The 57,671-nt window shown below is 39.4% G+C and carries 48 protein-coding genes and 1 riboswitch (1 of these 49 running past the window's edge); of the genes, 42 read left to right on the forward strand and 6 right to left on the reverse strand.

Annotated elements, in window-relative coordinates; translation table 11 throughout:
- Nucleotides 1-311 precede the first annotated feature (311 nt).
- Together ACNQGS_RS19820 and ACNQGS_RS19825 are read left to right on the forward strand one after the other, a co-directional pair.
- Complete coding sequence (locus ACNQGS_RS19820) at nt 312-1,274, forward strand: aldo/keto reductase (RefSeq protein ID WP_491488866.1); 963 nt, start codon at nt 312-314, stop codon at nt 1,272-1,274.
- A 278-nt stretch (nt 1,275-1,552) separates the two neighbouring features.
- Nucleotides 1,553-1,969, forward strand: a complete 417-nt coding sequence (locus ACNQGS_RS19825; RefSeq protein ID WP_491488867.1) for a hypothetical protein — start codon at nt 1,553-1,555, stop codon at nt 1,967-1,969.
- A gap of 152 nt (nt 1,970-2,121) precedes the next feature.
- Here ACNQGS_RS19825 and ACNQGS_RS19830 read toward each other — a convergent pair whose 3' ends face one another.
- Entirely contained in the window at nt 2,122-2,862 is a 741-nt protein-coding gene (locus ACNQGS_RS19830) for a hypothetical protein (protein ID WP_491488868.1), read from the reverse strand.
- A gap of 362 nt (nt 2,863-3,224) precedes the next feature.
- Here ACNQGS_RS19830 and ACNQGS_RS19835 point away from each other — a divergent pair, with 362 nt between their 5' ends.
- From ACNQGS_RS19835 to ACNQGS_RS19975, 29 genes are all read left to right on the forward strand, one after another.
- Nucleotides 3,225-3,866: a DUF1510 family protein gene (locus tag ACNQGS_RS19835; RefSeq protein ID WP_491488869.1), complete on the forward strand. Its 642-nt coding sequence runs from the start codon at nt 3,225-3,227 to the stop codon at nt 3,864-3,866.
- Between the two features lie 620 nt (nt 3,867-4,486).
- Nucleotides 4,487-5,746, forward strand: a complete 1,260-nt coding sequence (gene ltrA / locus ACNQGS_RS19840) for a group II intron reverse transcriptase/maturase (protein WP_491488916.1) — start codon at nt 4,487-4,489, stop codon at nt 5,744-5,746.
- A 748-nt stretch (nt 5,747-6,494) separates the two neighbouring features.
- Nucleotides 6,495-7,796: a hypothetical protein gene (locus ACNQGS_RS19845; RefSeq protein WP_378582493.1), complete on the forward strand. Its 1,302-nt coding sequence runs from the start codon at nt 6,495-6,497 to the stop codon at nt 7,794-7,796.
- A 321-nt stretch (nt 7,797-8,117) separates the two neighbouring features.
- Nucleotides 8,118-9,350, forward strand: a complete 1,233-nt coding sequence (locus ACNQGS_RS19850) for an MFS transporter (RefSeq protein ID WP_491488870.1) — start codon at nt 8,118-8,120, stop codon at nt 9,348-9,350.
- 39 nt (nt 9,351-9,389) lie between these two features.
- On the forward strand, nt 9,390-10,823 hold the full coding sequence (locus ACNQGS_RS19855; RefSeq protein WP_378582022.1) for a M20 family metallopeptidase: 1,434 nt from the start codon (nt 9,390-9,392) through the stop codon (nt 10,821-10,823).
- Between the two features lie 103 nt (nt 10,824-10,926).
- A complete protein-coding gene (locus ACNQGS_RS19860; protein WP_378582021.1) occupies nt 10,927-11,925 on the forward strand; it encodes a glutaminase in 999 nt (332 codons plus the stop codon).
- Nucleotides 11,926-12,724: 799 nt separating this feature from the next.
- A complete protein-coding gene (locus ACNQGS_RS19865) occupies nt 12,725-14,869 on the forward strand; it encodes a hydantoinase/oxoprolinase family protein (protein ID WP_491488871.1) in 2,145 nt (714 codons plus the stop codon).
- A 1-nt stretch (nt 14,870) separates the two neighbouring features.
- Nucleotides 14,871-17,060, forward strand: coding sequence for a hydantoinase B/oxoprolinase family protein (locus ACNQGS_RS19870; RefSeq protein ID WP_378582019.1), 2,190 nt, complete (start codon nt 14,871-14,873; stop codon nt 17,058-17,060).
- 248 nt (nt 17,061-17,308) lie between these two features.
- A riboswitch (cobalamin riboswitch) is annotated at nt 17,309-17,498 on the forward strand.
- A gap of 168 nt (nt 17,499-17,666) precedes the next feature.
- Nucleotides 17,667-18,647, forward strand: coding sequence for an ABC transporter substrate-binding protein (locus ACNQGS_RS19875; RefSeq protein WP_378582018.1), 981 nt, complete (start codon nt 17,667-17,669; stop codon nt 18,645-18,647).
- Entirely contained in the window at nt 18,644-19,684 is a 1,041-nt protein-coding gene (locus tag ACNQGS_RS19880; protein ID WP_378582017.1) for a FecCD family ABC transporter permease, read from the forward strand. The genes ACNQGS_RS19875 and ACNQGS_RS19880 overlap by 4 nt, the downstream gene beginning before the upstream one ends.
- A gap of 3 nt (nt 19,685-19,687) precedes the next feature.
- The gene (locus ACNQGS_RS19885) at nt 19,688-20,545 is read left to right on the forward strand and encodes a heme ABC transporter ATP-binding protein (protein WP_378582016.1); all 858 of its coding nucleotides are present in this window, start codon (nt 19,688-19,690) and stop codon (nt 20,543-20,545) included.
- Complete coding sequence (locus tag ACNQGS_RS19890) at nt 20,532-21,920, forward strand: cobyrinic acid a,c-diamide synthase CobB (RefSeq protein ID WP_491488872.1); 1,389 nt, start codon at nt 20,532-20,534, stop codon at nt 21,918-21,920. The genes ACNQGS_RS19885 and ACNQGS_RS19890 overlap by 14 nt, the downstream gene beginning before the upstream one ends.
- Complete coding sequence (gene cobT, locus ACNQGS_RS19895; protein WP_378582014.1) at nt 21,917-22,963, forward strand: nicotinate-nucleotide--dimethylbenzimidazole phosphoribosyltransferase; 1,047 nt, start codon at nt 21,917-21,919, stop codon at nt 22,961-22,963. Before ACNQGS_RS19890 ends, cobT begins: the two co-directional genes overlap by 4 nt.
- Before the next feature lie 28 nt (nt 22,964-22,991).
- Nucleotides 22,992-23,543 (forward strand): cob(I)yrinic acid a,c-diamide adenosyltransferase, encoded by a 552-nt coding sequence (gene cobO / locus ACNQGS_RS19900; protein WP_378582013.1) that lies wholly within the window; start codon nt 22,992-22,994, stop codon nt 23,541-23,543.
- A 33-nt stretch (nt 23,544-23,576) separates the two neighbouring features.
- Nucleotides 23,577-25,085, forward strand: a complete 1,509-nt coding sequence (locus ACNQGS_RS19905; protein WP_491488873.1) for a cobyric acid synthase — start codon at nt 23,577-23,579, stop codon at nt 25,083-25,085.
- Nucleotides 25,082-26,056, forward strand: coding sequence for an adenosylcobinamide-phosphate synthase CbiB (cbiB, locus tag ACNQGS_RS19910; protein ID WP_491488874.1), 975 nt, complete (start codon nt 25,082-25,084; stop codon nt 26,054-26,056). Before ACNQGS_RS19905 ends, cbiB begins: the two co-directional genes overlap by 4 nt.
- 15 nt (nt 26,057-26,071) lie before the next feature.
- Nucleotides 26,072-27,157 (forward strand): threonine-phosphate decarboxylase CobD, encoded by a 1,086-nt coding sequence (cobD, locus tag ACNQGS_RS19915; protein ID WP_491488875.1) that lies wholly within the window; start codon nt 26,072-26,074, stop codon nt 27,155-27,157.
- Nucleotides 27,154-27,702, forward strand: a complete 549-nt coding sequence (locus ACNQGS_RS19920; RefSeq protein WP_491488876.1) for a bifunctional adenosylcobinamide kinase/adenosylcobinamide-phosphate guanylyltransferase — start codon at nt 27,154-27,156, stop codon at nt 27,700-27,702. Before cobD ends, ACNQGS_RS19920 begins: the two co-directional genes overlap by 4 nt.
- Nucleotides 27,702-28,460: an adenosylcobinamide-GDP ribazoletransferase gene (gene cobS / locus ACNQGS_RS19925; protein WP_491488877.1), complete on the forward strand. Its 759-nt coding sequence runs from the start codon at nt 27,702-27,704 to the stop codon at nt 28,458-28,460. The genes ACNQGS_RS19920 and cobS overlap by 1 nt, the downstream gene beginning before the upstream one ends.
- A complete protein-coding gene (locus tag ACNQGS_RS19930) occupies nt 28,412-29,038 on the forward strand; it encodes a histidine phosphatase family protein (protein ID WP_491488878.1) in 627 nt (208 codons plus the stop codon). Before cobS ends, ACNQGS_RS19930 begins: the two co-directional genes overlap by 49 nt.
- Complete coding sequence (locus ACNQGS_RS19935) at nt 28,987-29,421, forward strand: bifunctional adenosylcobinamide kinase/adenosylcobinamide-phosphate guanylyltransferase (RefSeq protein WP_491488879.1); 435 nt, start codon at nt 28,987-28,989, stop codon at nt 29,419-29,421. Before ACNQGS_RS19930 ends, ACNQGS_RS19935 begins: the two co-directional genes overlap by 52 nt.
- Nucleotides 29,422-30,317: 896 nt before the next feature.
- Nucleotides 30,318-31,034 (forward strand): FadR/GntR family transcriptional regulator, encoded by a 717-nt coding sequence (locus ACNQGS_RS19940; protein ID WP_491488880.1) that lies wholly within the window; start codon nt 30,318-30,320, stop codon nt 31,032-31,034.
- Between the two features lie 48 nt (nt 31,035-31,082).
- The gene (locus ACNQGS_RS19945) at nt 31,083-32,060 is read left to right on the forward strand and encodes a fumarylacetoacetate hydrolase family protein (RefSeq protein ID WP_491488881.1); all 978 of its coding nucleotides are present in this window, start codon (nt 31,083-31,085) and stop codon (nt 32,058-32,060) included.
- 186 nt (nt 32,061-32,246) lie between these two features.
- A complete protein-coding gene (mhpA, locus tag ACNQGS_RS19950; protein WP_491488882.1) occupies nt 32,247-33,821 on the forward strand; it encodes a bifunctional 3-(3-hydroxy-phenyl)propionate/3-hydroxycinnamic acid hydroxylase MhpA in 1,575 nt (524 codons plus the stop codon).
- 201 nt (nt 33,822-34,022) lie between these two features.
- Nucleotides 34,023-34,907: a VOC family protein gene (locus ACNQGS_RS19955; protein WP_491488883.1), complete on the forward strand. Its 885-nt coding sequence runs from the start codon at nt 34,023-34,025 to the stop codon at nt 34,905-34,907.
- Between the two features lie 27 nt (nt 34,908-34,934).
- Nucleotides 34,935-35,225, forward strand: coding sequence for an antibiotic biosynthesis monooxygenase family protein (locus ACNQGS_RS19960; RefSeq protein WP_491488884.1), 291 nt, complete (start codon nt 34,935-34,937; stop codon nt 35,223-35,225).
- A gap of 139 nt (nt 35,226-35,364) precedes the next feature.
- Complete coding sequence (locus tag ACNQGS_RS19965) at nt 35,365-36,561, forward strand: acetyl-CoA C-acetyltransferase (RefSeq protein ID WP_491488885.1); 1,197 nt, start codon at nt 35,365-35,367, stop codon at nt 36,559-36,561.
- A gap of 44 nt (nt 36,562-36,605) precedes the next feature.
- On the forward strand, nt 36,606-37,394 hold the full coding sequence (locus tag ACNQGS_RS19970) for an enoyl-CoA hydratase/isomerase family protein (protein ID WP_491488886.1): 789 nt from the start codon (nt 36,606-36,608) through the stop codon (nt 37,392-37,394).
- A gap of 82 nt (nt 37,395-37,476) precedes the next feature.
- On the forward strand, nt 37,477-39,453 hold the full coding sequence (locus tag ACNQGS_RS19975) for an acetoacetate--CoA ligase (RefSeq protein ID WP_491488917.1): 1,977 nt from the start codon (nt 37,477-37,479) through the stop codon (nt 39,451-39,453).
- A 261-nt stretch (nt 39,454-39,714) separates the two neighbouring features.
- On the opposite strand, the gene ACNQGS_RS19980 is transcribed toward ACNQGS_RS19975, so the two are convergent.
- Together ACNQGS_RS19980 and ACNQGS_RS19985 are read right to left on the reverse strand one after the other, a co-directional pair.
- Nucleotides 39,715-41,466 carry a multicopper oxidase family protein gene (locus ACNQGS_RS19980; RefSeq protein WP_491488887.1) on the reverse strand — a complete coding sequence of 584 codons (1,752 nt, stop codon included), beginning with the start codon at nt 41,464-41,466 and terminating at the stop codon, nt 39,715-39,717.
- A gap of 469 nt (nt 41,467-41,935) precedes the next feature.
- A complete protein-coding gene (locus ACNQGS_RS19985; RefSeq protein ID WP_491488888.1) occupies nt 41,936-42,337 on the reverse strand; it encodes a hypothetical protein in 402 nt (133 codons plus the stop codon).
- 583 nt (nt 42,338-42,920) lie between these two features.
- Between ACNQGS_RS19985 and ACNQGS_RS19990 the strand changes: the two genes are divergently transcribed.
- Nucleotides 42,921-43,505: a hypothetical protein gene (locus ACNQGS_RS19990; RefSeq protein WP_491488889.1), complete on the forward strand. Its 585-nt coding sequence runs from the start codon at nt 42,921-42,923 to the stop codon at nt 43,503-43,505.
- 117 nt (nt 43,506-43,622) lie between these two features.
- Here the strand turns inward: ACNQGS_RS19990 and ACNQGS_RS19995 are convergent, their stop codons facing one another.
- Nucleotides 43,623-44,546, reverse strand: a complete 924-nt coding sequence (locus ACNQGS_RS19995; RefSeq protein WP_491488890.1) for an alpha/beta hydrolase — start codon at nt 44,544-44,546, stop codon at nt 43,623-43,625.
- Nucleotides 44,547-44,979: 433 nt separating this feature from the next.
- Here ACNQGS_RS19995 and ACNQGS_RS20000 point away from each other — a divergent pair, with 433 nt between their 5' ends.
- From ACNQGS_RS20000 to ACNQGS_RS20015, 4 genes are all read left to right on the forward strand, one after another.
- Nucleotides 44,980-47,043, forward strand: a complete 2,064-nt coding sequence (locus ACNQGS_RS20000) for a BglG family transcription antiterminator (RefSeq protein WP_491488891.1) — start codon at nt 44,980-44,982, stop codon at nt 47,041-47,043.
- Nucleotides 47,044-47,104: 61 nt separating this feature from the next.
- The gene (locus ACNQGS_RS20005) at nt 47,105-47,368 is read left to right on the forward strand and encodes a phosphocarrier protein HPr (protein WP_491488918.1); all 264 of its coding nucleotides are present in this window, start codon (nt 47,105-47,107) and stop codon (nt 47,366-47,368) included.
- Nucleotides 47,368-49,101: a phosphoenolpyruvate--protein phosphotransferase gene (ptsP, locus tag ACNQGS_RS20010; RefSeq protein ID WP_491488892.1), complete on the forward strand. Its 1,734-nt coding sequence runs from the start codon at nt 47,368-47,370 to the stop codon at nt 49,099-49,101. Before ACNQGS_RS20005 ends, ptsP begins: the two co-directional genes overlap by 1 nt.
- Nucleotides 49,102-49,358: 257 nt before the next feature.
- Nucleotides 49,359-49,754: a VOC family protein gene (locus ACNQGS_RS20015; protein WP_491488893.1), complete on the forward strand. Its 396-nt coding sequence runs from the start codon at nt 49,359-49,361 to the stop codon at nt 49,752-49,754.
- Between the two features lie 221 nt (nt 49,755-49,975).
- Here the strand turns inward: ACNQGS_RS20015 and ACNQGS_RS20020 are convergent, their stop codons facing one another.
- Nucleotides 49,976-50,959, reverse strand: a complete 984-nt coding sequence (locus ACNQGS_RS20020) for an aromatic acid exporter family protein (protein ID WP_491488894.1) — start codon at nt 50,957-50,959, stop codon at nt 49,976-49,978.
- A 379-nt stretch (nt 50,960-51,338) separates the two neighbouring features.
- Here ACNQGS_RS20020 and ACNQGS_RS20025 point away from each other — a divergent pair, with 379 nt between their 5' ends.
- From ACNQGS_RS20025 to ACNQGS_RS20035, 3 genes are all read left to right on the forward strand, one after another.
- A complete protein-coding gene (locus tag ACNQGS_RS20025) occupies nt 51,339-51,533 on the forward strand; it encodes a hypothetical protein (RefSeq protein WP_464490108.1) in 195 nt (64 codons plus the stop codon).
- Nucleotides 51,534-51,637: 104 nt separating this feature from the next.
- A complete protein-coding gene (gene pdxR, locus ACNQGS_RS20030) occupies nt 51,638-53,068 on the forward strand; it encodes a MocR-like pyridoxine biosynthesis transcription factor PdxR (RefSeq protein WP_464490107.1) in 1,431 nt (476 codons plus the stop codon).
- Nucleotides 53,069-53,167: 99 nt separating this feature from the next.
- Nucleotides 53,168-53,611 (forward strand): YfmQ family protein, encoded by a 444-nt coding sequence (locus tag ACNQGS_RS20035; RefSeq protein WP_491488895.1) that lies wholly within the window; start codon nt 53,168-53,170, stop codon nt 53,609-53,611.
- Nucleotides 53,612-53,878: 267 nt separating this feature from the next.
- Here the strand turns inward: ACNQGS_RS20035 and ACNQGS_RS20040 are convergent, their stop codons facing one another.
- Entirely contained in the window at nt 53,879-55,075 is a 1,197-nt protein-coding gene (locus ACNQGS_RS20040) for a benzoate/H(+) symporter BenE family transporter (RefSeq protein WP_491488919.1), read from the reverse strand.
- Nucleotides 55,076-55,564: 489 nt separating this feature from the next.
- Here ACNQGS_RS20040 and ACNQGS_RS20045 point away from each other — a divergent pair, with 489 nt between their 5' ends.
- The 3 genes from ACNQGS_RS20045 to ACNQGS_RS20055 all read left to right on the forward strand — a co-directional run.
- Entirely contained in the window at nt 55,565-55,798 is a 234-nt protein-coding gene (locus tag ACNQGS_RS20045) for a hypothetical protein (protein ID WP_491488896.1), read from the forward strand.
- Nucleotides 55,799-55,896: 98 nt separating this feature from the next.
- Complete coding sequence (locus ACNQGS_RS20050) at nt 55,897-57,195, forward strand: aminotransferase class I/II-fold pyridoxal phosphate-dependent enzyme (RefSeq protein ID WP_491488897.1); 1,299 nt, start codon at nt 55,897-55,899, stop codon at nt 57,193-57,195.
- A 127-nt stretch (nt 57,196-57,322) separates the two neighbouring features.
- A protein-coding gene (locus tag ACNQGS_RS20055) for an aminotransferase class I/II-fold pyridoxal phosphate-dependent enzyme (protein WP_491488920.1) crosses the window boundary here: on the forward strand, nt 57,323-57,671 show its beginning. It continues 1,130 nt past the right edge of the window; only the first 349 of its 1,479 coding nucleotides appear in the window; it begins with the start codon at nt 57,323-57,325; its stop codon lies beyond the right edge, outside the window.

Below are 57,671 nucleotides of genomic sequence, written 5' to 3' on the forward strand. Positions count from 1 at the left end.
AATGATGCGCGAGAACCGTCCCTTCGTCTATTTAGGGGATTTTTACGGTTTGTCCTACATAAATGGTATATGATGTTAGAAATAATTCGTTGTGGATGTCGATACACGCTTCCACCAATATTCTCCTAATTCATACTCCAATATTCCTGCGTTTATTTGATATAATAATTTCGACATTAATTTTATTTTTCTATTCACCGTTAGGCAATTTCGGAGGTATGGAATAGAAATGGGACAAGCAAATTTCTTGTGAAAGCGCAAACAATAGGAAATAATTAGGACATTCAAAGAACAGAATGGAGTGAAACGTAATGAAGTTCGTAAAATTGCAAAATGAGAAGATCCCTCCAGTCGCCCTTGGTACATGGTCATGGGGCACTGGTGCAAACGGCGGGGATAAGGTTTTTGGAAATTATATTACAGAAACGGACTTAAAGCCGATATTTGATGCGGCGATGGCTGCCGGATTCAATTTATGGGATACAGCGGCTGTTTATGGGATGAACGCTTCGGAGAATATTTTGGGCAGTTTCATTAAAGGCAGGGAGGATGTGCTAATCTCCACTAAATTTACTCCACGAATGGCAGGAGACAATGAGAACGCTGTTGAGGAACACTTAAACGGAAGCCTAAACCGGCTCGGTGTAGAACATGCTGATATTTATTGGATACACAGCCCGGAAGATGTGCAAAGATGGACACCAAAACTTATCCCTTTAATGAAAAGTGGAAAAGTAAAACATGCAGGTGTTTCTAATCATAATCTCGACGAAATTAAATTGGCTGCCAGCATCTTGGCGGAAGCAGGACTGAAAATTTCAGCTGTCCAAAACCATTACAGCTTGCTCTACCGTTCCTCTGAAGAAGCCGGTATTATTGATTACTGTAATGAAAATAATATTGTTTTCTTTTCTTATATGGTATTGGAACAAGGTGCATTAACTGACAAATACAATCCGAAAAACCCTTTGCCAACTGGCACCAGAAGGGGCGATGCTTTTAATCCGGACGTTCTTGCCAAGATTGGAAGCTTAATCGAAGTAATGAGAGAAATCGGCAGCAAACATCATGCATCAACTGCACAAATTGCTACCGCTTGGTCGATTGCAAAAGGGACAGTACCGATTATTGGTGTAACGAAAATCTCCCATATAGAGGATGCTATAAAAGCTGCCGAGGTCAATTTGACAGCCCAGGAAATTTTCGAACTCGAAAAAGCGGCAGAGGAAACTGGCGTTGAGGTCAAAGGTGCATGGGAAAAGCCAATGAATTAACATAAAAATGATTAGACTACTAAGTTTTTAAACAAGGGGTGGCCGTAGCTGGCCGGCCCTTTTTTAGGTACCTTAGGAAAAGGGAGTATAGTCCATAACAAAAATTATGATAAATGGCTCTTGTGTTACATAATGCAGCGTATTATTGTTAAAACAACTTCAACTTGACCATTTTCTATTTGCTTTGGTTACGCGGTTTATTCCATTATTTGAGTTTAATACGAAGACTAATAAAAGTTGAAAATGTTTTTTAGAAAGGGAAAAATCATATGCTTTATATGTGGGATATTGAGAAGATCATTACAAATACATTAAAAGAGCTTAAACTAAAAATAAATGTTGAATTCACCAACAAACTCGCTGCACCAATGAGTTATAACGTATCCACAAATACGATAAAGTTTAACTACCTACAAATTAACGGATATAACGCTAAAATTAACTTTAAAGTTAGAGAATCAGATGAAAACTTTACGAAAATTATTCTTTATCATCAGCTAGGATATTATTTGGAATTCAGGAAAAATCCACGAGTTTTAAAGACTATTTATTATGGCAAAGAAGTAGAAAAGAAAAAGCTTTTAGCAGAAGTCGAAGAAAATGCTTGGGAACATGGAAGAACACTCGTACCGGTACATCTATTAGAAGCATATGATCAAGTACGTGAATTTGATAAACAACTGTTAAAGATGTGAAAAATTGATTCTATTATAAAAATACTTAAGAAGGTTGTTTTTGACTAAACGTATGTCTTACATATTTGAAATTTTAATAGGCCGAAAATATACAAGTGTTTTAACAAATGTATATTTTCGGCCAATTTTCATTCAAAACAAATATTTTTCTATTAAGCTGATTGCTTTATGTTTCTTTTTATTCGATCTTCTTCTTTTTTAGATGATTTAGGCATTCTAAATAATAAGATCAATCCGGCACTAAACATAAGAGTCCATACAAGGGCAAATTTGGTACCACTAAAATATATTCCAGAGACAGGAATCACCAGTAACAAGATGTTTTTTACATAATAATTTAGTTTAGGATTTATGACCATTAATAACGAAATAATAACAAGCACTGTAGCTATGGTGTTATTACCCAAAAAGGAAAGATTCGTATAATTTACATAGATGTAATACGCAAATGATCCTGCTATTGCAAATAGGGAAAGATAAAACCTTATCAATGAATTTTTATAAAAAAGAATCCAAACGGCAATAAAGTTCATTCCTGCACACATTCCAACTACAGATAATGTATGCGGAAAAGTACTAATAGGATCTTTCATAAAGTTCAGAATGAAGTTGATGTCGAAAAAAACAGCCGCTACAACTAAAATCTTAAAGACTAGTTTTATCCAGAACGTCTTTACTTTCTTTTTCTTATTTGGCGAAAAGAACTTGAATATCGAGAATACTCCTGCATAGCCATGATCATCGGCTTTCTTGTTCTTCCCCATAGACAATTTATTATGTTCCTTTTTTTCTCGTTCTCTTTTGACAGCTTGCCTCGTCGGGTAATCTCTTTCTATATATTCTTCTTCATTCTCTTTTTCTACTTGTTGGTCTGACTGTGAATCATAATCCAATGAAAATCACCTCAAGTATTTTTTTTCATTATATCTTATTTTGATATAATAATTAATTTCGAAGCTCTTTTAAAGCAGAGGAGCTTGGAATTACTCCAATTGTTTTAAATGGGGGGTGGAGGCTCCCATTAGGATTGGATAGAATCATAGTACTTAAAAGTTAGGAAACAATAAAGTTGAAATGTGACTGGTAACGAAAAAGGGGCATATAGTTGCTTTCCGAAATAGTTAAAAAGCTTCATGAAAGGTATCAGAAAATAGAGAAAAGGTACCAAAATGTGGAATGTGGTGATAGAATACTTCAAGTTATTCCCTACACATGGTAGAATGTTGAGAGTCTCAGTTTTGGGAGAGTGGTTATTTTGAAAAATTTTCTAGACAACTCACGTGCAACGCACAGAGCAAAGAAGAAAAAAATCAATATCATTTTAAACGGATCAATTGTAATTGTCCTTATACTTATTGCATTTGTATCTTATTCGATTTTTTCGGGAGGAGATGACAAGGCAGCATCTCAAAAAAGTGTTCAAGCTTCAGCCGAAAAACAATCAGTTCAAAATATAAAGAAGGATGAGCCAGCTGAGAAAAAGAGTTCATCAAGTAATCAAGCAAATGACGACTCATCGTCTGAAGATCAAACTCAAAGTAATCAAACGAATAGTGATCCAGCAGCAGGCAATGCATCCTCATCTTCTTCGGATAGTTCACAGGTAAGTTCACCAACATCACCTGCACCGGAAACACCGGCACAAACGGATCAGCAGCATGTTACAAACTATGATTCAAGTTCTCAGGATTGGCAGCAGATGCTGCAGACAATCTCTTCTGCTACTGGAATAGATCAAAGCAATATGACGGTATGGTTTTTAGGGAGCGACAAAAGCAACCCAGGCGGCTCAGTCGGGACGATATCAGCAAAAGAACAAGGCTCGCCAAAATATCGTGTGTATCTGCAATGGAATGGCTCAGGCTACCAAGCAACAAAAGTTGAACCAGCTTCATAAAAAGGAAAATAGGCTGTACCAAAGAATGTCCTTAGGCTGTCTAGAAACATTAGACAGCCTTTTGTTTGTGCGCCCGGCATGGGTGCAGTCTCTAGGGTGTAAGTCCCGAGCCACGAAGGCAGTAGTAGTGGTTAGCTTAACGCAAGGGTGTCCGTGGTGACGCGGAATCTGAAGGAAGCGAGCGGCAAACCTCCGGTCTGAGGAACACGAACTTCATATAAGGCTAGGTATCATTGGACGAGTTTGCAAACCAAAACGAAGTCCTTACTGCCGAAGGTGGTACAGAGTAAATGAAGCAGATAGGTGGAGGGAAAGACTGCATTCTTACCCGGGGAGGTCTGATTGATATACCAAGTACACTTGGTAACCTATCCAGCAATGGATAGCTGAACAATCAGAAGTCAGCAGATGTCATAGTACCATTCTAACTCGAGAAAGGATGGGAAGGACTGAACTATTAAGAAAGAATGAAATCTGCACATTCGGTGATTGCATTGAACACAGACAATCCGAAAGGACTTACCTAAAGGAGGAAGCGGTGAATCCGCTCGGGACTTTAGGAGGGTGGAGCAAGTACCGGCATAAACAGAACCTTCATTCACGTGGAAAGGAATAACATCATGTTAATGGAACGAATTTTATCACGGGAAAATCTCTTAACTGCCCTAAAAAGGGTAGAGCAGAACAAAGGAAGTCATGGCATAGATGGAATGTCCGTAAAATTCCTACGTCGACATCTCTATGAAAACTGGGATTCCCTTCGGGAAGCTTTGAGAACGGGTAACTATCAACCTTCTCCTGTCCGCCGTGTCGAAATCCCGAAACCAAACGGCGGGGTAAGGCTTTTAGGCATACCAACTGTGACAGACCGTTTCATCCAACAAGCAATTGCCCAAATATTAACGCCAATCTTTGACCCTACCTTTTCTAAAAACAGCTATGGCTTCCGACCTAACAGGAGTGCCCATAATGCGGTGAGAAAGGCAAAGGGATATATCAAGGAGGGGTTCCGTTGGGTAATTGATATGGACTTAGAGAAATTCTTTGATAAAGTCAATCATGACAAATTGATGGGAATACTCGCTAAAAGAATTGAAAACCGCACACTCCTCAAACTAATCCGGAAATATCTTCAATCAGGTGTAATGCTTAATGGGGTAGTACAGTTAACGGAGGAAGGCACTCCGCAAGGAGGACCTCTCAGTCCTCTCCTTTCAAACATAATTCTTGATAAGCTGGATAAAGAATTGGAAACCAGGGGGCATAAATTTGTCCGTTATGCGGACGACTGCAACATTTATGTTAAATCATTAAAAGCAGGGGACCGTGTAATGGAGTCCATTACGACGTTTATTGAGCAGAAACTAAAGTTGAAGGTAAACAGGTATAAATCGGCAGTTGACCGTCCGTGGAAACGAAAGTTTCTTGGTTTCAGTTTTACCTGGAATAAAGAGCCGAAGGTGCGAATTACGAAAGAAAGCATTAGACGCTTCAAGACGAAGATTCGAGAACTTACCTCTCGGTCAAAACCTTTTCCTTTGGAAGTAAGGATTGAAATGTTAAACCGCTATCTAACAGGATGGTGTGGGTACTTCGCTTTGGCTGACACACCAAGCAAATTCAAAGAATTCGATGAATGGATAAGAAGAAGGCTTAGAATGTGCGAATGGAAACAGTGGAAGAAACCTAAAACCAGAGTTAGAAAACTGATTGGTTTAGGTGTCCCTGATTACAAAGCGCATGAATGGGGTAACTCCAGAAAGAAATATTGGAGGGTCGCATGTAGCCCAATATTACACAAAACCCTCGATAATTCCTATTGGAATAAACGAGGGTTGAAAAGTCTATATAATCGTTATGAAATTCTTCGTCAATCTTAATAGAACCGCCGTATACCGAACGGTACGTACGGTGGTGTGAGAGGTCGGGGGTTAGTCACCCCCTCCTACTCGATTGCTTTGAAAAAAACTTGATTTTTTATAACCATATAGAATCAACGGACCTAATTTCGATTGGATGGAATTATTAATAGAAGAATTTAAGGTGAGAGGATTGAAAAAATTACTTAAAATTTATTGCCGGAAATGCAATATGTCTAAAGGATATTTACAAAAAATTCAGAATATAATATACAAAAGGATATAAGAAGGGGTATATTTGAGACGAATAGCTGATTTAATGTGGGAAGGTTTTACTTTAAAACAGATTTTCCATAAAAAAATAGTTATACCGTATCTTCTGTTTTTATGTTTTCTTATTTTATTTGAAGTATATTTGATTATTTTTCTGTTTACCTCACTTCAATTAGTTGCCCCAATTGGTTATAAGGCTACTTTCTATTTTTACGGTATTGTTTTATTTTTAATTTTCCTCTTTGGTTATTCAATAATGGTACTTATTGAAACAATTAAGGGAATTAGGAGAAAAAAAGGTTTGCTTATATAACCAACCAATAATGAGGTTGGTTTTTTTGTTTTACGGCTAATAACCGAACAAGGCTTTTCGAATCAGACAGATTTCGAAAAGGGATAATTAGAAAGGTTAAACTAACGGACAAAGGAATGGATTTAATGATAAGCTGAAGCTAAAATATTATTATATAGAGTGAAGAAAGTAGGAAAAATGAAAATGTATAGAATTGGCGTAGTTGGCCCTAGTTCGTCCGTACAGCGAATTCTCAATGTGGCGAATGAAATGGAACAAGAAATGGTATTTATCCCTTTCACCTATACAGAGGCGAAGGAAGTGGAAAAAATCATTACAGAACATGATAAACAAGTTGATTTTTGGCTTTTTTCAGGATATATCCCATACAGGGTTGCTACAAAAACAATATCATTGGACGAAAAGTCTGTTTATATATACTCAACGGAATCCAGTACCTATAAAAGTTTCATGGAACTGGTTTATTCTCAAGGGAGATTACTAGATCGAGTCAGCATCGATATATTTGCTCCCACGAATGTAGCCGAAGGAGAAAGTGTGAAGCAGTTACAAAAGACGATAACTGATCTTTACTTGAAAACGTTTGACGTTGACATTGATACCGAGGAATTGTTTCAATTCCATTATGATTTATGGGAACAAAAGAAAACTGATGGTGCTTTGACATGTTACCCCACTGTTCATGAGGCTTTAAGTAAAGCTGGTGTTCCGGCAAACGTAATGTCACCAACTCAAATTGAAATTTTTCAAACCATGAGGATTTTTTTCGAGAAGATCAAGACTTCATACTATAAAGATACTCAAATTGGTGTTGTAAAAATCGAGGTAGAAGATTTCGACTCTATTAAAGAGAAAATGGAGAAAACCTATCAAGTCCAATATTTAGAGCTAAGGATGAAGGAGACACTAATCCAGCTTTGTGAAAAAATAGACGGTTCTCTCTTTGAGGAAGGAAATGGACGGTATACCATTTTTAGTTCTCGGGGTGCAATTGAAAGGGAGATTCAGGCATTAAAGGAAAAGACCCAATTCTTGTCTCTTGAAGCTAATACAGCTGTTTCCGTTGGGATTGGATTTGGTAAGACGGTATTAACGGCAGAAATACATGCCCACCGTGCACTTCAACAGTCTAAGAAAAAAGTGGAACATGGGATTGTTATTATTCAAGATGATGGAATGGTCGTTGAGTCAGCAGGTCAGGAGGAGGAACTGACTTATTCTTACCGTACGGATGATAAAAATTTATTGGAGAAATTAAAGAATGGAAACATCAGTGTTAAAACTTTCAAGAAAATAGACGCTTTGATTAAAAAAATGAGTTGGAGTGATTTTACGACGAAGGAATTAGCTGCAAATCTTCAGATGGGTGAAAGAAATGCTCAGCGGATTGTGGCTGAACTGTGCGACATCGGCTTGGCCGAGTGTATTGGTGAAGAGTCGCAACATAATCGTGGAAGGCCAATTAAAATTTACCGGTTAAAATAAGCATTCCTAGAAGGATGCTTATTTTTTTTTGTAAAAAACTATTGAAGGAAACGAAATTTTCTCATAAAATAAATATAACGAAATTTTCGTTATATTGTCGTAAATAGAAAATAACTGTTACTCTTATGTTGGTAAAAGGAGGAAATCACAAGGATCAGCAAGTCCCATTTATTACTTTTAGTTGGATTCAAAAATGAAAACGCTACTAAAATTTGGTATTTCAAAAAAATGATTTTAGCTATTCCCCATTTTGGAATGGAAAGAGCGTATCATTAACAACTTCAAAAATTATTTGCATTTTTAAGAGGGGGAATTGGAAATATGATATCAAAACGCACAAGAAATTGGATTCTAGCGTTACTTTTTCTGGGGTGGTCATTAGGTAATGTAGATCGCTATTTAATGAATTTTGCTGTATTGTCCATTACGGAAGATTTACATTTGAGTGCATCCTCTACCGGACTCTTACTCAGCAGTTTTTTTGCCGGATATGCGATTATGCAAATGCCTGGAGGATGGCTGGCAGACCGATTCGGCCCTAGAAAAGTCCTCCTTGTCGCAGTTATCATGTGGTCAATTTTTACAGGATTGACCGGTGCTGCTTGGTCCCTTGCCTCTATGGCTATAATCCGCTTTCTATTCGGTATTGGAGAGGGTGGTTTTCAGCCTTCCGCTTCCAAAATCATATCGCTTACGTTTCCTAAAGAGGAACGTGCCCGGGCCATGTCGGTCATGCTGTCATCAAGCGGGATTATGACTCTTATTATCCCGATCGCATCTGTAGCGCTGCTTACAACGATCGGCTGGCGAACCACATTTGTCATCATGGGAATCTCCGGTGTTATTATCACAGTTCTTTACTGGTACTTCATTAAACTTCCAAAAAGCAATTTGGGAGATCACGCGACTCAAACTGTTGCATCGAATCAAAAGGGAATTTTCCGTTCGTTGTTTAAAATGCCTATGATATGGAGTTTAGTTATTGCTTATTTCTGTATTTATGCCGTTAACTGGGGACTGGCGACATGGATCCCAACCTATCTAGTGAAAACACGCGGTCTTGATTTAATTTCCCTTGGCTGGGTTCAGACGATTCCTGGTATAACGATGCTAGCTGGGATCTTTTTTGGTGGGTATATCATCGATAAGCTGCCAGCGGGACGAGAAAGATTGGCAGGAGGCCTTTCTTGTGCCGTTATTGGCATATTGCTGTACTTAATGTTTACTGCTACAAGTGTTACCTCTTTTATCACGTATCAAACGATTGTTAACCTATTTATTGCCTTTGTCATTATTCTATTACCAGCTATCATACTTAAACAATTGCCGTCCTCCGTCACTGGTACGGCGATGGGAATTGCCAATACTGGCGGACAATTGGCCGGCTTTATTACTCCGATGGCTATAGGATTTATCGTCGATGCATTTCATGGTTCCTTTAATGCTGCTTTTTGGATGTTAATTGTGTTCGCCATCATCTGTATTGGAGCGATATTAAGTATAAATGGTAAAAAAGCAGATCTCCTCCAGCCAAACGAAGAAGCTACAGCCTAAATGCATCATCCGTAAACAACTTTGAGGGAGGTCTTGTAAATGAATTTGCATGAACATATTTCTAAACTAATCGAAAAAAAGAGAGATAAAATGATTGAGCTGAGTGATCAAATTTGGAGCTGCCCGGAAATCTATTTTGAAGAACATCAATCTTCCAAATATATTTGTCAAGCATTGGAAGAGGAAGGGTTTCAGGTTGAAAGAGAGGTTGCCGGACTGCAAACCGGGTTTATTGGAAGCTATGGAACTGGTAAACCCATCATAGCTATTTTAGGAGAATTCGATGCTTTATCAGGTCTGAGCCAGCAAAAAGGCCTTGCCGAGCATGCCCCGTTGGTTTCAGGCGGTCATGGGCATGGATGCGGCCATAACTTGCTGGGAACCGGTTCATTTGCTGCTGCAGTTGCCGTTAAAGAATATATGGAGCAAACAGGTTTAAAGGGGACGGTCCGTTATTATGGTTGTCCGGCTGAAGAGGCGGGCTCTGGTAAAGCGTTTATGGCACGTGCGGGATTGTTTGATGATGTTGATCTGGCGCTTTCCTGGCATCCGTCGTCCGTAGCTGGTATATGGAATGTGAGCACCCTAGCAAACTACTCTGCGACGTTTAAGTTTAATGGAAAGAGTGCGCACGCTGCAGCTGCCCCTCACCTTGGCCGAAGTGCATTAGATGCGGTGGAATTGATGAACATCGGAGTCAATTATTTAAGAGAGCATATGATTCCGGAAGCGAGAGTGCATTATGCGATTACAGATACAGGCGGAACTTCTCCAAATGTCGTTCAACCACATGCTGAAGTTGTTTATTTTATCCGTGCCCCGAAAAAGCAGCAAGTAATCGATTTATACGAACGTGTATGCAATATTGCAAAAGGTGCGGCTTTAATGACTGGTACAACGATGGAAGTGGAGTTTGAAGGTACTGCATCAGATTTAATTCCAAATACAGCCTTAGCAGAGATTATGTACAAAAATTTAATGGCTGTCGGTGTTCCTTCTTATGATGAATTTGACCGGAAGTTCGCAAAAGAAATCCATGCGACTCTTTCTCCGGAAGACATTCGTGCAGATCTAGCTGGATTAGATAAAGAAACAGCAAAGAAATTAAAAGATAAAGAGATTGCAGATCTCATCCCACCTCTTGGCGATGAGGCTGCCTTATCGGGGTCGACAGATGTTGGCGATGTTAGTTGGGTTGTTCCAACGATGCAATGTTTGACAACCTGTTTCGCAATTGGAACGCCGCTTCATACCTGGCAAGTAGTGTCCCAAGGAGCAATGCCTATTGGCCACAAAGGCATGCTTCAAGCGGGAAAAGTGATTGCATGCACAGCCATCGAAGCTATGCAGAATCAAGATATTATTGATCAGGCGAAAGCAGAATGGAAAGAACGCCTGGAAGGGGAACCATATGTTTCTCTCATTCCTGAAGATGTGGTACGACCTCAAAAGGCGGTCTGTGTACAAAAGTAAGGTTATAAAAATATGTTCAACTAACAATAAGTGGGGGATGAAAACAACCCCCGCTTATTGTGGTTGCCCTTAATTTCGCATCTAAAGAAAGGAAAGATGGACCATGGCTGTTGCAATTCCGTATGATCAAGATAAAACATTTGAAATACAAAGGAATATGGTCAATTTAGATAAATGGGTTGAGGACTTTCGTTCCTATGCCAATGGTGGTCGATGTGCTTCCTATATTCCTGCCTTAGACAAGGTGAATCCATTTCAATTAGGAATTGCGATGGCAGGACCGGATGGAATGGTCTTAAAGTCCGGAGAGTGTGAAGCCACTTTTACCTTACAAAGTATTTCGAAGGTTATTAGCTTTATTGCTGCCTGTTTAGACTTCGGTACTAAATATGTCCTAGATAGAGTAGATGTAGAACCAACTGGAGATGCGTTTAATTCGATTATTCGGTTGGAAGTTCACAAGCCGGGAAGACCTTTTAATCCTATGATTAATGCGGGTGCGCTTACTGTAGCTTCTTTGCTTGGAGGAAGATCACCACTTGAAAAAATCGAATCGTTTTTGACATTATTTGAGAAGATGGTAGGAAAACGCCCGTCCATCAATGAGGAAGTATTTCAGTCGGAATGGCAAACGGCTCATCGTAATCGAGCCTTGGCTTATTACTTGAAAGAGACAGGATTTTTAGAATCAACTGTTGAGGAAGCTTTAGAGGTCTATTTAAAGCAGTGTTCTGTGGAGGTAAATACCCAGGATATAGCTATGATTGGTTTAGTTCTTGCTTACGATGGATTCCATCCAATTCGACGGGAACAGATTTTTCCAAAAGAAGTTGCCAAATTAACAAAAGCATTGATGGTTACCTGCGGAATGTATAACGCTTCTGGTAAATTTGCAGCTCATATCGGTTTACCCGCCAAGAGCGGAGTTTCAGGAGGTATCATGGTTGCCGTTCCGGCCCATGCCAGTACTCAGAAGTCTCCTTTTCCGGATGGATTTGGTATTGGAATATATAGTCCAGCAATAGATGAATGTGGAAATAGCGTTGCAGGGAAGATGTTGTTAAAGCACATAGCAAGAGAATGGGATTTAAGTATTTTTTGATGCTATCATGCACTCTAAACTAGGGCTTTATATCCAGGATATGTTGCAAAACTTGGATAAGCCGTTCATTTATGCACGTACGGATCTGTGAGAGGCGCATGAAATTCTTCATGCGCCTACTCTATTTCGCTAGGATTCTTTAATAAAAGTTTGGAAGAATTTTGATTGGTCTAATATTAAATAAATTAAGTAATTTTGTAGAAAAGTTTTCAGTGAAATGACCCTATAAAATATTGACTTTTCAGAATATTGTAATTAAAATGATAAAGTGAGTGAAAGTTAAAAAAATGAACGTTCATTTAAAAATACAACCTCTTTAACCTCTAAGCATTTCAAAAATTCCCACCTTCAGAAAAGCAAAAGCATATTTCAACCGGCAATAGAAAAAAATTCCAAAGCAATTTGTGGATCATTTAATATCCTTACATAACCTGATTTTTAAAGAAGTAGAATTGATCGTGTATTTGACGTTCCAATTGATGGGAATAGGTTTATCGACCGAAAACTGGCGGAAATTAAAGTTCTGCATCATGTGCGGTTTTTAATGCTGTCTCAATCTGCCGTCCCTCTTTTTGATAACGAAAAATCCACTGACCTAAGGAAGGGTAGACAAGGATTTAGATTGACTTTGTACCATAATCTATTAAATCAATACTGGTTATAAATGAGGGGGCAATTATGAGAGTTGGACATTTAAGGAGGTGGGAGCGGGAGTTTCAATCTAGCGGAATATATCTTTTATGTTTATTTAAAATCTTTGTAAAAAGCAGTCCTAAAAATGTGCAAAGGAGAATCACTAATGGCTAACCATCAATTTAGTATCGGCGTCGATATTGGGGGAACATTTACCGATTTAGTTGTTGTGAACGAAGAGGGGAAAGTTTTTCGATCAAAAGCATTTACCACACCGGACGATTACCCTGAAGGAATCATTCATGCATTAGAACGCATATGCAATGAAGAATTGCACATAAGTGTTTCCGAGCTCCTCCGGCAAACGAAAGTGTTTGTGAATGGGACGACCATTGTGACAAATGCGCTTGCCGAATTAAAGGGCATGAAGGTAGGCCTGCTTACGACACAAGGATTTAAAGATACATTGCGCATCGCCCGTTCTGCACGGACGAATGAATTCGATTTACAAACACAAGTGCCGCCTCCCGAGCTTGTTCAAAGAGATTGTATTGCGGAGGTTTGGGAGAGGGTTGATTACTCAGGTAAAGCGGTTGTCCCATTGAACGAGGATCAGGCACGGCAGCAAATCCGTTATTTGGTTGAGGAAAAAGGCGTTGAAGCCATTGCGGTTTGTTTCTTATGGTCTTTCCGCAATCCAAGTCATGAACAACGGGTGAAATCAATCATTCATGAGATGTACCCGGATTTATTTGTTTCGGTTTCTTCCGATATTTACCCTGTGTCCCGGGAATATGAACGAATGGTAACCACTACTTTGAATGCGTTTACATCTAGAGGGGCCCGTGAATATCTGACAAGCTTAGAAAAACGGCTTGCAGAAAGGGGATTGAGAGTTCCTGTAGGAATGATCCAATCTACCGGAGGAATTACCACAACAAGCGAAGCCAGTGAAAAGCCTATCAGCCTATTAAATTCCGGCCCTGTTGGCGGAGTGGTTGCAGCCAACAGTCTTGGAAAAGCACTTCAATTGAAAAACATCATTACGGCCGATATGGGCGGCACAAGCTTTGATACTTCGGTTATTGTAAACAATGAAATCACCCATATACACCGTGCCCGTGTCAATCGTCTTGATACAGGCCTATCGCTTGTTGATATCAATGCGATTGGTGCTGGGGGGGGAAGCATTGCTTGGCTGAATGAGCAGGGACTCCCGCAAGTTGGGCCAAAGAGTGCAGGCTCACAACCGGGACCAGCCTGTTATAACCGCGGCGGAACAGAACCAACTGTAACGGATATTGCCGTTGCCCTCAATTTTATTGACCCGGACTATTTTCTAGGCGGGTCCGTTAAATTAAATAAAGCGGCAGCCATTAAAGCGATTGATGAAAAAATCGCCCGGCCGCTTGGTATTCCAACCGTGGAAGCTGCAGCGGGTCTATTTGATCTGGTCATCGCGAACATGAGCAATGCGGTTCGAGCCGTTTCCATTGAAAAAGGTCATGACCCTCGTGAATTTACGATGATTTCTTACGGCGGGGCATCGGCATTGTATATTGCAGCTATTGCTCAGGAGCTTGGCATCAAAAATGTGATTATCCCCAATAATGCTTCGGTTTTCTCGGCATACGGCTTACTTTGGTCTGATTATAGCAGAAGCTATGTCCAAACCGTGAATTGGAATTTGGCAAATGGTGATGTCAATGCGTTGAATGATAAATTAGCTGAATTAACCACCCTTGCCCAGAAGGATTTGGCGGATAATGGTTTTAATGAAAATGATATCAGGATTGTTTGGGAAGGCGACTTTAAATTTGGAACTCAAGCCTTTGAGTTGACGATTCCGCTTCCAAAACGGTCCTTGACCGAAGACGATCGCGCTGTATTGGCAAAAGCCTTCTCCAAAGAATACGAAAGATTGTACGGTACTGGAACATCATGGGATGGGGCCGATCACTTAACGATTCTATTAAATGTTAGGGTTACCGGAATCGGAACCATTCAAAAGCCATCGTTACAAACCTTTAGCCGAAGCCACTCCATCACAGGTTCTGCCAAGACAGCCGAAAGGGAAGTTTACTTGCCTCAGGAACGGCAAACAAAAATAGTTTCCATCTATAAGGCTGAACTTTTAAATACTGGAATGGGGGTCAATGGCCCCGCCGTCATTGAAGCAAAAGATACCACCATTTATATACCTGAGGATGCCTACATCAGGGTGGATCAATATGGCAACTATTGTCTGACACTTGAAACTGTGGAGAACGAACAAAAAACGTTAGTTACCGAAGGTCAAGGAGGCAAATAATATGGCAATGGAAAAAGTCCAACCACAAAAAGAGTTTGATGCATTTACCGCCCAGGTGATTCAATCACGGTTGAAAAGTGTTGTGGAAGAGATGGCTACCACACTATTGCGGACTTCCGGTTCTCCAGTCTTAACGGAGGCGCAGGATTTTTCCACAGCTGTCTTTGATGTGAATGGTGAACATATTGCTTTTTCCGGTTACGTAGTAGCCCATATTGGTTCTTCGTTAATTGGCGTACAAGCCGTCTTAAGGGAATATGAGCTCGAGGATATTCATCCGGGGGACGCCTTTATTTGTAATGATGTTTATTCTGCCGGGGCTATTCACCAAGGGGATGTTGGGATTATCTCACCGATTTTTTATCAGGATGAATTGGTCGGATGGTCATTTTCTAACGCTCACGTTCTCGATGTTGGCGGAATGTCGCCAGGTGGCTGGGCTCCTGCAGCTTATGATGTATATAGTGAAGCCATCAGCTTCCCTGCTGTTCGGATTATGGAAAGAGGAAGAATGAATCGGGATATCCAAAGGATCCTGATGAACAATGTTCGCCTTCCAATCCCTGTCATTAATGATGTGAAAAGTTTAATCGCCGCCAATATTACCGCCGAACGAAGGGTTAATGCGCTGATCGATAAATACGGTTTAGAGGATTACAAGCGGTATTGTGAAATTAACAAGGATTTAGCTGAACAAACGATTCGCAAACGCATCCGGGATATTCCAAATGGAGTTTATCACACAAAAGAATGGGTGGAGTACGATGGTCATGGAGCAGATAATCTCTATCCGGTGGAATGTAAATTAACAGTGGAAGAAGATCACCTCCATGTTGATTTAAGTGGATCCTCCCCACAGGCAGATGGGTTTATCAATGCGGGACCAGGTGCTATTTATGGAGGATTGTATGGCGTCATTGCGATGACCATTGGCTGTGATATCCCGGTCAATGCAGGAATGCTGCGACCGCTCACAATTGAACTCGGACCGCCTGGAACGATTGTAAACCCTGTGATCCCGGCTCCTGTTTCGTGCGGGCACATGGAAACAACAGGAAAAGCGGGTAAAGCTTTTTACGAGGGAATTTTTAAAGCGTTGCAGCTCAGCGAAAATCCTTGGCTTAGGAACCGGGTTGCTGCGATTGGTCACAACAATTGGCCGGGGAATTCTTGGGTCGGGTTGGATCAATATGGCCAGTATACAGCGTTTCCTGCATTTGATTGCGGTTCTGGCGGTGTGGGTGCCCAGGCTACCTGCGATGGACTGGATATTGGCGCATTTGAAATGCAGCAGAATAATGGAATTCCTGATGTGGAAACAAATGAAGGGCTGTACCCGATGTTTTATTTTTACCGAAAAATTAACGTGAATTCCGGAGGTCCCGGATATCATCGCGGCGGTCAGGGAATGGATTATGCCTGGATGCCGTACAACAATCAAGGATTACTCGGTACCATTGAAAACGCCTGTGCCGAAATGCCTGCACATGGCACTCTGGGCGGATACCCGGGTGGAACGAGTTCTTTTAATAAGATTGATGAATTTGATATCAACCAGTTCATTGCTGAACATGGACGTCTGCCAATTCCTAATGAGCTTACCAATTATACGACCCTTCCCAACCATATTGCCGGAATGCCTCTTGGACCAAAGGCAGTGTTTAAGCAAGTGACAGGCGGTGGGGCCGGAATCGGAGATCCGTTATTGCGTCCGATTGCGATAGTGGAAAAAGATTTACAGGATGAATATATTACCCCTGATCTGGCTGAAAAAGCGTATGGAGTAATCTGGAATGCATCTGAACGAAGAGTTGACTTAGAGGCAAGCCATGAAAAACGCCGCTCCATTCGTCGTGACCGGATCGGCCGGAATCCTGAAGTTGAGGTCTCTGAACAGGAGAAATTAAAGGTTCCGTTAAAATTTGTCCATAAAGCAGGCAAAAAATTAGTTTCTTGTAACTTCTGCGATCATGAACTGTCCGAAAGCAATATGAACTGGAAGGAAGGAGCCGTACAGCGAAAAGCTGATTTAGTGGAAACGATGTCTGAACTGGGGATTTATGTCCAGCCCCGGGAATCTGGGAAGGCTGAACTACACGAAGCAATTTGTCCTTCCTGCGGCACCTTGCTGCAACAAGACGTGTTAACGGAAGAAGTTAAAGAATTTAACGATTATGTCCTCACAAACTAATCATTAGATAGTTACTACAAACTGAGTTCAGCTTACTGGACTCAGTTAGTCGTTATTTCTTAAATCAATAATTATATTATGTTAATTTAATTAGGAATATCTTTCCCCAAATCGATGATAGAAGGAAGTAAATGTGCCCCCCTTTCTTAATTAGTAAGCATGGTCTTTTCCTTGATCCCTAAACCAAATATTTGCTTCTCATGAAGTATTTGCTATAATACTAGTTGAGTAATTTGCTTGACCAATTGAATCTGACATAGCTAGTAGGTGCCTTATCATTGGATAAGGTTAAAAGGGAAGCCGGTGTGAATCCGGCGCGGTCCCGCCACTGTTATTCGGGGATAACCTCGCAATACCACTGTTCCAGCTAAGGAATGGGAAGGAGAGGAAGTCATGTTACCCGTAAGCCAGGAAACCTGCCTATTAAGCTTGCCAACGAAATCCTTCGCGGAAAAGGATCGGCATAATCAGTATAAATATGTTTATTTTTTCTGATTTTCGCGCGCCCTGTTTCCGAATGGAAGCAGGGCTTTTTCGTTGTTATGGGAAAGACTTCAAGATATCAAGCTCATCTCGAACTATAAACGAAGGGAAGAGAATTGAGTAATGAGAAAGTTTTTGGCATTAATTTTGACTGTAGTAATGATGGTGACGATCAGCGCATGTGGGACAACAAAAGATTCTTCAGGTGCAGATAAAAACCAAAAATCCGAAACAGCAACGAAAGAGGTAACGGACAAAGCAACCGTTTACCCGCTTACAGTGAAGGATGCGACGGGTACTGAAATAACTTTTGATAAGGCGCCGGAACGTATTGTATCTACCTCTCCATCGGAGACAGAAATTCTTTTCGCTCTAGGCCTAGGCGATAAAATTTACGGTGTATCTGATTTTGATGATTACCCTAAAGAAGCAGTGGCAAAGCCAAAAGTAGGCGGGGTGACAAAGCCAAATGAGGAAGCCATTATAGCGGCTAATCCGGATTTAGTAATCGGTGGCATTTCAATGAAGGATGATATTGCTGAAAAATTTCGTGGTTTAGACCTTAAGTTATATAAAACTGAGCCTAAAAAGATGGAGGATATTTTAAATAATATTATCCAAATTGGTATCATTACAGATACTCAGGAAAAAGCAGAAGAACTCGTGGCACAAATGAAGGTGGATATTCGCACAGTAACAGAAGCTGCTGCAAAAATTAAGGAAGAAGATAAGAAAAAAGTCTATATTGAATTTTCTCCAGGTTGGACGGTTGGCAAGGGTGAATTTATGGATGAACTGATTACGATGGCTGGCGGCGTTAATATTGCCTCAGATATGAAAGGCTGGAATGCCATCAATGAAGAGAAGATCATTCAGGACAACCCGGATGTCATTCTCTACTCCGCAAATGTTGTTGATGATAAGTCTGGCAAACCGCTAGAGGAATTAATTAAATCTAGAAGCGGCTGGGATAAGATTACAGCTATTCAAGAAGGTCGACTGACGGGGATCGAAGGAAATATTATGTCCAGACCTGGACCGAGAATAACAGATGCACTGAAGCAAATCGCTGAAGCCATTTATCCGGAATCGTTTAAGAAATGAAAAGAAGATTAGCAATATGGGGGGGAGCGGGTTTCGTTCTCCTTCTTTTCTCAGGGGTCATTAGTTTATCGCTTGGTTCTGCTAATCTGCCGCTTTCGCAAGTTTGGGGAATTCTCTTACACCAGCTGCCTTTTTTACATAGTCTCATAGATTCCAACTGGCCTGAATCAGCTGAGCAAATCATTTTAAAAGTTCGTTTGCCACGGGTTTTTCTTGCCATTCTTGTTGGGGCGTGCTTATCACTTGCTGGTGCTGGCTTTCAAGGAGTGTTACGCAACCCGTTAGCAGATCCGTATACATTAGGGGTAGCATCTGGGTCAGCGGTAGGTGCTGCTTTCATCATTTTATTCGGGTATCATACTAGTTTATTTGGTAATTGGACGATACCACTGGTTGCATTTGTGACAGGGCTGATTAGTTTACTTGTTGTACTCCGTTTAGCAAATGTACATGGCAAATTTAAACTAGAAACCATCATTTTATCTGGGGTTGTCGTTTCTGCTTTTCTAGGGTCACTTGTTTCCTTTATGGTGTCAATGTCCGATCAAGTGGTGAATGAAATCGTCTTTTGGCTGATGGGGAGTTTAGCCCTAAGAGGTTGGTCATTTACCTTTGTACTCATGCCTTATTTAGCAATTGGAATCGTGGTGTTGCTGTCATATGGACGTACATTAAATTTGTTTGCATTAGGAGAGCGGCAGGCAGCACATTTAGGTGTCAACATTAAACGTACACGGCTAGTGGTGTTGGTCGTTTCCACCCTAATCACCGCTGCCGCAGTATCAATCGTAGGAACGATTGGTTTTGTCGGACTTGTCGTTCCACACTTAGTGAGGCTTATAGTTGGGCCGGATTACCGATTATTACTGCCATTGTCCGTGATATTCGGTGCCATATATGTCCTTTGGGCAGATACGATTGCCCGTACCTTACTTAGCCCAACGGAGATTCCGCTCGGGGTTGTGACCGCATTTCTTGGCGCTCCATTCTTTGCGTACTTACTTCGTAGAAGCAAGCAAATGACAGGGGGAAGTTGATGGATGCTTATTGAAGTGGAAAGCTTAAGTAAACGGTTTGATAACCAGTCTGTGCTTGATGAAATTAGTTTTTCTGTCAAACGTGGAGAATGCTTGGGGATCATTGGACCAAACGGAAGCGGCAAGTCTACATTGCTAAAGCTATTGTCGGGAGTGGATCGTGCGACGACCGGAAGAATTGAATTAAATGGGAAACAGATTGAACTTTATACCCGCAAGGAATTAGCAAAGTGGCTGGCAGTATTGCAGCAGGAATCTCTACCTCCAATTGGATTTACGGTAAGAGAGGTTATCGAAATGGGGAGGTTTCCTTTTCAAAATTGGCTCGGTGAAGAAAAAACAGAAATTGAACCACTTATCGATTCCATTATCGAGAAAATGGAGTTATCTGAGTTGAGTGATCGCCTGCTCGAAAGCCTAAGCGGGGGGGAGCGGCAGCGAGTAGCTCTTGGAAAGACGATGGCACAACAGCCAAAGCTTCTAATGCTTGATGAACCGACCACCTATCTCGATATTGGTCATCAAGTACTTTTGATGGATCGGATTCGAGAATGGCAGCAAGAAGATGATATGACCGTTATCGCGGTTCTGCATGATTTAAATATAGCAGCCCTGTATTGTGATCGATTGCTGCTGTTACATAATGGGAGAGTAGTAGCGGCTGGAGCTCCCAAGCATATCATTCGAGCAGATTTGATTCAACAAGTCTACGGTACTACACCAATTGTAATGGTGCACCCCGTTTGTGGTGTACCACAAATCATCCTTCAAGGAGAAAGTATAGCGGAGCGTACAATTCCTATGAAGAGAGGTAAAGAAGGAATCATCAGAAAGCGGAGGAATAGCTATGTCCATCAATAGAATAGTAGTTGCAGGTACGGGAAGCGGTGTTGGAAAAACAACACTGACAATTGGTTTAATGGCAGCGTTAAGAAAGCGCGGTTTAACGGTTCAAGGCTTTAAATGCGGTCCTGACTATATTGACCCTTCTTATCATAAATCTGTCACCAATCGAGTTTCTCGTAATTTAGACAGTTGGATGCTTACACATGATCGAGTTTTGGATATTTTCACGCATGGAAGTCGTGGAGCTGATATTTCGATTATAGAAGGAGTGATGGGATTTTTTGATGGGAAAAGTCCGGAAACGAATGAAGGCAGTACGGCAGAGATCAGTATCATAACCAAAAGTCCTGTATTGCTCGTTGTCAATTGTGAAAGTATGGCCCGAAGTGCAGCGGCGATCGTGAAGGGGTTTCAAATGTTTGCAGAAGGGCCCAAGATTGCAGCAGTAATTGCCAACAAAGTTGGGAGCGAAGGACATTTTCAGCTTGTCAAAAAAGCGATTGAACAGGAATGTCATGTTCCTGTGATCGGCTATTTGAAACGCGAGCTAGACATTGAAATCCCAGAAAGACATCTTGGACTTATTCCTTCTATTGAACGAGGAGAACTTATTCCATTTTTCGATCAATTAGGAGACTTGGTTTTAGAGACGATTGATATGGACAAGCTGCTTGAATTAGCTGTTGCTGAGCCGCTACCTGTAAGTGAAAAAACCTCCATGTTTGAACAGAAGAAAGAAAAGATCATGAAAATGGCAGTTGCAAAGGATGAAGCCTTTAATTTCTATTATCCTGAGAATCTAGAAATGTTGGAAGCGAATGGTGTAGAGATTGTTTATTTTTCTCCTTTGGCTAATGAAGAACTGCCAAAAGATGTTGATGGCCTTTATATAGGAGGAGGCTTCCCAGAGGAATTCGCTCATGTCCTTGAATGTAATGAAATGACAAAGGATTCTATCAAAAATGAAATTGAAGCTGGATTACCTACTCTTGCTGAATGTGGCGGGTTCATGTATTTAACCGAGTCAATCGAAACAACGGAAAAGAAGAGGTATCAAATGATTGGGGTAATCCCAGGCGAGGTACAAATGAAAACATCTTTGCAAGCTCTAGGGTACAGAGAGATTAGTGGTCTGAATGACAATTTTATTCTAAAAAACCAAAAAGCAAGAGGGCATGAATTTCATTATTCCTCCTTTTTGCCTAACGAAGAGAAGCTGCCACATGCCTATGAAACGAAAGGGATGCGGGGTGTAAGCAAGGAAGGATATCTACAACACAACTTAGCAGCTGGCTACACCCATTTTCACTTTAGCTCCAATCCAGCGCTGGTTGAGAATTGGATTGAAAAATGTTTAGAGTTTAAAGCTAGTAAGGGGAGAATAGGATGAAGAAACTTTTCGAATCGATTCCAAAAATTAACAAGGAAATGGGAAGACAGGTTAGTGACTATATTAATACGTTGACAAAGCCAATCGGAAGCCTTGGGAGGCTGGAGGAATTGGCAATTGAACTAGCAGAAATGAAAAACGAAGCATTTCCAAGTGTAACACCACCTGGAGTCCTCGTTTTTGCAGCGGATCATGGAATTACCGACGAAGGTGTTTCTGCCTATCCGCAAGCCGTGACAGAGCAAATGGTTCGGAATTTTTTAAATGGTGGTGCTGCGATCAATGTCTTTAGTAGACAAATAGGTGCCTTACTTGAGGTAATCGACATCGGCGTAGTAAACGATATTGAACATGAGAGTCTAATAAATAAAAAGATTCGTTATGGTACTGGCAATTTTTATCGTGAGGATGCGATGAGCCGGGAAGAAGCTGAACAAGCGATTGAAGTAGGTTACCAGCAGGGCTTACAAATCATCAAAAAAGGAGCACAGTGTCTCATCCTCGGCGAGATGGGGATTGGAAATACGTCTTCAAGCAGTGCCATCTTAGCTGTTCTTAGCGGTAGAGATATTTCTTTACTAGTAGGTAAAGGGACTGGAATTTCGGATGAAACCTTATTACATAAAGCCGAAATTATTAAACAGGCACTTGAAAGGAGAAACCCTAATCCAACTGATCCAATTGATATCCTTGCAAAAGTGGGAGGACTAGAGATAGCCGGAATAGCAGGTGCAATGCTTGCTGCGGCGAACAAAAGAGTACCGATTCTAGTAGATGGATTTATATGTACCGTTGCAGCTTTAATTGCCAAATCAATCTCTCCTGGTGTTGATGACTATATGATTGTCACGCATCAATCGATTGAACCTGGTCACAAAACAGCCCTTTCACTATTAGGGAAGAAGCCGATTATTGATTTAGGACTAAGACTTGGAGAAGGAACAGGTGCAGCCATTTCCCATTCTATTATCCAATCGGCTACATTAATGCTAAAAGAAATGGCAACCTTTCACTCAGCAGGAATTTCAAAAAATGACGAATGAAAACTTCACAAAACGAGGAGGCTCACACATGGAACAAGTTAACAAAAAGAAACAAGGCTTAACACTTGTGTACACAGGTCACGGTAAAGGAAAAACGACAGCAGCAATAGGTTTAACCGTACGAGCAGTTGGTAGAGGGTTAAAAGTAAAGATTTATCAATTTATAAAATCACCAGAGCGTTCGTACGGGGAACAAATTGCCTTACGTAAGCTTGGGGTTGAGATGGAACAGCTAGGAAGAGGATTCACATGGACAAAAACCCCTGATGAGCACAGAGAAGCGTTAAGGACAGGTTGGGCAAAGGCAAAGGAAACAGTAATGAGCGGAGAATATGATTTAGTGATTTTAGATGAATTAAACAATGCCTTAGCAATTGATACATTTCCAATTGAAGATGTTTTACCACTAAATGAAGTGATGGATCTAATAATAAATAGACCGTCCCATGTTCATCTCGTTTTGACAGGAAGAGATGCCAAGCGGGAAATTAGAGAGATTGCGGATCTAGTATCTGTTATTGAAGTGGAAAAGCATTACTACGATGAGGGCATACCAGCTGTAAAAGGAATTGAATTTTAAGGGGCAAGAAACAAAATGGAGGAGTGAATGCTTATGGGGAAAGCTGTTCCTTTAATGATTCAAGGTACTCATTCAGATGCCGGCAAAAGTGCGCTTGTTACCGCTTTATGCCGGATATTTGTTCAGGATGGTTTTAAAACAGCCCCTTTTAAATCACAGAACATGGCTTTAAATTCTTATATTACATTTGATGGGAAAGAAATCGGCCGTGCCCAGGGTGTGCAAGCAGAAGCAGCAGGCATTCTTGCAACAACGGATATGAATCCTATTTTGATTAAGCCAAGCAGTAGCTATGAATCGCAAATTGTTGTTCATGGAAAGCCATTTAAAAATATGAAGGCAGGAGAATATCGCCAGGACTTTTTTCAACAAGGCCTAGCATTAATTCGAAATTCATATGAGAAATTGTCTGTTTGTTATGAACGGATCGTTATTGAAGGAGCAGGTAGTCCTGCTGAGATTAATTTAAATGATCGGGAGCTTGTCAATATGAGGGTTGCCCAAATCGCCAACGCACCCGTGATTATAGTTGGAGATATTGAAAAGGGTGGAGTATTTGCCAGTTTAGTAGGAACCTTGCAGCTGCTAGAACCGGAAGATCGAAAAAGAGTCATTGGTGTCATCGCCAATAAATTCAGAGGTGATGTATCATTACTGCAGCCGGGATTAACCTGGTTTGAAGAGTATACTGGCGTTCCGATTTTAGGTGTTGTTCCCTATATCGATAACCTACTAATAGAAGCAGAGGATTCAGTTGTGTTAAACAACTATACTTCTAAACTCGATACTACAAAGGAAATTGATATTGCGGTCATCCGTCATCCCTTGATCTCTAATTTTACAGATATCGATCCTTTATTTGCGGAAAAGGATTGTCATGTTCGCTTTGTAAAAGCTGTAGAAGACTTAGGAGAACCGGATTTACTGATTTTACCTGGGAGTAAAAATACCATTGAGGATATGATGGTTTTACACAGTACAGGACTAGCCAATCGGATCTTGGATTTAGCACAAAAGAATACGATGATCGTTGGTATTTGTGGTGGGTACCAAATGTTGGGGAATCGTATCGACGATCCTAACGAAGTTGAATCATCACATAAAAGTGTAGAAGGACTAGGGCTCCTTCCGATGCAAACCTCCATGACCACCCATAAGACAACGGTTCATTCTGAAGGAATGGCCAGTTTTGGCGAGGTAAGCATTCCAGTTGCGGGTTATGAGATTCATATGGGGGAATCGTACTTTGAAGAGGAATGTGACCATTTTGTTCAGTTAGCTGACAGAAGGGAAGGAACGATAACGAAGGATAGACAAATCATCGGGACGTACTTTCATGGTATTTTCAATAATGATCAATTCCGTGAGGTTTTTCTAAATGAGATTAGGTTAAAGAAAGGATTAGAGCCGATCAAGAACCGAGCATCTTTTTCCCAAAAAAGAGAAGAAGGATTCGATGTATTAGCCAAGGTTGTGAGAGAAAATATCCAGTTAGACCGAATTAATAAGCTAATAACGGACTTTCAAAAGGAATCGAAATGATGGTAATGGTATATGAGCCAACCATTATATTCTGCATGATTTTATTTGCAGCGATTGTATTAGATTTGTTGATTGGTGATCCTAGATGGCTGCCGCATCCTGTTGTCCTAATGGGAAAATTCATCACATTTTTAGAAAAAAGCTGGAATAGTGGAGAAGGAAGAGTCTGGAAAGGGATGTGCCTTACCGCAACAGTTATTCTACTCGTTTTTTTCGTTTCCGTATTTATCGTCATTGTCGCCTATCAATTACATCCATTTGTTGGTGTTTTGGCACAGATCTATCTAATTTCCACTACGATTGCGATAAAAGGTCTTTCGTCTGCCGCAAAAGAAGTCCTAGTTCCTTTAGTGAATGGGAATTTAGTAGAAGCAAGATTAAAGCTTAGTATGATCGTAGGTCGAGATACGGAAAGCTTACCGGAGAGTGAAATTGTTAGAGGAACTGTTGAGACTGTTGCTGAGAATACAGTCGATGGCATAACAGCGCCATTATTTTGGGCCATTATTGGAGGAGCACCACTTGCTATGGTGTACCGCGCCATCAATACGTTAGATTCTATGGTTGGACATAAAGATGAGCGATTCATGCAATTTGGATGGGCATCAGCTAAGTTGGACAATCTAGTAAACTGGATTCCTGCGAGACTAACAGCACTTTCGATGTGGCTAGCCGCTTTTTTTATAAAAGGATCTAAAAAGAGAAATGGATGGAACATAACATGGAGGGATGCAAGGAAACACCCCAGTCCAAATAGTGGTTGGTCAGAGGCAATGGCAGCGGGGTTAATCGGAATTCAGCTAGGTGGAATCAATTACTATCGGGGAAGAAAGTCAGCTCGTGCACAAATGGGAGATCCTTTAAGGAATTTGGTGTGCTCTGATATCGAAAAAGCAATTCGATTGATGCATGGGGGATGGCTTGTATTTTTTCTGATCGGTGTAAGCTTGCTCCTGTTAGTTAGATCGTGAAAATGAGGTGAAAGGATGAAATGGCCAAATCATGGCGGACAACCTGAAACAATAAAAAAACTCTTTCATATTAAAGGCGATAAAGCATTACTCGATTTTAGCGCAAACTTAAATCCTTTAGGACCTCCTTCCTGGCTGCAAGATGCATTACAAGAACACTATAAGACGATAACCCGTTATCCAGAGCCAACATATTCGAATAGCAGCGCTTCGGTAGCAGAGCATGAAGGGATAGACCAAGACCAGGTCCTTTTAACAAACGGGGGAGCAGAGGCCGTTTTTTTAGTAGCAAAATATTTTGAAAAAAGGAAAGCGCTCATTGTTCACCCTACCTTCTTGGAATATGAACGAGCCTGTCATCATTACCATATTGATGTGGAAGATATTTTAGTAGGCCATGAAAGTGGATTTACATTACCAGTCCAATTGATTCGAGAAAAGTTTATTGAAAAAGATGTTATGTTTCTTTGTCGCCCTAATAACCCAACTGGAACGGTAATTGATGAAGAAGATTTGCAGCTATTGTTAGAGGAAGGGAAAAAAACTGGTACATATGTAGTAGTGGATGAAGCCTTTGTTGATTTTCTTCCGACATCCGTTCCTACACTTACTCCATGGTTATCGTCTTACCCAAATTTAATATTATTACGTTCTTTAACAAAAATGTATACAATCCCTGGGCTTAGAATCGGATATATAATGGCTCATCCAACGATTATTAAGGTTTTGAAAAATGAACAAATTCCTTGGAGTATTAACTCTTTAGTAGATGCGTTAATTCCGAGATTACTTGAAGACCGCCGTTTTGTTGACGAAACAAGAGCATGGCTGCATGAGGAATCTCGAAATGTGTTCAAGAGATTAACTTCATTAGGGTTTTACTTTTCTCCATCACAAGTAAACTTTTATCTTTTGCGAGATCAGAAACAGCCCCAACGAACTGACGAGCTTTATTCTTTTTTATTGGAAAACGGAATCCTTACACGGCACACTCACAACTTTAAAGGACTAAATGGTGAGTTCTTACGAATTGCCATAAGGTCAAACTTGGAAAATGAACAGTTACTAGCTGTGCTCCAAAAGTGGAGAAATGAGTCATGATCCTCTTTATTTCAGGTGGTGCTAGGTCAGGGAAAAGTCATTTAGCAGAGCAAACGGCTCTTTCGTTTTTTCATAAAATGAAGGAGGAAAATCAAAGAGGATCACTTTATTACATTGCGACAGCTAAAAAAAGTGATGATGAAATGGATGAAAGGATTCGAATTCATCAGCAAGATCGGGGGAAGGAGTGGCAAACGGTTGAAGAGTCCTTTTACCTTGAACCGATTCTGTCACAATGTAAAAAAGGTGATGTTATTTTAATAGACTGTTTGACGATATGGTTAAGTAATGTCATGTTCGAGCTTGACCATAGATTGGAAAGGACAGAAGCCAGTGTGAATTCCTGGCTATGTCTTGCACGTGAAAAGCAATTTCACCTTCTAATTGTTTCGAATGATGTAAATGAAGGGATTCCTTCCACTGATGAGGCTGTACAAAGATATATGTATACTTTACAGCGTCTCCATCAATCGATTGTGCAGCAATCAGACCTTGCCGCCGAGGTCCGCGCGGGGATTCCAATGTATTGGAAGGGAGAAATTTGATGAAGCTAATGTTCTTTGGGTTTATACTTGCGGTTCAATTTCTAACACGAATTCCTCTTTCCATTGAATGTCCATGGACCAAACAGACAAGCAGATGGGCATTAAGGAGTTATCCGCTTGTCGGTGCAGTACTGGGGTCAATAATTACGATCATGCTGTACATATTTCAGTCGTATCTTCCTATCCCTATTATGACATTGCTCATCGTTTCTTTATGGGGCTATCTCACTGGAGGATTACACTTAGATGGGTGGATGGATGTAGCGGATGCAGTTGGTTCCAATGCTCCCTTAGAGAGAAAATGGGAGATTATGAAAGACCCACATGTCGGAAGTTTTGGCATCATTTCACTTCTTTTTTTATTAGCATGGAAAACATTATTGATTTATTCGTTGATTGAATCTGGTTTCCATTTGTATTCTTTTCTTTTTATCATGGCGTTTTCACGTTTTGGAGCCGTTGTTTTAATGATTTTTCTACCTACCGCTAAACAGCATGGCTTGGCATGGGAGTGGAAGAAAAACGTAAATCGGCTTGATTGTTTGTATGCAGCAATCCCTGTATGTATACTATTATTCTTCTTTCATGACTTTCTATATTTACTTCCTGCCTACATTATATTTATTGGCCTATTTGGAGCTTGGATTAAACATAGCTTTAAAGGGACGAATGGAGATTTATTAGGGACAGCGATTGAAGGAGGCGAATTATGGGGACTTGTAATCACATGGATGTATATCTCGTTCGTCATGGGATAACAAATTGGAATAAGGAGAAAAGGTATTTAGGCCATTCTGACATCGGAGTAATAAGAAGCGAACTATCTCAGTTGAATAATCTGCAAAAAGTGTTATCGAGAGTAAATTTTGACCATGTATTTACTAGTGATTTACGACGTTGTCAGGAAACTTTAGCCTATTTAAGCATTCCGTCACAGGTTCAAATTGATTATAGATTAAGAGAAATTAATTTTGGCGACTGGGAAGGAAAGACGTATGACGAGCTAAAGAATCAGATCGCCTATCGAAACTGGCTAGTGGATTGGGAGGCCTATTCCATACCTAATGGAGAGTCAGCTGATGCATTCAAATCTAGAATTGATTGCTTTTTTAATGAGTTATTTCAGCAAGCGATGGAAACTACTCCTGCGAAAATTCTTGTTATGACCCATGGAGGTGTCATCCGCTATTTTGTTTCAAAATATGTATCCTCCAGGTCTTTTTGGGAGCTTACCATCTCGCATGGACATGGTATTCGATTAACTTTTGAGCAGCGGAAGGGGGAATGGGTGTGCAGCTCGTTATCGGCGGTGCCTTTTCAGGAAAAAGAAAAATAGTAAAAGCAAATAATGGAACCTTCAGCTGGGTATCTGCCTATGAGGGAGATAGTGTGGAGGATTGGGAAGCAAAATGGGAGAATGGCTCAACGTTAGTAATGGAGGGATGGGAAAAATGGATTGCGTCTGAGCTTCAGAATAGTGAAGACAATGACGAGATTCGAAGGGGATTTAAAACCATATTTAAGACCCTCCTTAAGGAGGAGGAAAATAGAAAAAACAAAATAGTCCTTATCATGTTAGAGGTTGGGAAGGGAATTGTTCCTTTGCAAAAGGATGAAAGAAGACTAAGGGATCTGGCTGGGTGGATTGCACAGGATGCAGCAAGCGTTTCAGATGGAGTGGAGTTTGTATGGAATGGATTAGTGAAGAGAGTCAAATAGTTATACGCTGAGATCCTATCAAGCTGGAGCGATACTTTTCTTGGGCTGCACGAGCAAAATAAGCCGCCTATTTTTACCAGTGCGTTACTTTTCTAGCGCTCACGGGCAGAATAAGCTGCTTATTTTTACCGATTTGCTATATTTCTAGCGTTCACGGGTAGAATAAGTTGCTTATTTTTACCGATTTGTTATTTTTCTAGCGCTCACGGGTAGAATAAGCTGCTTATTTTTACCGATTTGCTATTTTTCTAGCGCTCACGGGCAGAATAAGCTGCTTATTTTTACCGATTTGCTATTTTTCTAGCGCTCACGGGCAGAATAAGTTTCTTATTTTTACCGATGCGCTATTTTTCTAGCGCTCACGGGCAAAATAGAAGGCTTATTTTTACCCGTACGACTTTTTTCTTATACTCATGGGCAGAATAGGCCTGTTTATTTTTACCAGTGCGATACTATTCTTAAGCACACGGGCAAAATAAAAGGCCTATTTTTACCCGTACAACTCTTTTCTAGCGCTCACGGGCAAAATAGATAGTGTATTAAAGACATTTTACGTTCACAGGAGCCGTTTTTTCTATGTGAACCTAAACTTAGGAGTGTTATTCATCGGTTTCGGACGGTTCTTTTGCTTCGTCTTTATAATTCATTTGTTCAAATTTAAAAATAAAAATTCAGAAAATATATTGACGAGATAATAAATATTACTTATTATAATATTCAGATAAGTAATATTTATTATTTCCGATTTCAAGCATACCTTTTAAAAGGCAGGTGTTTAATTCAAGTTTACTAGCACCGACATGGTTTATTCTACAAAATAACCTCCAATCCAATTTCATATCATGTATTCTATTTAGAAGGTAAAAAGCCATGCCAGGGGAGGAGGAGGTTTCAAAATGAAAAATAGAAGTGATCAGTTAGTCCATGAGCTTGGCAAAAAAATCGTAACAGGGGAATTCGCTCAAGGTGAGATATTACCAAAGGCGGAAGATATAAGTGAAAGATATGAGGTAAGTCGAACCGTAGTTCGTGAAGCCTTTAAAGGATTAACAACACTTGGGCTTGTTCGCTCCAATCAAAAAGCTGGTACGGTTGTCCTTCCCCGTTCCGATTGGCAATGGTGGAATCTAGATGTATTAACATGGGTCATAGAGGATGAGAATAATACCGACTTTTTGGTGCATTTAACAGAAGTGAGATTAGGTCTTGAACCGACGGCCGCGGCATTGGCAGCTAAACGAGCAACTGATCAGGACATGATGAAAATGAAAGCTGCTTTTGAGCGTCTGGAGCAATCAATTGGGGATGAAAAGGCCTGGGCAAGTGCGGATTATGATTTCCATGAAAGCATCCTGCAGGCTTCCCACAACGATCTCATGATTAACACAGTTAAAACACTTCGAAAAGCGCTAGTGAAAAGCCGCGAAAAAACGATACAGGCTGCCAAGGATTTTCCGGAATCACCATATGATACGCCAACAAAAGAAGTGCTGGATCGACACCGTGCTATCTACGATGCCATCATAGCAAGGGATGAAGAGTTGGCCCGGCAAAAAATGACAGAATTAATCTTACGTGTGAAAAGAATTTTAGATAAAATATACGGGTTTTAAAGCTAACTTTTTACTAAAAAATAGTTCGACTTAGAGAGGAGCAAAAAAATGGGATTACAAGTTGTAAGATTCGAAAAGCAAGGTAAAGAGTCTTGGGGTGTTGTTTCAAACAATCAAATTATTGCCCTAAAAAATACTTATAGCACTTTAGCGCAATTTTTAGAAGAAGGTGTAGTAGAGGCTAGAAAAGTGAAAGAAAGTGGAATTGGGGAGACTGTTTCACTAGATGAAGTGACTGTCTTAAGCCCGGTGACACAGCCGGCAAGAATTGTCTGCCAAGGAGCCAATTATTCTTCTCACCGTGCTGAAGCTGGCTTGGAAGCAACGCGCCCGCCGTTTAACCTGATTTTTAGCAAGGCAGATAGCTCACTTTGCGGCGCATATTCGGAAATTATCCGACCATCACATGTGCAGCTATTAGACTATGAAATTGAATTGGGATTAGTGATCGGAACTGAGATTTCTCAAGCTGTAGAAGTGACAGATGAAACCCTTCATCAATATGTTGCCGGTCTTGTCATTATGAATGATGTATCTGCAAGGGATGTCCAGCTTTGTGAAGGTCAATGGCTAAAAGGGAAAAGCTACCGAACATTTGGACCTACAGGGCCGTACCTATACTTATTGGACAAAGATGAAACCGCCCTCATTCATGACCTTGAACTAAAATGTTTTGTCAATGACGAGCTTCGCCAATCGGCCAACACGAACCAACTGCTTTTCAAACCGGCAGAGACACTTACTGAACTATCAGAAATTATGAATCTATCAAAGGGAGATTTAATTATTACTGGAACAACAGGCGGTGTAGCCTTAAATCTCTCTCCGGAAATACTTGGTCAAATTTCAAGCCTAGCAGTCCCATACCAACAGAAATTAGATTTACTTGTGGAAAACCAAATCAACAATGGTAAATATCTTGAAGATGGTGATGTTATTCGCTGCCAAATCAGAAGTGCTGATGGAACCATCGACCTTGGTGAGCAAGTAAACAAGGTAGTACCAAGTAAGGTTGCCATTTCCTAATTTACTTATCATATAATGCTGGGAATTACATAAGCCGCTCTAATCATCCTGATCCCAGCTTCCCTTTATTTTAACCCAATTAGCACTACATTTTGAAAAGCATAATAAGAACTTAAATTGTTTTAAATGTATCCGCTTACATGCGGGGTTCATCCAAATATTAATAGTTGAAAAGGGGTTTGGTAGATGAATCAAGAAATTCATGATGTTGCTATTGTCGGTTATGGTCCTGTATCAAAGCTATTAGCCACCTTGCTCGGACAAAAGGGATGGAAGGTTGGCATATATGAAAGATTTCCTCAAGAATATCCATTGCCGAGAGCCGTTCATTTTGATGATGAAATTGCTCGGATTCTACAATCGGTTATTCCTGCAAGTGAAATTGAGAGAATAACAGAGGTTGCCGACGACTTATACACGTGGTGTAATGCCGAGCGGAAAACCCTTTTAGAATTGAACTTTTCTGAATTTGGGGTCTCAGGATGGCCAGGCCATTTATTCTTTAATCAGCCGGAGCTCGAAGGATTATTGGACAAAGCCTGCCGCCAACAGGCAACAGTAGACGTAAATATGGGAAAAGAAGCTGTTGCATTAAACGAATTTGATGACCATGTAGAGTTAGTTGTAAAGGATTTACAGGGAGTAGAAACCAAAGTCAGTGCAAAATATGTGGTTGGCTGTGATGGGGCTAATAGTTTTGTCCGAAGAAATATGGAACATACGATCACAGATCTTGGATTTGTAGCAGATTGGCTAGTGGTAGACATCATTCCTCAAACCGAGAGGGATTGGACACCAATGAATTTACAACTATGTGACCCAGCTCGTCCCACTACCGTTGTTTCAGGTGGCCCCGGAAGAAGGCGCTGGGAATTCATGGCCCTTCCAGGAGAAACAAAAGAAGATTTGAACAAGGAAGAAGTGGCTTGGAAGTTATTGGAGCCTTGGGATATTACTCCAGCGAATTCTGTGTTAGAACGGCAAGCGATTTATACATTTAAAGCCTTATGGGTGGATGAATGGAGAAAAGGCAGACTGGTATTGGCTGGCGATGCTGCTCACTTAACACCGCCATTCATGGGTCAAGGGATGTGTGCTGGCCTTCGTGATGCCAAGAATTTAGCTTGGAAGCTTGATTTGGTCTTAAGTGGAAAAGTGGATGACAACTTCCTCGATATGTATACGAAAGAACGGAAACCACATAATCGGGATGTGGTCGAAGCAGCCTTGTTTTTAGGAAAAGTGATTTGTGTAACCGATCCAGAGGCTGCTGCACTTCGGGATGAGGCATTCTTTACCGGCAAGGTGCCGCCAATGCCCGAATTTCCATTTTTGACCGATGGAATTCTTGGGGAACCAGGGAATTACACGGGAAAACTATCTTTCCAGAGTCAGGTAAACTATCAGGGCAAGACTGGATTGTTTGACGATGTCGTTGGAGACGGGTGGCTGATTATGAGTCCAGTCGATGACCCTAGGAACATTTTACAGGAGGAACAGGTCACCTTCCTTGAGAATTTAGGTGCGAAATTTATAAAAGTTACGGAAGCTTACGATCCACAATTAGAATCAGCTCATCAGGTAGTAGATATTGAGGGAAAATACAAACAGTATTTTCATACAACTGGCTTAGAGGCTGTTGTGGTTCGCCCTGATTATTATATGTTTGGTGGCGCTGCAAAATTGGCTGAATTATCCTTAGTTGTTGAAGATTTAATCAAACAAATGGGGCAGTTCATCAATAAGGCAGCTGTTAGATAACGATACGCTTCTAAGACAGCTGCCAAATGATCATAAAGGACGGGCATCCTTTATGATTGGTTTCTGATTTGTTTGGGGCAAACCAGAAACAGTTGGTAGACTTGGGAAAGTCTAGAAGTACATTATACAATATTTTTTTAAAAAAATAATAATTTTGGGATTATAAACTTTTTAAAAATAAACCTTATGGGGGAATGTGCGATGTCAAACGTAAAAATATTTCGTTTAGTGTACTTGGATTTTTTTGCAAAAAACAGTGAAACCATGGTCGAGTATTATACTAATACAATGGGATATCGGATTACAGAGGAGAAGGACGGAGTTACCTATTTAAGTAACGGTTTCGACCATCATAATATTGTGATCACGCCAGCAGAGGAAAAAGCGGTTCGCAGATATGGCTACCAATTAGACGGGAATCTCACTTTAGAAGAGGTACAGGAACAATTACATGCAAAAGGAATTGCTTCTAGCTTGAAAATAGATGCCAAGCCGGGTGTTTCAAGATTACTAGAATTACAGGATCCAGCCGGCAATGTCATTGAATTATTTACAGAGATGGAGCAATCGGCTGTTGGCTTTGGTTCTTCAGGTATTGTTCCTCTTAAATTAGGGCATGTGGCATTTTATGCGAAAAACTTTCAGGAGACTATAGAATTTTACCGTGATGCATTAGGCTTCTCATTTACGGACCAAATTGGAGTAGGCTTCGCTAATTTCTTAACATGCAATACAGATCATCATGTATTAAATGTTGTTGCTTCAGATGAGACGCGTTTACACCATATTGCTTTCCAATTAAAGGATGCAAGCCATCAGTATGCTAGCTCGGATTTATTGGCCAAGCAGGGACGTCCAACTCTTTGGGGCCCTTCCCGCCATACCGCAGGACATAATATTGCAACTTACCATCATGACCCGGAAGAAAATGTTGTGGAATTGTATATTGATATGGATGTATTTATTCCAGAGCTTGGGATCTTTGAGCCTCGTCCATGGCATGAGGTACTTCCGCTCAAACCAAAGGTTTGGGAAGCTTTGAGTGCTTGGGGAACAGAGTTTGAACTGGATTTGGCTAAAGTATAAGTAGTTTCTATAAGGGGATCTGACTCTATGGTACAAGAAACCTTGTTGATTGATGTGAAACCGGGAACGGAGCAGGAATTTGAGAACGCTTTTCAAAAGGCAGCCGTTATCGTATCGTCTGCCAAGGGTTGCTTAGGATATGAACTGCATCGATGTATGGAGCAAGGAAATAAATATTTGGTTTTAATTAAATGGGAAACAGTAGATGACCATGTAACGGGATTTAAAAATTCAACAGATTATCAGGAAATGAAGTCACTAATTGGCCCTTATTATTTACACATTCCACATGCAGGGCACTATGAAAAAGTAGACTGAGAATAAACGGTTATTTAGAGAATTTTTATTAACGGAGGGGACATAGGTCAAGATAAGCTGACTTTTTCGTCCCCTTTTATTTTTCTAAATGAAATTGCAGGATTCTACATATAAAAAGAAGAAATTAAACAAAAAAATAATGAATAGGAGAGATATCATGACAACTTATATAGTTGATGGAGCAAGAACAGCTTTTGGTACATACGGAGGATCATTAAAGGATATTAGTGATTTGGAATTAGGCGTGGCAGCAACTAAAGGGGCACTTGAAAGAAGTGGCATACCTGCTTCCGATGTTGATGAAATAGTATTTGGAAATGTCGTCCAGACTGGAGCACATTCCGCCTATTTGGCCAGACATATTGGTTTAAATAGCGGATTAACAGAGTCATCATCTGCCCTTACCTTGAATCGGCTCTGCGGTTCAGGATTACAGGCTATGGTAACCGGGGCAACGTCCATTGCATTGGGGGAAGCAAAGGTCATTGTGGCTGGTGGCACCGAGAATATGAGTCTAGCTCCGCAAATCTTAAAGGGAACGCGGTTCGGCTCCCCAAGTAAGGCACCAGTGGTGGTGGATATGCTATGGGAAACGTTAATTGATCAATATGTTGGCTGCGGAATGGGTATGACCGCAGAAAATCTATCAGAAAAGTATAACATTTCACGAGAAGAACAGGATCAGTTTGCGGTTACCTCACAGCAAAAAGCAGGAAAAGCAAGAGATAACGGACGCTTCGCAGATGAAATAGTCCCAATTATCATCCGTGATAAAAAAGGAAAAGAAACGATTATAAAAGTAGATGAACATATTAGAGATAGTGTTAGTCTAGAAGGTTTAGGAAAATTAAAACCGGCATTTAAGAAAGACGGTACTGTAACGCCGGGTAATGCCAGTGGAATTAACGATGGCGCTGCGGCGGTCGTATTAGCTTCTGAAGATTATGTACATGAACATAGTTTAAAACCGTTAGCGAAGATTGTTTCCTGGGCAGTAGCAGGAGTGGATCCAAAAATCATGGGGATTGGACCTGTACCAGCAAGCAAACGGGCATTAGAAAAGGCAGGCTTAACCTTGGCTGACATTGATTTATTTGAATTGAATGAGGCTTTTGCGGCACAATCATTAGCTGTCATAAAGGAATTGGGAATTAACCAGGAAAAAGTAAATGTGAACGGGGGAGCAATCGCTTTGGGACACCCTCTTGGTGCAAGTGGTGCGAGAATCACGTATTCTTTAGCACTTGAACTGAAGAAAAGTAATTTAAAATATGGCTTAGCTACTCTTTGCATTGGCGGCGGTCAAGGAATTGCGATGATTATTGAGAGGGTCTGATTTTGAAAAAATAAATAAACTAATAAACTTAAGGAGGAATCGATTTGGAAAACAAAGTTGTTCGTTTATCGGTTGAAAACCATGTTGGAATTGTCACGTTAAACCGTCCGGAAGTAGGAAATGCACTGGATTTGCAAATGGCCAATGAACTGATGGATGTTGCGATTGTTTGTTCCGAGCGTGATGACATTAGAGTAGTCGTGATCACTGGAGCGGGTAATAAGTTTTCGGTTGGCGGTGATTTAAAAAGTTTCGCAAAGGAAGGGGACGAAATAAGTTCTCATCTGAAATCGGTAACGGCATACTTACATCAAGCGATTTCCTTTTTTACAAGAATGAATAAACCGTTCATTGGGGCGGTGAATGGAGTAGCAGCAGGTGCCGGAATGAGTCTTGCATGCGCATGTGATTTAGTCTATGCATCGGAGAAATCAAAATTTGTGATGGCTTATAACCGAATTGGATTAACACCTGATGGATCTGGCAGCTATTTTTTACCTCGTCTTGTCGGGATGCGTCGTGCCCTTGAGTTAATGTATACGAATCGACAGTTAACGGCACAAGAGGCATGTGACTGGGGAATTGTCAATCAAGTCGTTCAGGATGACCAATTATCGGAGGTTGTCCTTGGCGTTGCAGAAAGCTTGGCAAAAGGACCGATGAATGCATTCGGCGAAACGAAAAAATTGTTCTTTCATTCGCTCCAAGAAACATTGGAAACACAAATGAGCAAGGAATCCCTGCTGCTCGCTTCAAGAGCAAGCAGTGAAGAGGGAAAAGAAGGAATCGCTGCCTTTCTTGAAAAGCGCGAAGCTGATTTTTTAAAGGGTTAGGATTGTATTCCTAGTAAAATAGTGAATTTTTTATTGATTCATAGTTTGATCTTTAATCGGAGGGATTGGATTGGAAGCTGAAATGCTGAAAGGGAAGTTACTTTGGGAGCCCTCACAACAAACGATAAACCAGTCGAATATAAAGAAATTTATGATGTGGCTGGAGGAAAATAGAGGGCTCACATTTGAAGATTACAATCAGTTATGGGATTGGTCTGTAACAGAAATTGAACATTTTTGGACAGCTATTTGGGAGTTTTTTAATATAAAATCAGAAACAGATTACACGGTTGTTTTATCTGGAAATAGAATGCCAAACGTAAAATGGTTTGAGGGAGCCACTTTAAACTATGCAGAGCATGTATTCAGGAATGAAGATCCAGAAAAAGCTGCTGTCATTCATAAATCTGAGATTCGTCCCGTACAGGAAGTCACCTGGGCTGAACTAAGAAAGAAAACGGCTGCAATGGCGACATACTTAAAGTCATTAGGGGTCAAAAGTGGAGATCGGGTCGTAGGGTATGCACCGAACATTCCTGAAACGTTAACTTCCTTTCTGGCATGTGCTAGTATTGGAGCGGTTTGGTCGAGCTGTGCACCTGAATTTGGCATCCAAAGTGTCATTGACCGCTTTAAGCAAATTGAACCGACTGTTATGATTGCAGTTGATGGCTATCAGTATGGGGGAAAGAGATATGACCGGTTGGAGCTTGTAAAAAAGATACAAGCTGAACTTCCATCACTAAAAAAGACCATTCTAGTACCTTACCTAGAAACGCAGCCGGAACTATCCGAGTTGAATAATACAGTCCTTTGGGACCAAGTTATTTCTGAAAATGATAATGTCATTTTAACATTCGAGCCGGTGCCTTTTAATCATCCACTCTGGATCCTATATTCATCAGGTACCACAGGAAAACCTAAAGGGATTGTACAAAGTCAGGGGGGTATCCTCCTTGAGCATCTAAAATTCCTTGGTCTTCAAGTGGATCTTAAGAAGGGCGATCGATTTTTTTGGTACACTACAACAGGCTGGATGATGTGGAACGTAACCGTTAGCGGGTTACTGACAGGTGCGGCTATTGTTTTATATGATGGCAATCCAAACTATCCAAATGATGAAACATTGTGGAGTCTTGCCGAATCTACAAAAATGACAACCTTTGGCACCAGTGCCAGCTTTTTAATGGCCAGTTTGAAAGCAGGAGTTAAACCAAAAGAACAATTTGACCTTTCTCATTTAAGAAGCATTGGTTCTACAGGTTCACCACTGCCGGAAAGCGGATTTGACTGGGTTTATGAGCAGGTAAAAGAAGATATATGGCTGACTTCTACTAGCGGTGGAACAGATATTTGTTCCGGGTTTGTGGGGGGAAGCCCAACCCTGCCTGTTTATTCCGGGGAAATACAAGCTCGTGTTTTGGGGTCAGCTGTGAAGGCATATAATGATGCGGGAGAAGAAGTGATCAATGAAATCGGTGAACTTGTTGTGACCGAACCGATGCCGTCTATGCCGATTTATTTTTGGAATGATAAGAATGGAGAACGCTATCAAGAAAGTTACTTTAATGTTTTTCCTGATATTTGGAGACATGGGGATTTTATCAAGATTACCGAAAGAGGCTCGGCGATCATTTACGGCCGGTCAGATGCGACGATTAACCGTGGAGGTATTCGAATGGGTACAAGTGAAATCTATAGTGCCCTTGAGAGTATTCCAGAAATAATTGATAGTTTAATTGTAGATATTCCAATAAGTGCCGAACAATCCTACATGCCTTTATTTATCGTTTTAAAGGAAGGCTTCAGTATTACAGATGAATTGAAAACTAGGATCAATCAATCTATTAGGCAAAACTGTTCTCCAAGGCACGTACCGAATGAAATTTTACCTGTAAATGAACTACCGAAAACACTAAACGGCAAGAAACTAGAGGTGCCGATTAAAAAAATATTAATGGGAGTACCTATGGAGCAAGCGGTTAACTTGGGTTCCCTGAACAATCCAGAAACGTTGGATTACTTTGTTGAATTTAAAAGATTGTTAGAGTCTAGGTAAGGAAGCACGGGGACGGTTCTATTGCCTCAAAAACTGAGGCAATAGAACCGTCTTGTTTTTTAGCTTATCTACTGAAAACCTAGATTCTTTTATACAAATAAAAACTATTAAAAATCTTTAGCCACTTATTGTGAATTATAAAGAGGGGTCTGGTCGGCAAATTAGTGGGGCAGTACTCCTGTAATCAAGAAATATGAAAAGACTAGCGATTTTTAAGCTAGTCTCTCTTTTTCCTATTTCCTTAATATTATTAACGTGGTGCTAGGAACTGGATTCATCATAGGAACTTGATTCATCATGTGAACTTGACTCATCATGGTCTTCTTTACACCCACAATGTTCGTAGTCCTCTTGACGGCATTGAGTAAACGAATCCTCATCACACATTTCTGGAATCGGAATGCAGGGGTCGAAATTCGGATTTTGGAGTACTTCATACGGACGCATCATTTCGTGATCCTCATGTTCAAGGATATGACAATGCCAAGGATAGATTCCAGTAAATGGTCCAAACCGGGCAATAATACGAGTGACTTCTTCAGGATTAGCACGAACGGTATCTTTCCAACCTCTTTCATTAGGATCTGGCTCACGTGCCGGACCTATAATCGTGACATTTCCATTTTCATCAACTTCAATGGGTTCACGATTCAGAATCTGGAATTGGACAAGATGCAAGTGAATGGGATGAGTATCACCCGTCAGGTTGTACAGCTCCCATACTTCTACGGTACCATTATAAGGGGTTTCAGTAATCGGTAATTCATCCCACTCCATACCGTTCAGTAAAAGTTTCAAGCGGGCAGGAAATTCTGGATCATCAATTTCCATTAAGAAGTTCTGTCTAACCGTCACACCATTTGGTTCGAGTCTTTCTAAGCAGCTTAGTTTTTTAGGGATTTGACTTTTATCTGATTTTGAGTTTTTTTTACGAACACGAAATTCCATAATTTGCGGAAGGGGAGGGGCATCAGGGGAGCCATTAGGGAATGGTGCTGGTGCGTCGTTTGTCAGGATGAATTTTTGACCTTTATGTTTTGAGAAATCGACAATCACATCTGCACGTTCCCCTGGAGCAAGTAAAAGCCCCGTGGCATTGGAAACTTTAACAGGTTTCTTTAGAAATCCGCCATCTGTTCCTATTTGAATAAAATCTTGGCCGGAGCTTAGCCGTAATCGGTAAAACCGGGCATTAGAGCCATTCAGGATACGGAAACGGTATTTTCGCGGTTCGACTTCAAGATAGGGCCATACTTTCCCATTAACTAAAGCGGTATTACCGAAAAACTCAGGAACGACAGATGGATTGGGCAATGCGCTTTCATCAAATGGTGGAGGTGGCTCCGGGGCTGGGAAAAACGGTGGAGGCGGCTGATGGCCTGGCTGTGATGGATAGAATAATTCACCATTAGGATAGAATGACCGATCTTGTATCACTAACGGAATTTCATATTTTCCCCGAGGGAGATTCAGTTTCTCCTCTTTCTGATCCCGAATCAAATAAAAGCCTGCAAGCCCTGTATATACATTTAATCTGGTAATCCCAATTGCATGGTCGTGATACCAGAGCGTTGTGGGACGCTGACAATTAGGATAGTAGTAAACTTCATGCAAGAATTTAGTACCAAAATTCTTGAAATTTCGCGTAAACCAGGCTTCTGGATATCCGTCGTTTTCCGGTCGTACACGTCCTCCGTGTAAATGCACAACCGTTCTAACAGAGGGTTCACTGGGTTCTGCACCATGAACCGTTCTATCCACAGGCAGAAGATGTTCAAATGGCAATTCGTTTTCCCACTTGACAAGAATAGGCTGATTCCTAAGAACTTCAAATGTAGGACCAGGATACATCCCGTTATAACCCCAAACTGTTGTATCCGGTAAGTCTCTGTGCAACTTCTGTCTTACTTGCTTCATCGTTACCTCATAGTAGGGGATCCCGTCTCGATGACCAACAGGTTGTATCACAGAAGGCAGAGGCAAAGCATCAACAAACTTCTTTAAAAACGACAATATTTAGCTGCTCCATTCAAAAAACAGATTCATTGTTTATCCTATGCATGTCCAATAAATCTGTTTGGATATTCGTATAGATGAAGCATGGGGACGGTTCTTTTGCTTCACTTTTTGTCTGCTTGTTCTAGAGGAAGGTTGGTTGATATATAACATGAGTCAGCTTTTAGATCATGAGAACCGTCCCCATGCACCAGAAAATTGTTGGAATGGATATTAAATGAGTTTAACCGTAACCATTCTGTCATTTAACCGAAAAAAATAATCCACCCTTGAGGTGGATTATTTGGACTCTCAGCCGATCCCCCGCTAAGGGAACCGTCTTTTGCCAGACCGGACATGTTAGAGCATGTTCGGTCCTTTTTTTAATTATTTTGTGTTTATTAAGATAATAAAAATTAAAATAAATTACTACTAACAACTCTTTAATAAAATTTCCTGGTGTGTTTGAAATATTTATTAGGTATCATCAGACCGTCGTTAAAACTGCTTCCTGTTCATAACAACCTGAATGCTCATTCCAAATAAAATAACCATCTTTCAATTCTACACTAGATGGATAGGGAACATCGTTGTTATCATTTTGAGCTTTGTTTTTCGCTTCCAGGTTTAGAAATTCCATCAATTCTGCTTGACTTATCAATCGGCATACATGATATAGGGCAACCGATTGTTCATTTGCTAACCTATATTCTTTTACAATCGCAGTCTTGAAAGGGGCATTAAAACGTAACATGATTTTTAAATCGCTAAAATAAAGAACACCGAATATACTTTTCAGTTTTAGTGAGCCAACATTAAATTCTCTTTCAGATACCCAATCTTTACAGCCAGTTAACGGATTATAAATAACATAAAGTTTTTCATACATGCAATATTCTCCATTCTTAAGATACATGATTTTAAATGGGTTTAATGGACTTCATGATTAAATCAAATCCCCACTCCAAAACAATCGAATCATGTTTCTTCATACCATTATTTTTGGTTTAATCAAACCTTTAAGCTGTTAATCTATTGTTCTAAGGTATTATATCTTGTAGAAACCAAGTGCAGCATAGGTGACTATTTCTACTAAATTAAACATAATCGCTTTTCTCATTATTCTAATTGTCAACCAAGTTCACTAATAATATTTTAAATCGAATAGAACAATATGTCAACTTAGTTGACATTTTGGTTAGGCTTTATAAATCTTACCGTCGATGAATGTTTTAAGTGGGCCAAATAATAAGGATATGAAGATAAGGTGTGTTTAAAAGCAAACCTCATAAATTTCTTACTTAAATTCAGTTTATGTCATCTGATGTCTGCGTTATAATTAATGTAGGCTGTCATAATTTTTGTAAGATTATCAGAAAGTTCTTTAATTTAAAACAAAGTTGTAATAGATGAGCCTAACCTTAGGCTTATACATATTAACGAAAATAAACTACTTCAAGGAGATGACTGCATTGTCAATAGAGGTGCTATCGAAAAACACAGCGGATATTTTTAGTGCGATTATTAGGGAGCCCAATTGGGATAAAGTGGAGTTGCAAAATGGGATTAGGAAGCTTTTTTTACAAGCAAGAGACAGTGTGGGTTCTCCTGAAGAGTATCTGGAGTCACTATTGGTAAATGTTACCCTTCAATATGCATATACCAATACTGCCGTATCTTTCTTAATGGAGTGTATTGAAGAAGAGAAGTTTCTCTCTCATGAAAGCTTCCAATCGACTTTGGAGAATGTTCCTAATCAAGTGAAAGAATCTAATTTCATCGCCGAAAACATGCCTAGGTTTAAGGAGTTAGTATATCAAGGCTCAACCATTGAAGAGCAAGTACCACATGCCGAAAGTGTTTACTTCCAAACCAAGCTAGTTAACGATTTATTGATTGGATTTATCGGGATCTTCCTGGAACCGAATAATAGAAATTATATGGAGAATTACTTGGAATATTCTTCTCAAGTAGTCGTGGATGCCGTTATGAACTATTGCCAAGCTTATTCTAATCATATTTTAGAAGAGATCAACTCGATGAACTCGACTAAATAGAAAGCTCCTGGTCCTGATAATCTATCCAAGTGGAGAAAAGCGATCCGTTTTTCTCCATTTGTTTTATTTAGGGACCTTATGAAATATTTTATGCACCGTTTGATATTAAACTAAAAACTAAGATCTAAAGTACCTATCAAGGAACTGGACAACACGGCGTGTATACTCCTTTTTATTCATAGGATAAGAATGAATGTGTTGACAACCCTCTGTCAGCCATAATTCTTTATTGTTACTGGATGAGACGGAATGGAATAAACTTTTACTTTCGGTATAAGGAATGGCTTTATCTGTTTTACTGTGAATGAATAAGAAAGATTTTCCCTTAGCGTTCTTTACATGATTGATTGGGGAAACCTCATTAGGGTCAATTTTTAGGAGTTTTCGCATGGAGTGATAAATAATCGGTGTGAAGGGCTTCTTCGGTAATTTGGACCAATAAGAAAGATTTTCTTTTAAAAACGGTTCTAAGTCACTAAAGGGACTATCGGCAATGATGGCAGAGACTGCAGAATGTTCGCATCCGGCAATAAGTGCAGTGGAAGCACCCATACTCCAGCCAAGAAGAGCGATGTGTTTCTGATTTTTTTTCTGAATGGCATAATCAATGGCTGCATATAAATCGTGATTTTCAAAGAATCCCAACCCTGTCGTTCTTCCTTTCGATTTACCGGCATTTCGAAAATCAAACATCAACACATTATATCCTTGTTCGGAAAGAACTCTAGCAAGCTTGAGTCCTTCAATCCCTTCCATGGAACGTTCATTCATATATCCGTGTGCAGTAATGACTGTTTTTTTGCTTTGCTTTGAAGCCGAAGGAATCCACCAGCCAGCTAGCTTAACTTTGTCTTTTCTGCTGTGAAATTCGATTTCCTCGAAATCCATACCGTAATCCCTCGGGTTTTTCGTAGTTTTTGCAGGGAAGGGATGGGTTAGATACAAGCCGATGCTAAGAGGGGGGAGAAAAAATAAAAAGGGTACTGCCAATAACGGCCGCCATAGGGATTTACTTTTTTTCTCCTTACTCTCTTCATCCATTCTAACTCCTCCTGTCCATTTTAAGTAATCGGTACTTTATCATATGCCGATGAACAAAAAACGGAAAAGCCAAAATTACTATATTAGGATTTTTGGATGAAGTTGTTTGCGAAAACACAAGAAAATATGTTCGGTTTTTGAAGTGGCAGTGAAATAACAAGTTAACTGGGGGAGTTAAAATGGAACAAAACGACATCAGCACGATGGGAATTGAATAACCAGTATTGCTAGCAACATATAAGGGGCATGCCGACAACGGTGTGCCTCTTTTGCTGCAGTTCATATTATTGTTTGAATCGTCTATATTAAAATAAGTATTTGTCTTATTTGGACTTCAGCGCAATTTTGTAAGTTGATCCGTACATCATTTGTTCCCAATCGGTAAACCAAATGAAAGCGGTTGATATTATGATGTTTATAGGAGGGCAAGCCAATGATGATTGATAAACGTCCTTCGCTTTTATTGGATTATCTTTTAAAAGTGAAGAGTGTCAACATGAATCAGATTATGGATGCAACGCAATTAACGAAACGTCAAATATCCTATGATTTGGATAAAGTGAATCAATGGCTAAAGGAGAAAGACCTCCCCATCATCCAATTCAAAGGTGTTCATTATATTGTAGTGCCTGATGCTGTAGTGGAATATTTTCGCGATCAGGATTTAAATCATCATGAGCGGAATTTTGTTTTTTCCGAAGAAGAACGCTTGGCGGTTATCTACCTTTATGTATTTATGCGAAATGATACTATTTCATCCTTTCATTTAACGCAGCTATTACAAGTCAGTAAGAACACGGTGATTTCCGATATTAAAAAGGCAAATAAAATGATTGGCTCTTTCTTGGTGGAAATACGCTATTCCCGAAAACATGGCTATCATCTGGTTGGAACAGAGTTCGATAAAAGAGCTCTTGCCATGCACTACATATCCCGCTTGATCCAGGTCCCTTACTTTGAAGAACTGTTGGATTATCTATTAAAGGAAGAAACTAAAAAAATTGGTTTTCGAGAAGTTTTAACCATTCTTAAACAAATTGAAAAGCAGTTTTCTCTTAATTTTGTAGAAGAACGTTTACATCAATTAGCCAATTTTTTGATTTTTTATTATTATCGGCGACTGAAAAAAAAGTTTGTACAATTTCACTCAGATGAAGTTGCTCTATTAATAAAAGATCCGATGCATGAAGTGGCGTTAACTTTAAGTCAACTTCTCCATCTCGAGAATGAGGAAGCGGAGTTATGTTTCTTAACGGTCCAATTTCTTGGTTTATCTTTTGGAAAAAGTTCTGCCCCCAAGCGTGAACAGGATTTATTATTTAAACTTTGCGAACAGCTTGTCTTTGATTTTGAGACCAAGGCCTGCATCGTTTTTGAAAAAAAGGATGAAGTGGTCCATACGTTGTACCAGCATTTTAAGCCTGCCTTTTTTCGTATGAAGTACCGGATTCCTGTTGAAAATCCACTGCTTAATCAAATTAAGAATGAGCATAAAGAGCTATACATGCTTGTAAAGGAAATACTGCATCCGATTGGAACCTTGTTGAAAATCACCATCCCTGAGGAGGAAATAGGGTTTATCACAATCCACTTTGGAGCTTTGTTAGAAAGACCAAAACAGGAGATGCCGGAAAATAAGAAAGCCATCGTGGTTTGTCCAAGCGGGATTAGTTCGTCATTAATGGTGAAACACCAGCTGGAATCACTTTTCTCAGAGATTGAAGTTGAAAAAACCTTATCATTACGAGAATTTCAGGAAGGACAATATGACCATTATGATTTAGTTTTTTCGACAGTAAAGCTAGAGACAAAACTACCTTGTTTTTATGTGAAGCCAATTATGACACCAAATGAAAAGCATAATTTAGTCAAAGAAGTTTATCACCTGCTGTTTGGCACTCACTATCACGATATTTCCTTGAAAGAACTGATTCAAACCATTGGAAAGTTCACTACAATTTACGATGAAGAAGGCTTAAAGAAGGAATTAAGTCGCTTCATATTTTATAAAAAAGAAAATGTTTATAAAGGGAAACAGCCATCATTAGAGGATTTATTGCAAGCTGAAACCATCCAGGTAATGGAAGAGGTTGTTGATTGGAAAGAGGCAATAAAAGCAGCGGCAAATCCTCTTCTGATCAACGGGACAATTGAAACATCCTATGTTGATGCGATGATTGAAAATATTGATACATTAGGTCCATATGTCGTCATTGGTCCGGAGGTAGCAATCCCGCATGCTCGTCCGGAAAAGGGAGTTAATCGGATTGGGATGAGCTTTTTAAAGCTTAAAAAGCCAGTTTACTTTTTAAACAACCATGATTATCCAGTTCGATTGCTGTTTTGCATTGCAGCGACAGATAATACAAACCATCTTAAGGCACTTTCGCAGTTGACAGAACTGCTAAATGAACCAGACAATCTTGAAATTTTAAAAGATTTAGAGTCGATAGACGACATCACATCATTTTTTAGCCAAAACTCCACAATTGACTGAACAGTCGTTCCTTGGAAATAAGCTAAAGAGTAATTTAAAACTAGAGGAGCTTGATTTTATTATGGTAAGCAAAACGTTCACAATTATAGATGAAACAGGGATCCATGCACGCCCAGCAACAATACTAGTATCAGCAGCAAGCAAATTTAATGCTGAGATCGCATTAGAATACAACGGCAAATCAGTAAACCTAAAATCAATTATGGGTGTTATGTCTTTAGGTATTCCAAAAGGTGCAACAATCAAGGTATCGGCTGAAGGCTCTGATGAAAATGAAGCACTTAGTTTATTAGAAGATACTCTAAAAAGTGGAGGTCTCGTATAATGATAACGGAAGAAGTTTTAACAAAAGAGATTTCAGGCATTGCGGCATCAAGCGGTATTGCGATTGCAACAGCCTTCCGCTTAGAAAATCCTGACTTGAAAGTGGAGAAAAACGCGGTTACAGATGTTAATCTCGAAATAAAACGCTTTGAACAGGCCCTTGAGTTGTCAAAGGGAGAACTTCAGAAAATCAAAGAGCATACCTCTTTGAATCTGGGCGACGATAAGGCTGAAATTTTTGAGGCCCACTTGCTTGTCCTAAATGACCCGGAACTTATTACACAAATCAAAGATAAAATAAAAGATGAACACGTTAATGCAGAGTTTGCCTTACAAGAAGTGGTCAACATGTTCGTATCAATGTTTGAAGCATTAGATAACGAATATATGAAGGAACGGGCTGCTGACATTCGCGATGTGGCCAAGCGGATATTGTCGCATCTTTTAGGGGTAACAATCCCTAATCCAAGCTTGATTTCTGAAGAAGTGATTATGATTGCAGAGGATTTAACACCTTCTGATACTGCTCAATTAAACCGTCAGTTTGTTAAAGGATTTACAACCAATATCGGCGGACGCACTTCTCATTCGGCTATAATGGCTCGATCTATGGAAATTCCAGCTGTTGTTGGAACCAAAACGGTCATGGAAGACATTAAAAATGGCGATGTTGTTATTCTTGATGGATTAGATGGAAAGGTCATTGTCAATCCAACTGAAGAGGTCATCAAAGAATATAACGGGAAAAAGGCCGCTTACGAAGCACAAAAGGCAGAGTGGGCCAAGCTGGTCAATGAGCCGACCATCACAAAAGATGGCATGCATGTTGAACTCGCTGCCAATATCGGAAAACCAGAGGATCTCACCGGAGTGCTTGAAAATGGGGGCGAAGGCGTCGGTTTATACCGAACGGAGTTTTTATATATGGGGCGCACTCAGCTTCCAACAGAAGAGGAGCAATTTGCTGCGTTTAAAGCTGTATTAGAGGGAATGGAAGGAAAGCCTGTCGTGATTCGCACCCTTGATATCGGCGGCGATAAAGAACTGCCGTATTTAGAACTGCCAAAAGAAATGAATCCGTTCCTTGGATTTAGGGCGATTCGCTTATGCTTAGAAATGCAGGATATGTTCCGAACACAGCTTCGAGCCTTGCTTCGAGCAAGCATTTATGGAAATTTAAAAATCATGTTTCCGATGATTGCTACACTTGATGAGTTCCGTTCGGCAAAGGCACTTCTTGAAGAAGAGAAGCAAAAGCTTTTGGCTGAAGGCCAGCAGGTATCAGAAAAAATCGAGCTCGGCATCATGGTAGAAATTCCTTCTACTGCTGTTTTGGCTGATCAGTTTGCTAAGGAAGTGGATTTTTTCAGCATTGGTACAAATGATTTAATTCAATATACAATGGCTGCTGATCGTATGAACCAACGTGTTTCCTATCTCTATCAACCTTACAGTCCGTCCATCTTAAGATTGGTTAAAATGGTCATCGATGCTGCTCATGCTGAAGGTAAATGGGCAGGTATGTGCGGTGAAATGGCAGGGGACGAAACAGCCATTCCACTTCTCTTAGGCCTTGGACTCGATGAGTTCTCCATGAGTGCAACATCGATCCTGAAAGCACGTTCCCAAATTCTTCGACTTTCTAAAGCCGAAATGAAAAACTTAGCAGAAAAAGCCTTGCAAATGAGAACTACAAATGAAGTAATCGAAGCCGTAAAGGAATTTATTAAATAAAGACGACAATTAAAAAAACGATACTTAAAGAGGACTGTTTTATTTTTTTGGAAAATAAAACAGTCCTTATTAACTATTATTCATTATTTCTTGTAAAAACATGATGATACATAGTGTATTTCCACCACAAAATAGAAAACCATGGTAAATGCAGATATTGTTTTTGACTTGCTATTAAACCAATCTCGATGCTTTAGTTCAATAATAAAATCAACTATAATATAATCTAGTACATATAATTAGGGGGTGGATAAAAAATGGAAAAGGTAACACCGTTTTTAATGTTTCAAGAAGGCAACGCAGAAGAAGCGATGAATTTTTATACATCTATCATTGAGGATTCTCAAATTACAAGCATTGTTAGATACGGGGCTAATGAAGCAGGTCCAGAAGGCACCGTCATGCAGGCTACATTTACCTTGAAAGGCCAAGAATTTATGTGTATTGACAGTTTTGTCAAACATCAATTCTCTTTTACACCTTCTTTCTCAATCTTTATTACTTGTAATACTGAAGAGGAACTTGACTTTCTTTATGAGAAACTCCTTGAAGGCGGACAAGCACTTATGCCTTTAAACAATTATGGGTTCAGTAAAAAGTTTGGTTGGGTAAATGACCGTTTCGGCGTTTCGTGGCAAATAAATCTTCCTTAGTGATATGAAGCAAGGGGACGGTTCTCGTGCCTCAAAGTTAGATAGACTGGGATGAATTAAGCTCTGATGATTAGGTGAAATATTTGCTTGTACCACGCGATGTTCATCCGCCCTTAAAGAATAAAAGCCACCTATCTCGAAAAAATGAGATAGGTGGCATTTTTATGTTATTTTGAAGAAATGATTATCTTGCATGATTTCCAGTTCATATACGTTTTTATTTAGCGGTTAAGAAGTGGTTGGAAATCCTTCGATTCCACTTTTAAAGCTTTCTTTATCAGTAGATATTGCTCCATCTCTTTTATCAATTGAAATAATTGAGCCCTGGCCTCAAATTCCTCCCTGGTTTCCGGGAGAGGTTCATTCTTAAATTGGTCTTGTAATTCATATAAGCGAATTAACAACTGCTGTGCCGTGTTCCCTGGGTGAATGGAACTGCTTACTACTTCAAGAAAATCTGCAATCATATACCTTTGTTTGACTAACGGCTCAATGGATGTCACGATTGGTAAAACCCGCTCAATAATTTCAAATTGTTTTTCACGTATTTGAAAATAATGATAATAGTAATTTTCTGAACGTAAAAAATGATTTTCTACATTTCTAAACGCCAAACTTTTAGCTTCTTCCAGCAAGCCGGCCGTCTCCGTAATTTCATTCCCCATCCAACGGCTTTCATTTGTCCGTAAATAGGAAACCATTTCCTCAAAGATTTTGCGGAAGTTTTTCTCGATTTCTACTTGATACTGCTTTAGCTTAGAATCTAGACTAGGCATATACAAGTTGACCAGCAGGGCAGTTCCGATGCCAATCACAATAAGATAGACCTCGTTTAGAACGATTCCCGCCGTCATTTGGTGCCCTGAGTAGATATGGAGAATGATGACAGAACTAGTTACCACACCTTCCGAGACCTTGAAAAGAACAGTAACCGGTATGAAGAGTAATAGTAATAAGCCAATGACCAGTGGATGGTAGGAGATCCCTTCAAAGAATATAAAGGAAAAGCCGATGCCAAGTATACAAGCAACAAAACGGGCATACGCAGTTTTGAGGGATTTTTTCTTGGAGTTTTGTATACATAAAATCGTTATGATGCCGGCAGAAGCAAAAAAATTCAAGCCGAAAAATTGAGCAATGATGATCGCTGCAGCCGTGCCAATGGCTGTCTTTAACGTACGATAACCGATTTTATATCTTCCCATACCCTAACCTCATTTATTCTTATAGTTTTATATAAACGGAGAAACATCCAGTAAACAAAATAGGTCATAAAATTTCAACTTAACTTTTGTATTATACAGCCTTTTTTATCTTTTAGAAAACCAAACCTGGATTTATTAAAACTTTTATTGATTAAACTAACTGTTTAAAAATCACCAGTGGAAGTTTAGTTTTAAATGTAATTATGATTTCGATAAAGTGGATGGTAGAATTTATGGATAATTGGAGGGTCTCTAAACAAACTCCATATATTATAATTTTAAAAGTGATATTACTAATAATTAGACAAATAAAATAAGACTTTAGTGGTCCAACCACAATCATTAATATATCTATATTTTATTTCATAAGAGGTGTTATATGAAGATATTAATTACCTTGGTAATTGTTGTCATCCTAATCGCAATTATTTCCACATTATTTATTGCTGGAAAGGCTGACGAAAATTATAGTAGCTCGACAAAAAGAAACACAACAAATTTGACCTTAATTTATGCGATTTCTATTCCATTAATTTTAATTGCTCTTGGAATATTTATTGTGTTTTTTACCTAATAAAAATGCCTATTGTCGTATGATGATAGGCATTTATAATGGGATATTTTTCCAAAAAAAGAATAATAAGACCACGAATAATCACTTAATAAGGAATGTTGAATATGGATTGGAAACCAGACCGTAACGCCAAAAAAGCTATCTATAAGCAGCTTGCAGAATTTATCGAAAATGGAATTGCGGATGGTACTTTTCCTCCGGATAAACCACTACCTTCCGAAAGAAAATTAGCTAAGGAACTTAATGTAAATAGAAGTACAGTGGTTGCTGCATATGACGAATTGGAGTCAAATGGACTCATTCAAAGAAATAGGGGAAGCGGGACGACAATAAGTAAAGATATTTGGGGTATTACCAAGAAGCGTATACCGAGCTGGAACAGGTATGTCGAGGCAGGCTCGTTTTTACCAAATCAACCTGTAATACAAAGGATTCGAAAAGAAGCAGTAGAACATAAGTTGATCAATCTTGCAAGCGGGGAACTGTCGGAAGATCTTTTTCCTTTGAAATTCTTACGGGAGATTACCTCAACTAGATCATTTATTGGAAGCTTAGGATACGATCATCCACAGGGGAACGAGGTATTAAGGGGTACCATTACAAAGCATGTCAAGCAGTTTCGTAAAATTGAAACAAATCCTTCATCTATTTTAATTACATCTGGAGCACAACAAGCGTTGCACTTGGTAGTTCAATGTCTGTTAAAACCAGGAGATGCTGTTGCTTTAGAGGATCCCTCTTACAATTACAATCTTCCTATATTTAAATCAGCAGGAATTAAACCGTATTATTTACCAGTAGGCAAGGATGGTATTGAACCGGATGATTTGCTGACATTATATAAAAAACACCGAATCAGAATGATATTTTTGAATCCGGCTTATCAAAACCCGACAGGGACTCTGCTTAGTGAAACTAAGAGGAAAGCTATTTTAGAAATATCTTCTGAATACGGGATTCCCGTTGTCGAGGATGATCCATATAGTTTAACTTCTTTTACAGGAGAAGAAGTCTCAACATTAAAATCGATGGATATCCACGGAAATGTATTATATATTAGCTCTTTATCAAAAATCATCGCTTCTGGGTTAAGAATTGGCTGGATTATTGGACCAAGACCGGTTATTGAAAGATTATCCGATGCGAAACAACAAATTGATTTCGGGCATGCAAGTTATACTCAATGGATTGCCAATGATTTTCTAGAATCGGAAAATTTCAATTCACATATCAAAGGATTGGTAAAGGAATTAGAGAATCGAAGGAATCAAATTGTTACCAGCCTAAATTATTTTTTAGGGGATCAAGTGGAATATTTCATCCCACAAGGAGGAATTCATCTATGGTGCAGGGTGAAAAAAGACTGTAATGAAATGCAATTGCTTGAGGAATCAATCAAAAGAGGAGTCATTTTTGTCCCAGGTTCAACAATGGGATCTAAAAAGGGATTTGTTCGTTTTACTTTTGCAAGGGAAGATGAAGAATCCATACATGAAGGAATCAAAAGGTTTGCAGCTGCGCTTAAATTCCTTTAATAACTACTACTTTGTTGAAAATTTTAAGATTCTTAATCTATTAATTCTTAAAATAAGTACTTGAGGTAAACCAGATATTTATCAAGGAGTTGATATGAAATGACATGGACGGCTGCTGTTATTATAGTGATTGGTGTAACTTTCAAATTATTAATGAGTCCCCCAAGTGCAGTTGTAGGTTGGGTTGTAAGCAAATTTGCACTACATCCACAACTTGATTCAAAAAATATTACTATAAGTTTTAATGGAAAGTACCTAGAAGAGGTGGAAAAAATTAGTTTGACTAATTATTTTAATGAGGCTAACTTTTTAAAAAAATATCCAATATTTCCAGGCAATGAGAAATTGTTTCTACATCCAGAGACTAATGTTATTCCGATTATTATAAACGTAAAAAGGAAGAAAAAAGAGGTAAATCTCTTCTTATATTGTTACAATGATCGCGTTGATGTTGTAAAGCAATGGAAGAAGAAAGTTGCTTCCTATAGTCTTAGTTCTGAGCATCTCCAAAAGTTTACTATTTCAAATAGTATAGATGCATAAAAGAAACGGATTAATATTTCTTTAAATCAATTGTATGTCGCTACCAAAAACCGTTATTTATTGTGGAAAACGGTCTTTAATTCATTTTTTAATACTTTATAAAAGGGCTACTGAGGTAGCTCTTTTATATTGGTGACGACTGATTGTGAAGTGGTTTATAGAAAACAAATCGGACCACAACATTTTATACAGAACTAAAATGTTGTGGTCCTAGGAAATGGGATTTAATTTAGTTTTTGGTGGTCTTTATTAATACACAGTTCATACTTATGCTGTTTTGTTTACACTTTTTTCGCCTTTTTCTTCTGTAATATTTTCTATATATCGAGCAATGAATGTACCTATAAGTAAGGACCAAACCGGTGCGCTGATACTTAGAATTGTAGTGCCGGATAAACTAATAATAAAGGCAAATACAGTGCTAGTTTTTATTGAATGCTTCGAGAAAGCCTGATATAAACTATTTCCGAACACATTTAGTAAAGAAAATCCAACAATTATGGAAATAAACTCTTTCGGCAAGGTTTGAATAAATGGAACCAATTTCCAGGAGAATAATCCGTAAACTAAAAGCAGAACACCAGCTATTACAGCCCCCATATATCTTTTTTCCTTTGGTCCTGCTTCCTTATCTGAACAGATTGCCGTTGCCATACCTGCGATATTTGCAGATTGACCTCCAAAAAAGCAAGTTATTAATGAAAATAGCCCGCTAAAGGAGATAATTTTATTTATAGGAGCCCGATAATCATTTTGTTCCAATGCACCAATAGCAACCGCAATATCATTACTTAGAATTAAAAGAGTTAGAGGGATAGCGATCGAAAGGAAACTAGATGTGTTAAAGTCAGGAAACTGAATACTAGGCATAAACGCTGCTGAAGTACCTTCAATGCTATTCAATGGATAGAACAGGTTCAAAACAATAAAGCCGATAATAATTGCGGAAATAACGGGTGGCAACTTAAGTTTCCATCTCAAAAAAATTAAAAAGGTGATTAAAGAAATCAATCCAACAATAAATAGGGTGTTTATGGAAACAATAAAATTCACCATATAGTGGGTTATCATTCCTGCCAGCATTGCAGAAATAATTTCTTTAGGCACTAACTTAATAAATTTTGAGAAAAAACCAAGAAATCCAATGGTGACCATTAGTAATGCTGAAATTAAATATGCCCCAATTAATTCATGAAAGGTAAAGTGAGATGTCATCGTTGCTAAAAATGCTACACCTGTAAGTGTATGGCCTCCAACAATTGGTATCTTACTATACAAAGGAAGAATAATTCCGAATAACCCGCCAAAAACGTAGACTGCAAATATCCATAAAATCGACTGTGTTGTATTGAAGTTTCCGTTTGAAGATGCTTCCAATATAAGAGCAGTCGGACCTGTTATGACGAATATTCCCGCAACCATACCTGCCGAAATATTTTTATGGTTTAAGTCTTTAAAGATAATAGATTCCCCCTATTCCATATATAATCTGTGTTTTCCCCTCTTTTGGCTTATACAATATTAACCTTTTGGCATTCTGCACAAGTAGACCCATTGTATACTAATCTAATTTTATAAAGGGTTATCACTTTTTACATCATCCAATCATCAGTTTTTATTACCATCCATTTGCATTATTACAAAAAGTTCCTATATCAGGAATGAATCTATCTTTTTTTAGAAATGGATGGTTAAAAAAGAGTATAAGTGGATGATTAAAAAATTTTTAATTCCTTTATTATTGAATTGTGTATTTGAAGAAACAACAGGTTCTATTAATATTATCGGTTATTGTGTGAATGTGTTCACAAAAATTCATCTTTACCATTTGATTTTCAATAATAGAAACTCACCCAGTCTATTTAATTATTCAAATGTTGATAAATTCAATACTAAATTGATTGTGGGGATAGGTTATGAACGAGATCAGGTCAAATAAAAAATCGTAAGGCATTGGATAACATAAAGCCTTATATACCAGGTAAACCATTATGGGAAGTGGAAAAAGAATTAGGGTTAAAAAGGGTAATAAAACTAGCATCTAATGAGAACCCTCTCGGACCATCACCTAAAACCATTAAAGCAATCTCTGGTAGTCTTACAGAGCTTAATCGTTATCCGGATGCACATGCCATTGAGTTAAAGAAGGCGATCGCATCCTGTCTAGAACTGTCCCCTGAGAATTAAATTATTACAAACGGTGCGAAGAGAATACAATATTAAAAGAAGTACTTAGTTCCATACTTTAAAATTAAGGTTAGTTAACTTTAAGGAGGAGAGATAAAATGAACGAACTCGCCAAGAAGCTAAATGATGATTCAATTAAATATAATTCAAATATATATGATTTATTATCTAATTTGGGCAAGAAGCTATACTATCCAAAAGGTATCTTAAGTCAAAGTGCTGAAGCAAGCAAAAAGGCTACTCGTTTTAATGCAACAATAGGAATTGCTACTGAAAAGAATATGCCAATGCATTTTGAACATATACAGGAATCATTACAAGGTTATTCCCCAGAGGATATTTATCCGTACGCCCCGCCTTCCGGAAAATTAGAATTGCGTTTGGGTTGGAAGGAGAAATTACTGCGGGAAAATCCATCCCTAGAGGATAAAAGTTTTGGACTACCTAATGTAACCAATGCCTTGACCCATGGTTTGAGTCTTGCAGCGGACCTATTTGTTGATGAGAATGACACCATTATCCTGCCGGATAAATATTGGGGAAACTATCAAACTATTTTTCATGTTCGAAGGGGAGGCCTTCTTAAGACATTTAAGCTTTTTGACGAATACGAAAAATTCAATGTTTCTGCGTTCAGAGAATGTTTAATGGTACAACAGGATGCAGGTAAGGCAATTGTTATCCTGAACTTTCCGAATAACCCTACAGGATATACCCCTGGAGAAGAGGAAGTTAACGGAATTATTTCAGTGGTTAAGGAAGCGGCAGAATCGGGTATTAAAGTAGCTGTTATTCTTGATGATGCCTATTTCGGGCTTTTCTACGAAAACTCGGTAAAAGAATCTTTATTTGGGAGATTAGCTGGACTGCATCCCAAAATATTGCCTATAAAGGTAGATGGGGCAACAAAAGAAAATTATGTGTGGGGCCTAAGAGTTGGATTTATCACCTTTGCCGCTGAAAGTCCAGAAATTTTAGAAATATTGGAACAGAAAACAAAAGGTCTAATCCGTGGGACGATTTCTAGTAGTTCCCACCTATCTCAGACAATTGTTTTACATTCATTGCAATCTAAAGAATTTGAAATAGAAAAACGTGAAAAGTTTGAAGTCATGAATAAAAGAGCAACAAAGGTAAAAGAGATTGTCAGCCAGGAAAGGTACAAGAGAGTTTGGAGATTTTATCCATTTAACTCTGGATATTTTATGTGTTTGAAGCTATTAAATGTTGATGCTGAAAAGTTGAGACTTCATTTGTTGGACGAATATGGAGTAGGTACTATAGCCATTAACGCAACTGACTTAAGAATCGCTTTTTCTTGTGTTGAAGAAGAGGATTTAGAAGAACTTTTTGAATTGATCTATACAGGAATAAATGAACTATTAATAAGGGAGTAAAAAGTAAAGTCTATTGATACAAAAATACTTGATGGGTTAGGAAAGTATGTTTCAAGAGAACACTTTCATCATCTATTACAACTATGATTCACTTTACTTTGCAAGATGAGAAAGGGTGAGAAAAGAATTGGTAAACCAATTTGAAACTCCGTTATTTACGGCTTTAAAAAATCATGCAGAAAAAAATCCAATCCAATTCCATATTCCCGGGCATAAAAAAGGGAATGGAATGGATCCTGAGTTTAGAGAATTTATTGGAGAAAATGCACTTTCAATCGATTTAATCAACATTGGACCTCTTGATGACTTACATCTTCCAAAAGGAATCATCAAACAGTCACAAGAGTTGGCTGCAAAAGCATTCGGTGCGGATTATACCTTTTTCTCTGTTCAGGGTACGAGCGGGGCCATAATGACCATGATTATGTCTGTTTGCGCACCGGGTGATAAAATTCTTGTACCGCGAAACGTTCACA

The sequence above is a fragment of the Neobacillus sp. PVCKKU3 genome (assembly GCF_058323225.1).

Bases quoted from the DNA above. Each gene is read 5' to 3' on its own strand.
- ACNQGS_RS19850 (WP_491488870.1), top strand. From the start codon at position 8,118: ATGATATCAAAACGCACAAGAAATTGGATTCTAGCGTTACTTTTTCTG.
- ACNQGS_RS19935 (WP_491488879.1), top strand. From the start codon at position 28,987: ATGGGTGTGCAGCTCGTTATCGGCGGTGCCTTTTCAGGAAAAAGAAAA.
- ACNQGS_RS20050 (WP_491488897.1), top strand. From the start codon at position 55,897: ATGAACGAACTCGCCAAGAAGCTAAATGATGATTCAATTAAATATAAT.
- ACNQGS_RS20025 (WP_464490108.1), top strand. From the start codon at position 51,339: ATGAAGATATTAATTACCTTGGTAATTGTTGTCATCCTAATCGCAATT.
- ACNQGS_RS19870 (WP_378582019.1), top strand. From the start codon at position 14,871: ATGGCAATGGAAAAAGTCCAACCACAAAAAGAGTTTGATGCATTTACC.
- ACNQGS_RS19845 (WP_378582493.1), top strand. From the start codon at position 6,495: ATGTATAGAATTGGCGTAGTTGGCCCTAGTTCGTCCGTACAGCGAATT.
- ACNQGS_RS19945 (WP_491488881.1), top strand. From the start codon at position 31,083: ATGGGATTACAAGTTGTAAGATTCGAAAAGCAAGGTAAAGAGTCTTGG.
- ACNQGS_RS19820 (WP_491488866.1), top strand. From the start codon at position 312: ATGAAGTTCGTAAAATTGCAAAATGAGAAGATCCCTCCAGTCGCCCTT.
- cobS (WP_491488877.1), top strand. From the start codon at position 27,702: ATGAAGCTAATGTTCTTTGGGTTTATACTTGCGGTTCAATTTCTAACA.
- ACNQGS_RS19930 (WP_491488878.1), top strand. From the start codon at position 28,412: ATGGGGACTTGTAATCACATGGATGTATATCTCGTTCGTCATGGGATA.
- pdxR (WP_464490107.1), top strand. From the start codon at position 51,638: ATGGATTGGAAACCAGACCGTAACGCCAAAAAAGCTATCTATAAGCAG.
- ACNQGS_RS19860 (WP_378582021.1), top strand. From the start codon at position 10,927: ATGGCTGTTGCAATTCCGTATGATCAAGATAAAACATTTGAAATACAA.
- ACNQGS_RS19975 (WP_491488917.1), top strand. From the start codon at position 37,477: ATGCTGAAAGGGAAGTTACTTTGGGAGCCCTCACAACAAACGATAAAC.
- ACNQGS_RS19920 (WP_491488876.1), top strand. From the start codon at position 27,154: ATGATCCTCTTTATTTCAGGTGGTGCTAGGTCAGGGAAAAGTCATTTA.
- ltrA (WP_491488916.1), top strand. From the start codon at position 4,487: ATGTTAATGGAACGAATTTTATCACGGGAAAATCTCTTAACTGCCCTA.
- cobO (WP_378582013.1), top strand. From the start codon at position 22,992: ATGGAACAAGTTAACAAAAAGAAACAAGGCTTAACACTTGTGTACACA.
- cbiB (WP_491488874.1), top strand. From the start codon at position 25,082: ATGATGGTAATGGTATATGAGCCAACCATTATATTCTGCATGATTTTA.
- ACNQGS_RS19855 (WP_378582022.1), top strand. From the start codon at position 9,390: ATGAATTTGCATGAACATATTTCTAAACTAATCGAAAAAAAGAGAGAT.
- ACNQGS_RS19985 (WP_491488888.1), bottom strand. From the start codon at position 42,337: ATGTATGAAAAACTTTATGTTATTTATAATCCGTTAACTGGCTGTAAA.
- ACNQGS_RS19875 (WP_378582018.1), top strand. From the start codon at position 17,667: ATGAGAAAGTTTTTGGCATTAATTTTGACTGTAGTAATGATGGTGACG.
- ptsP (WP_491488892.1), top strand. From the start codon at position 47,368: ATGATAACGGAAGAAGTTTTAACAAAAGAGATTTCAGGCATTGCGGCA.
- ACNQGS_RS19955 (WP_491488883.1), top strand. From the start codon at position 34,023: ATGTCAAACGTAAAAATATTTCGTTTAGTGTACTTGGATTTTTTTGCA.
- ACNQGS_RS20000 (WP_491488891.1), top strand. From the start codon at position 44,980: ATGATGATTGATAAACGTCCTTCGCTTTTATTGGATTATCTTTTAAAA.
- ACNQGS_RS19890 (WP_491488872.1), top strand. From the start codon at position 20,532: ATGTCCATCAATAGAATAGTAGTTGCAGGTACGGGAAGCGGTGTTGGA.
- ACNQGS_RS20020 (WP_491488894.1), bottom strand. From the start codon at position 50,959: ATGGGAAGATATAAAATCGGTTATCGTACGTTAAAGACAGCCATTGGC.
- mhpA (WP_491488882.1), top strand. From the start codon at position 32,247: ATGAATCAAGAAATTCATGATGTTGCTATTGTCGGTTATGGTCCTGTA.
- ACNQGS_RS19880 (WP_378582017.1), top strand. From the start codon at position 18,644: ATGAAAAGAAGATTAGCAATATGGGGGGGAGCGGGTTTCGTTCTCCTT.
- ACNQGS_RS19965 (WP_491488885.1), top strand. From the start codon at position 35,365: ATGAATAGGAGAGATATCATGACAACTTATATAGTTGATGGAGCAAGA.
- ACNQGS_RS19905 (WP_491488873.1), top strand. From the start codon at position 23,577: ATGGGGAAAGCTGTTCCTTTAATGATTCAAGGTACTCATTCAGATGCC.
- ACNQGS_RS20005 (WP_491488918.1), top strand. From the start codon at position 47,105: ATGGTAAGCAAAACGTTCACAATTATAGATGAAACAGGGATCCATGCA.
- ACNQGS_RS19825 (WP_491488867.1), top strand. From the start codon at position 1,553: ATGTGGGATATTGAGAAGATCATTACAAATACATTAAAAGAGCTTAAA.
- ACNQGS_RS19960 (WP_491488884.1), top strand. From the start codon at position 34,935: ATGGTACAAGAAACCTTGTTGATTGATGTGAAACCGGGAACGGAGCAG.
- ACNQGS_RS20015 (WP_491488893.1), top strand. From the start codon at position 49,359: ATGGAAAAGGTAACACCGTTTTTAATGTTTCAAGAAGGCAACGCAGAA.
- ACNQGS_RS19940 (WP_491488880.1), top strand. From the start codon at position 30,318: ATGAAAAATAGAAGTGATCAGTTAGTCCATGAGCTTGGCAAAAAAATC.
- ACNQGS_RS19995 (WP_491488890.1), bottom strand. From the start codon at position 44,546: ATGGATGAAGAGAGTAAGGAGAAAAAAAGTAAATCCCTATGGCGGCCG.
- ACNQGS_RS19865 (WP_491488871.1), top strand. From the start codon at position 12,725: ATGGCTAACCATCAATTTAGTATCGGCGTCGATATTGGGGGAACATTT.
- ACNQGS_RS20035 (WP_491488895.1), top strand. From the start codon at position 53,168: ATGACATGGACGGCTGCTGTTATTATAGTGATTGGTGTAACTTTCAAA.
- ACNQGS_RS19885 (WP_378582016.1), top strand. From the start codon at position 19,688: ATGCTTATTGAAGTGGAAAGCTTAAGTAAACGGTTTGATAACCAGTCT.
- cobD (WP_491488875.1), top strand. From the start codon at position 26,072: ATGAAATGGCCAAATCATGGCGGACAACCTGAAACAATAAAAAAACTC.
- cobT (WP_378582014.1), top strand. From the start codon at position 21,917: ATGAAGAAACTTTTCGAATCGATTCCAAAAATTAACAAGGAAATGGGA.